Annotated in this window: 59 protein-coding genes and 1 riboswitch (1 of these 60 running past the window's edge); of the genes, 38 read left to right on the forward strand and 21 right to left on the reverse strand. The window is 68.8% G+C overall.

All coding sequences use genetic code 11. From position 1 onward, the window contains the following. Positions 1-378 precede the first annotated feature (378 nt). The 7 genes from ACIHAO_RS38880 (at position 379) to ACIHAO_RS38910 (ending at position 5,207) form a co-directional block, all read left to right on the forward strand. Entirely contained in the window at positions 379-996 is a 618-nt protein-coding gene (locus ACIHAO_RS38880; protein ID WP_396566634.1) for a YceD family protein, read from the forward strand. 72 nt (positions 997-1,068) lie between these two features. Next, complete coding sequence (gene rpmF / locus ACIHAO_RS38885) at positions 1,069-1,251, forward strand: 50S ribosomal protein L32 (protein WP_396566636.1); 183 nt, start codon at positions 1,069-1,071, stop codon at positions 1,249-1,251. Positions 1,252-1,266: 15 nt separating this feature from the next. Continuing rightward, a complete protein-coding gene (gene rnc, locus ACIHAO_RS38890; RefSeq protein ID WP_396566638.1) occupies positions 1,267-2,013 on the forward strand; it encodes a ribonuclease III in 747 nt (248 codons plus the stop codon). Between the two features lie 80 nt (positions 2,014-2,093). Then, positions 2,094-2,954, forward strand: coding sequence for a bifunctional DNA-formamidopyrimidine glycosylase/DNA-(apurinic or apyrimidinic site) lyase (mutM, locus tag ACIHAO_RS38895; protein WP_396566640.1), 861 nt, complete (start codon positions 2,094-2,096; stop codon positions 2,952-2,954). Between the two features lie 67 nt (positions 2,955-3,021). Further along, positions 3,022-3,462 (forward strand): XRE family transcriptional regulator, encoded by a 441-nt coding sequence (locus ACIHAO_RS38900; RefSeq protein ID WP_396566642.1) that lies wholly within the window; start codon positions 3,022-3,024, stop codon positions 3,460-3,462. Continuing rightward, positions 3,463-4,026, forward strand: a complete 564-nt coding sequence (locus tag ACIHAO_RS38905) for a hypothetical protein (protein WP_396566644.1) — start codon at positions 3,463-3,465, stop codon at positions 4,024-4,026. Further along, complete coding sequence (locus ACIHAO_RS38910; protein WP_396566646.1) at positions 4,023-5,207, forward strand: MAB_1171c family putative transporter; 1,185 nt, start codon at positions 4,023-4,025, stop codon at positions 5,205-5,207. The genes ACIHAO_RS38905 and ACIHAO_RS38910 overlap by 4 nt, the downstream gene beginning before the upstream one ends. On the opposite strand, the gene ACIHAO_RS38915 is transcribed toward ACIHAO_RS38910, so the two are convergent. Genes ACIHAO_RS38915 through ACIHAO_RS38930 form a run of 4 tightly spaced genes read right to left on the reverse strand, consistent with a single transcriptional unit; the run spans position 5,204 to position 7,539 of the window. Next, positions 5,204-5,557, reverse strand: a complete 354-nt coding sequence (locus ACIHAO_RS38915; RefSeq protein WP_396566648.1) for a DoxX family protein — start codon at positions 5,555-5,557, stop codon at positions 5,204-5,206. The two genes, ACIHAO_RS38910 and ACIHAO_RS38915, sit on opposite strands and share 4 nt — an antisense overlap. 28 nt (positions 5,558-5,585) lie before the next feature. Continuing rightward, positions 5,586-6,275 (reverse strand): ABC transporter permease, encoded by a 690-nt coding sequence (locus ACIHAO_RS38920; protein ID WP_396566650.1) that lies wholly within the window; start codon positions 6,273-6,275, stop codon positions 5,586-5,588. Then, complete coding sequence (locus tag ACIHAO_RS38925; protein WP_396566652.1) at positions 6,272-7,165, reverse strand: ABC transporter ATP-binding protein; 894 nt, start codon at positions 7,163-7,165, stop codon at positions 6,272-6,274. Before ACIHAO_RS38925 ends, ACIHAO_RS38920 begins: the two co-directional genes overlap by 4 nt. Further along, positions 7,162-7,539, reverse strand: a complete 378-nt coding sequence (locus ACIHAO_RS38930) for a GntR family transcriptional regulator (RefSeq protein ID WP_005160428.1) — start codon at positions 7,537-7,539, stop codon at positions 7,162-7,164. The genes ACIHAO_RS38925 and ACIHAO_RS38930 overlap by 4 nt, the downstream gene beginning before the upstream one ends. Before the next feature lie 163 nt (positions 7,540-7,702). Here ACIHAO_RS38930 and ACIHAO_RS38935 point away from each other — a divergent pair, with 163 nt between their 5' ends. The 3 genes from ACIHAO_RS38935 (at position 7,703) to aspS (ending at position 10,941) form a co-directional block, all read left to right on the forward strand. Next, positions 7,703-8,026, forward strand: a complete 324-nt coding sequence (locus ACIHAO_RS38935) for a PadR family transcriptional regulator (protein ID WP_005160429.1) — start codon at positions 7,703-7,705, stop codon at positions 8,024-8,026. Next, positions 8,023-9,270: a DUF1700 domain-containing protein gene (locus ACIHAO_RS38940; protein ID WP_396566655.1), complete on the forward strand. Its 1,248-nt coding sequence runs from the start codon at positions 8,023-8,025 to the stop codon at positions 9,268-9,270. Before ACIHAO_RS38935 ends, ACIHAO_RS38940 begins: the two co-directional genes overlap by 4 nt. A gap of 417 nt (positions 9,271-9,687) precedes the next feature. After that, entirely contained in the window at positions 9,688-10,941 is a 1,254-nt protein-coding gene (gene aspS / locus ACIHAO_RS38945) for an aspartate--tRNA(Asn) ligase (RefSeq protein ID WP_396566657.1), read from the forward strand. 52 nt (positions 10,942-10,993) lie between these two features. Here aspS and ACIHAO_RS38950 read toward each other — a convergent pair whose 3' ends face one another. Continuing rightward, positions 10,994-11,518, reverse strand: coding sequence for a general stress protein (locus ACIHAO_RS38950; RefSeq protein ID WP_396566659.1), 525 nt, complete (start codon positions 11,516-11,518; stop codon positions 10,994-10,996). Between the two features lie 227 nt (positions 11,519-11,745). Here ACIHAO_RS38950 and ACIHAO_RS38955 point away from each other — a divergent pair, with 227 nt between their 5' ends. The 13 genes from ACIHAO_RS38955 to ACIHAO_RS39015 all read left to right on the forward strand — a co-directional run bounded on the left by ACIHAO_RS38955 (position 11,746) and on the right by ACIHAO_RS39015 (position 28,016). Then, positions 11,746-13,110 carry a glutamine synthetase family protein gene (locus ACIHAO_RS38955; protein WP_396566661.1) on the forward strand — a complete coding sequence of 455 codons (1,365 nt, stop codon included), beginning with the start codon at positions 11,746-11,748 and terminating at the stop codon, positions 13,108-13,110. Beyond that, positions 13,091-13,804, forward strand: coding sequence for a gamma-glutamyl-gamma-aminobutyrate hydrolase family protein (locus ACIHAO_RS38960; RefSeq protein WP_396566663.1), 714 nt, complete (start codon positions 13,091-13,093; stop codon positions 13,802-13,804). Before ACIHAO_RS38955 ends, ACIHAO_RS38960 begins: the two co-directional genes overlap by 20 nt. Further along, entirely contained in the window at positions 13,801-15,165 is a 1,365-nt protein-coding gene (locus ACIHAO_RS38965) for an aldehyde dehydrogenase family protein (protein WP_396566665.1), read from the forward strand. The genes ACIHAO_RS38960 and ACIHAO_RS38965 overlap by 4 nt, the downstream gene beginning before the upstream one ends. Positions 15,166-15,167: 2 nt before the next feature. Continuing rightward, the gene (locus ACIHAO_RS38970; protein ID WP_340683357.1) at positions 15,168-15,935 is read left to right on the forward strand and encodes a 3-oxoacyl-ACP reductase; all 768 of its coding nucleotides are present in this window, start codon (positions 15,168-15,170) and stop codon (positions 15,933-15,935) included. 186 nt (positions 15,936-16,121) lie between these two features. Continuing rightward, positions 16,122-16,496, forward strand: a complete 375-nt coding sequence (locus tag ACIHAO_RS38975) for a hypothetical protein (protein WP_396566668.1) — start codon at positions 16,122-16,124, stop codon at positions 16,494-16,496. Positions 16,497-16,754: 258 nt separating this feature from the next. Continuing rightward, positions 16,755-16,855, forward strand: a riboswitch (glycine riboswitch). Positions 16,856-16,898: 43 nt separating this feature from the next. Continuing rightward, entirely contained in the window at positions 16,899-19,730 is a 2,832-nt protein-coding gene (gene gcvP, locus ACIHAO_RS38980; protein ID WP_396566670.1) for an aminomethyl-transferring glycine dehydrogenase, read from the forward strand. A gap of 8 nt (positions 19,731-19,738) precedes the next feature. Continuing rightward, positions 19,739-20,830, forward strand: a complete 1,092-nt coding sequence (gene gcvT, locus ACIHAO_RS38985; protein ID WP_396566672.1) for a glycine cleavage system aminomethyltransferase GcvT — start codon at positions 19,739-19,741, stop codon at positions 20,828-20,830. Between the two features lie 17 nt (positions 20,831-20,847). Next, positions 20,848-21,225, forward strand: a complete 378-nt coding sequence (gene gcvH, locus ACIHAO_RS38990; RefSeq protein WP_016336369.1) for a glycine cleavage system protein GcvH — start codon at positions 20,848-20,850, stop codon at positions 21,223-21,225. A gap of 1 nt (position 21,226) precedes the next feature. Continuing rightward, entirely contained in the window at positions 21,227-22,495 is a 1,269-nt protein-coding gene (glyA, locus tag ACIHAO_RS38995) for a serine hydroxymethyltransferase (protein WP_396566675.1), read from the forward strand. Continuing rightward, complete coding sequence (lipA, locus tag ACIHAO_RS39000) at positions 22,492-23,493, forward strand: lipoyl synthase (protein WP_396566677.1); 1,002 nt, start codon at positions 22,492-22,494, stop codon at positions 23,491-23,493. The genes glyA and lipA overlap by 4 nt, the downstream gene beginning before the upstream one ends. Before the next feature lie 16 nt (positions 23,494-23,509). Further along, positions 23,510-24,883, forward strand: a complete 1,374-nt coding sequence (locus tag ACIHAO_RS39005) for an L-serine ammonia-lyase (protein ID WP_396566679.1) — start codon at positions 23,510-23,512, stop codon at positions 24,881-24,883. An 89-nt stretch (positions 24,884-24,972) separates the two neighbouring features. Next, positions 24,973-25,695, forward strand: a complete 723-nt coding sequence (locus tag ACIHAO_RS39010) for a FadR/GntR family transcriptional regulator (RefSeq protein ID WP_396566681.1) — start codon at positions 24,973-24,975, stop codon at positions 25,693-25,695. A 386-nt stretch (positions 25,696-26,081) separates the two neighbouring features. Next, positions 26,082-28,016 (forward strand): transglycosylase domain-containing protein, encoded by a 1,935-nt coding sequence (locus ACIHAO_RS39015; RefSeq protein WP_396566683.1) that lies wholly within the window; start codon positions 26,082-26,084, stop codon positions 28,014-28,016. 114 nt (positions 28,017-28,130) lie between these two features. On the opposite strand, the gene ACIHAO_RS39020 is transcribed toward ACIHAO_RS39015, so the two are convergent. Both ACIHAO_RS39020 and ACIHAO_RS39025 read right to left on the reverse strand, forming a co-directional pair. Next, positions 28,131-28,787: an O-methyltransferase gene (locus ACIHAO_RS39020; protein WP_396566685.1), complete on the reverse strand. Its 657-nt coding sequence runs from the start codon at positions 28,785-28,787 to the stop codon at positions 28,131-28,133. A gap of 75 nt (positions 28,788-28,862) precedes the next feature. Next, positions 28,863-29,690 (reverse strand): ABC transporter ATP-binding protein, encoded by an 828-nt coding sequence (locus tag ACIHAO_RS39025; RefSeq protein ID WP_125786622.1) that lies wholly within the window; start codon positions 29,688-29,690, stop codon positions 28,863-28,865. Positions 29,691-29,818: 128 nt separating this feature from the next. On the opposite strand from ACIHAO_RS39025, the gene ACIHAO_RS39030 reads away from it, so the two are divergent. Further along, positions 29,819-31,135 (forward strand): PLP-dependent aminotransferase family protein, encoded by a 1,317-nt coding sequence (locus tag ACIHAO_RS39030; RefSeq protein WP_396566769.1) that lies wholly within the window; start codon positions 29,819-29,821, stop codon positions 31,133-31,135. 70 nt (positions 31,136-31,205) lie between these two features. On the opposite strand, the gene ACIHAO_RS39035 is transcribed toward ACIHAO_RS39030, so the two are convergent. The 3 genes from ACIHAO_RS39035 to ACIHAO_RS39045 all read right to left on the reverse strand — a co-directional run bounded on the left by ACIHAO_RS39035 (position 31,206) and on the right by ACIHAO_RS39045 (position 35,378). Beyond that, positions 31,206-33,014, reverse strand: a complete 1,809-nt coding sequence (locus ACIHAO_RS39035) for a hypothetical protein (RefSeq protein WP_396566687.1) — start codon at positions 33,012-33,014, stop codon at positions 31,206-31,208. Between the two features lie 114 nt (positions 33,015-33,128). After that, positions 33,129-35,102 (reverse strand): SDR family oxidoreductase, encoded by a 1,974-nt coding sequence (locus ACIHAO_RS39040; RefSeq protein WP_396566689.1) that lies wholly within the window; start codon positions 35,100-35,102, stop codon positions 33,129-33,131. Between the two features lie 57 nt (positions 35,103-35,159). Then, positions 35,160-35,378, reverse strand: coding sequence for a hypothetical protein (locus ACIHAO_RS39045; RefSeq protein WP_126733519.1), 219 nt, complete (start codon positions 35,376-35,378; stop codon positions 35,160-35,162). 197 nt (positions 35,379-35,575) lie between these two features. Here ACIHAO_RS39045 and ACIHAO_RS39050 point away from each other — a divergent pair, with 197 nt between their 5' ends. After that, positions 35,576-36,799: an NAD(P)/FAD-dependent oxidoreductase gene (locus ACIHAO_RS39050; RefSeq protein WP_396566691.1), complete on the forward strand. Its 1,224-nt coding sequence runs from the start codon at positions 35,576-35,578 to the stop codon at positions 36,797-36,799. Between the two features lie 71 nt (positions 36,800-36,870). Here the strand turns inward: ACIHAO_RS39050 and ACIHAO_RS39055 are convergent, their stop codons facing one another. Next, positions 36,871-38,133 carry a Bcr/CflA family multidrug efflux MFS transporter gene (locus ACIHAO_RS39055; protein ID WP_396566693.1) on the reverse strand — a complete coding sequence of 421 codons (1,263 nt, stop codon included), beginning with the start codon at positions 38,131-38,133 and terminating at the stop codon, positions 36,871-36,873. Between the two features lie 230 nt (positions 38,134-38,363). On the opposite strand from ACIHAO_RS39055, the gene ACIHAO_RS39060 reads away from it, so the two are divergent. From ACIHAO_RS39060 to ACIHAO_RS39085, 6 genes are read left to right on the forward strand one after another with little or no spacing between them, the layout of a single operon-like run. Then, positions 38,364-39,224 (forward strand): fumarylacetoacetate hydrolase family protein, encoded by an 861-nt coding sequence (locus tag ACIHAO_RS39060; protein ID WP_396566695.1) that lies wholly within the window; start codon positions 38,364-38,366, stop codon positions 39,222-39,224. Then, positions 39,224-40,525 carry an enolase C-terminal domain-like protein gene (locus ACIHAO_RS39065; protein WP_396566697.1) on the forward strand — a complete coding sequence of 434 codons (1,302 nt, stop codon included), beginning with the start codon at positions 39,224-39,226 and terminating at the stop codon, positions 40,523-40,525. The genes ACIHAO_RS39060 and ACIHAO_RS39065 overlap by 1 nt, the downstream gene beginning before the upstream one ends. Further along, entirely contained in the window at positions 40,522-41,280 is a 759-nt protein-coding gene (locus ACIHAO_RS39070) for an SDR family NAD(P)-dependent oxidoreductase (RefSeq protein WP_396566699.1), read from the forward strand. Before ACIHAO_RS39065 ends, ACIHAO_RS39070 begins: the two co-directional genes overlap by 4 nt. A gap of 27 nt (positions 41,281-41,307) precedes the next feature. Beyond that, complete coding sequence (locus ACIHAO_RS39075) at positions 41,308-42,345, forward strand: sugar ABC transporter substrate-binding protein (protein WP_396566701.1); 1,038 nt, start codon at positions 41,308-41,310, stop codon at positions 42,343-42,345. After that, complete coding sequence (locus tag ACIHAO_RS39080) at positions 42,342-43,862, forward strand: sugar ABC transporter ATP-binding protein (protein ID WP_396566703.1); 1,521 nt, start codon at positions 42,342-42,344, stop codon at positions 43,860-43,862. The genes ACIHAO_RS39075 and ACIHAO_RS39080 overlap by 4 nt, the downstream gene beginning before the upstream one ends. Next, positions 43,859-44,872 carry an ABC transporter permease gene (locus tag ACIHAO_RS39085; protein WP_396566705.1) on the forward strand — a complete coding sequence of 338 codons (1,014 nt, stop codon included), beginning with the start codon at positions 43,859-43,861 and terminating at the stop codon, positions 44,870-44,872. The genes ACIHAO_RS39080 and ACIHAO_RS39085 overlap by 4 nt, the downstream gene beginning before the upstream one ends. Before the next feature lie 103 nt (positions 44,873-44,975). Here the strand turns inward: ACIHAO_RS39085 and ACIHAO_RS39090 are convergent, their stop codons facing one another. Continuing rightward, a complete protein-coding gene (locus ACIHAO_RS39090; protein ID WP_396566707.1) occupies positions 44,976-45,686 on the reverse strand; it encodes a FadR/GntR family transcriptional regulator in 711 nt (236 codons plus the stop codon). A 106-nt stretch (positions 45,687-45,792) separates the two neighbouring features. On the opposite strand from ACIHAO_RS39090, the gene ACIHAO_RS39095 reads away from it, so the two are divergent. The 5 genes from ACIHAO_RS39095 to ACIHAO_RS39115 all read left to right on the forward strand — a co-directional run bounded on the left by ACIHAO_RS39095 (position 45,793) and on the right by ACIHAO_RS39115 (position 48,562). Next, positions 45,793-46,095, forward strand: a complete 303-nt coding sequence (locus tag ACIHAO_RS39095; protein ID WP_125786611.1) for an L-rhamnose mutarotase — start codon at positions 45,793-45,795, stop codon at positions 46,093-46,095. Next, positions 46,092-47,063 (forward strand): aldo/keto reductase, encoded by a 972-nt coding sequence (locus ACIHAO_RS39100; RefSeq protein ID WP_396566709.1) that lies wholly within the window; start codon positions 46,092-46,094, stop codon positions 47,061-47,063. Before ACIHAO_RS39095 ends, ACIHAO_RS39100 begins: the two co-directional genes overlap by 4 nt. Further along, entirely contained in the window at positions 47,060-47,890 is an 831-nt protein-coding gene (locus tag ACIHAO_RS39105) for an amidohydrolase family protein (RefSeq protein WP_396566711.1), read from the forward strand. Before ACIHAO_RS39100 ends, ACIHAO_RS39105 begins: the two co-directional genes overlap by 4 nt. 60 nt (positions 47,891-47,950) lie before the next feature. Then, on the forward strand, positions 47,951-48,199 hold the full coding sequence (locus tag ACIHAO_RS39110) for a hypothetical protein (RefSeq protein ID WP_396566713.1): 249 nt from the start codon (positions 47,951-47,953) through the stop codon (positions 48,197-48,199). 123 nt (positions 48,200-48,322) lie between these two features. Then, positions 48,323-48,562 carry a hypothetical protein gene (locus ACIHAO_RS39115; protein ID WP_396566715.1) on the forward strand — a complete coding sequence of 80 codons (240 nt, stop codon included), beginning with the start codon at positions 48,323-48,325 and terminating at the stop codon, positions 48,560-48,562. Positions 48,563-48,660: 98 nt separating this feature from the next. Here the strand turns inward: ACIHAO_RS39115 and shbA are convergent, their stop codons facing one another. The 4 genes from shbA to ACIHAO_RS39135 all read right to left on the reverse strand — a co-directional run bounded on the left by shbA (position 48,661) and on the right by ACIHAO_RS39135 (position 50,683). Next, entirely contained in the window at positions 48,661-49,317 is a 657-nt protein-coding gene (gene shbA / locus ACIHAO_RS39120; protein ID WP_396566717.1) for an RNA polymerase sigma factor ShbA, read from the reverse strand. A 250-nt stretch (positions 49,318-49,567) separates the two neighbouring features. Then, positions 49,568-49,870: a DUF202 domain-containing protein gene (locus ACIHAO_RS39125; protein ID WP_396566719.1), complete on the reverse strand. Its 303-nt coding sequence runs from the start codon at positions 49,868-49,870 to the stop codon at positions 49,568-49,570. Further along, positions 49,867-50,217 (reverse strand): YidH family protein, encoded by a 351-nt coding sequence (locus tag ACIHAO_RS39130; protein WP_125792636.1) that lies wholly within the window; start codon positions 50,215-50,217, stop codon positions 49,867-49,869. Before ACIHAO_RS39130 ends, ACIHAO_RS39125 begins: the two co-directional genes overlap by 4 nt. A gap of 10 nt (positions 50,218-50,227) precedes the next feature. Beyond that, positions 50,228-50,683, reverse strand: coding sequence for a GtrA family protein (locus ACIHAO_RS39135; protein WP_396566721.1), 456 nt, complete (start codon positions 50,681-50,683; stop codon positions 50,228-50,230). Between the two features lie 172 nt (positions 50,684-50,855). Between ACIHAO_RS39135 and ACIHAO_RS39140 the strand changes: the two genes are divergently transcribed. Together ACIHAO_RS39140 and ACIHAO_RS39145 are read left to right on the forward strand one after the other, a co-directional pair. Further along, a complete protein-coding gene (locus tag ACIHAO_RS39140) occupies positions 50,856-51,071 on the forward strand; it encodes a hypothetical protein (protein WP_396566723.1) in 216 nt (71 codons plus the stop codon). An 81-nt stretch (positions 51,072-51,152) separates the two neighbouring features. Beyond that, the gene (locus tag ACIHAO_RS39145; protein ID WP_005153325.1) at positions 51,153-51,464 is read left to right on the forward strand and encodes a hypothetical protein; all 312 of its coding nucleotides are present in this window, start codon (positions 51,153-51,155) and stop codon (positions 51,462-51,464) included. Between the two features lie 118 nt (positions 51,465-51,582). Here the strand turns inward: ACIHAO_RS39145 and ACIHAO_RS39150 are convergent, their stop codons facing one another. The 5 genes from ACIHAO_RS39150 to ACIHAO_RS39170 form a co-directional block, all read right to left on the reverse strand. After that, positions 51,583-52,707, reverse strand: a complete 1,125-nt coding sequence (locus tag ACIHAO_RS39150) for a glycerate kinase (RefSeq protein WP_396566725.1) — start codon at positions 52,705-52,707, stop codon at positions 51,583-51,585. After that, positions 52,704-53,669, reverse strand: a complete 966-nt coding sequence (locus ACIHAO_RS39155; RefSeq protein WP_396566727.1) for a 2-hydroxyacid dehydrogenase — start codon at positions 53,667-53,669, stop codon at positions 52,704-52,706. The genes ACIHAO_RS39150 and ACIHAO_RS39155 overlap by 4 nt, the downstream gene beginning before the upstream one ends. An 82-nt stretch (positions 53,670-53,751) precedes the next feature. After that, positions 53,752-54,435, reverse strand: coding sequence for a type 1 glutamine amidotransferase domain-containing protein (locus tag ACIHAO_RS39160; RefSeq protein ID WP_396566729.1), 684 nt, complete (start codon positions 54,433-54,435; stop codon positions 53,752-53,754). Further along, positions 54,432-55,349, reverse strand: coding sequence for an acetoacetate decarboxylase family protein (locus tag ACIHAO_RS39165; protein WP_396566731.1), 918 nt, complete (start codon positions 55,347-55,349; stop codon positions 54,432-54,434). Before ACIHAO_RS39165 ends, ACIHAO_RS39160 begins: the two co-directional genes overlap by 4 nt. A 70-nt stretch (positions 55,350-55,419) precedes the next feature. Beyond that, positions 55,420-55,583, reverse strand: partial view of a TetR/AcrR family transcriptional regulator gene (locus ACIHAO_RS39170; RefSeq protein ID WP_396566733.1) — the final stretch only. The gene runs 415 nt beyond the window's last position; 164 of the gene's 579 nt are visible here — the last part of the coding sequence; its start codon lies off the right edge, out of view; it ends in the stop codon at positions 55,420-55,422.

Here is a 55,583-nt window from a genome sequence, read left to right on the forward strand (position 1 = left end):
AGCTTCCTCGGGCCCTGAGGCGACCGATCCCCACGAATCTCGAACAACACAACCCCTGAACAAATCAGGTGTTGCAACCACCACTAGAACCCAAGAGGAAGGGGGCCTTCATGTACTTCACGGTTGCGCCCGGGAGCACGGAGAGCAAGGGACCTTTGCTATCACTTCGCAGGTCAGCCCTGATTTCGCAAGCGGCCACGCCCGACCAGGCGCAAGCCAGCTCCGAGTGTTCGGCAACGGAAGTAGTGAGGGCCTCCTTCACTACCCTGAGGGTAGGTAAGGAGGCCCTCACGGACTCTGGGTCCCTCAAGGGGCCTTCACGGCTTTCGCGGGGCGTGCCCGAAAGTCGGTGGCGGAGACTGCGTACCCTGGTCATCGATGTCTGAGAACAAGTCGCCGCAGGCCAGGCCTGCGCAACTGGACGACCGGAACCCGTGGGTGCTCGACACCCGCGAACTCGGCCGTCACGCCGGCCTGAGCAAGGCCGTCCAACGCACCATTCCCGTCGAGACCGCGCTCGGTGTGCCCGACGTCATCACCATCGACGCCGGCTCCGGCCTGGAACTCGACCTGATGCTCGAATCCGTCGTCGAGGGTGTGCTCGTCAGCGGTACGGCGTCCGCCGTCGCGACGGGGCACTGCTCGCGGTGCCTCGATCCGATCACGGAAGACGTCGAGGTCGACCTGACCGAGCTCTTCGCCTACCCCGGCTCCGCGACCGAGGAGACCACCGACGAGGACGAGATCCCTCGCCTGGTGGACGACCGGATCGACCTCGAGCCGACGGTCCGGGACGCGGTGGTGCTGGCGCTGCCGCTGGCCCCGCTGTGCACCGAGGACTGCCGGGGACTGTGCATCGAATGCGGTGTCAAGTGGGCCGATCTCGAGCCCGGGCACGGGCATGAGAAGATAGACCCTCGGTGGGCCACGCTGGTGAGGCGTTTCGGCGACGAAACGGCCGATGACCAGGCTGATGGCCCCGGAAAGCAAGCCTGACGAGCACCAGCTCGTTCCGGAGAAGCAAGTTCGCTCGCGACCGCGGGCAGACCGTCTGAAGGAGATCTACTCGTGGCCGTCCCGAAGCGGAAGATGTCGCGATCCAACACCCGCGCGCGCCGCAGCCAGTGGAAGGCGGCTCCGGTTCAGCTGGTGCCCTGCTCCAACCGCGCCTGCAAGCAGCCGAAGCTCCAGCACATCACGTGCCCGGCCTGCGGCCAGCACAACGGTCGCCAGGTCGTCGAGCCCGCCTGATCGGCAGCTGACGACATGGGGGGCAAGTCGGCCGGGGGACCACCCGCGGACACCGCACCACTGCTCGAAGCACTCGGGATCACGATCGAGCCCGAGCTGCTGACATTGTCGCTGACCCACCGTTCTTATGCCTATGAGAACGGTGGGTTGCCGCCGAACGAGCGCCTGGAGTTCCTCGGGGACGCGGTGCTGGGTCTGGTCGTCACCGACCACCTCTACAACACTCATCCCGACCTGGCCGAAGGTCAGCTCGCGAAGCTCCGTGCCAGCGTGGTCAACATGCACGCGCTGGCCAGGGTCGCGCGCGGCCTCGGCGAAGGTGGGCTCGGCAAGCACCTGTTGCTGGGCAAGGGCGAGGAGCTCACCGGCGGCCGGGACAAGGCGAGCATCCTCGCCGACGGTCTCGAAGCCGTCATCGGCGCCGCGTACCAGCAGCACGGCATCGACATCGCGCGCAAGCTCGTGCATCACCTGTTCGACGGCCTGCTCGCCGAAGCGCCGCTGCGTGGCGCCGGACTGGACTGGAAGACCAGCCTCCAGGAGCTGACCGCGTCGGCCGGGCTCGGCGTGCCCGAGTACAAGGTCGAGGACACCGGTCCCGACCACCGCAAGGAGTTCACCGCGACCGTCCTCGTCGGCGGGCGTGAACTCGGCTACGGCTCGGGAACGACCAAGAAGGAAGCCGAGCAGAAGGCCGCCGAGACGGCCTGGCGACAGCTTTCGGCCGAACTCGACGTCGACCAGCCGCCGAAGACCACCTGAGTCCCGCACTCCCTCGCGAGTGGTGAAGACGGTTCTGACCGTCATCACCACTCACGAGGGCCGGTGGGAGAATCGACGGCATGCCCGAACTCCCCGAGGTCGAGGTGGTCCGCGCCGGGCTCGAGGCGCATGCCTCCGGCCGGACGATCACCGAGGTCGAAGTTCTCCACGCCCGCGCGATCCGTCGTCACGAACTCGGCGCCGAGGATTTCACCGGACGCCTTTCCGGCATCAAGATCACCGCCGCCCGCCGTCGCGGCAAGTACCTGTGGCTGGAGCTTTCCGACGGTCAGGCCATGCTCGCGCACCTCGGCATGAGCGGCCAGATGCTGGTCCAGCCCGAAGAAGCACCTGACGAGAAGCACCTTCGCGTGCGATTCCGTTTCGCTGACAACGGGCCCGAGCTGCGCTTCGTCGACCAGCGGACTTTCGGTGGTCTCGCGCTCGCGGAACTCACCGAGGTCGACGGGACCTCGTTGCCGTCCACCATCGCGCATATCGCCCGCGACCCGATGGACCCGCGCTTCGACCTCGACCAGGCCGTCCGCGCGCTGCGGTCGAGGCGGACGGAGATCAAACGCGCCCTGCTCGACCAGACCCTCGTCTCCGGTATCGGCAACATCTACGCCGACGAAGCGCTCTGGCGGTCCAAGCTCCACTGGGCCCGGCCCACCGAAAAGCTCACCGCGGCACAGGGCCGGACGGTCCTCACCGCCGCGGGCGACGTCATGGACGCCGCGCTCGTCGCGGGCGGGACCTCGTTCGACGCCTTGTACGTCAACATCAACGGCGAATCCGGGTATTTCGACCGGTCGCTCGACGCCTATGGCCAGGAAGGCTTGCCGTGTGGCCGGTGCGGCACCGCGATCCGGCGTGATCCCTTCATGAACCGCTCGTCCTTTTCGTGCCCCCGGTGCCAGCCGCGTCCGCGCTTGAGGTGAAAACTGTCGTGTACGGCGCGGGTGGCGCGTCAACTAGCATGAACGGGCACGACATTGAGGGAGTGGGATGGTGGCCGCGACCGAGCCCGGCAAGACGACGCTCGCCGAGAAGATCGACAAGCTGTTCCAGATCGTGCTCAGACCCGATCGTGAGCCGTACAGTCACGAAGAGGTCGCCAAGGCGTGCCGGGAAGCCACCGGCGAGAGCTTCTCGACGACGTATCTGTGGCAGTTACGCACAGGTCGCCGCGACAATCCCACGAAACGCCACCTCGAGGCGCTCGCCCAGTTCTTCGGTGTCTCGCCGGCGTACTTCTTCGACGACGAGCAGAGCGCCAAGATCGCCGAGGAGCTCGCGCTGCTCGGCGCCCTCCGCGACGCCGGTGTCCGGGATGTCGCGCTGCGGGCCGTAACACTTTCCCCCGATGGACTCGACACCATCAGCGACATGATCGACGCGATCGCCCGCAGGGAATCCGGACGGGGCGGCACGAAGAAGGAGACGTGAGTGGACCGCCGCCGTAAAGAGCTGTGGCGCCGCTGCCGGGGTCTCGCCGACGGCGTCGCTCTTCCCGAACCCTTCGACGCCGAGGCCTTCACCGCCGAATTGGCGGCCGAACGCGGCCGCCCGATCGAGTTGATGCAGGTCAGCGTCCCCTCCAGTGGCCCTTGCGGGCTGTTGATGAGCACCGAGCGCGCGGACTACATCCTCTATCCGACCAACACCACCGCCCTGCACCGGCGGCATATCCTCCTGCACGAGGTCGGCCATTTGTTGTGCGGCCACACCGGTTCGGACGCGGGCGCCGACGGGATCGCGCTCGACGCCGCCGCCAGCAAGACCCTCATGCCGAACCTGTCGCCCGAACTCGTCCGCCGTGTTCTCGGCCGCACGAGTTACAGCGCCGTCGAGGAGCAGGAGGCCGAATTGCTCGCCAGTCTGCTCGCGCAGCGCGTCGCACGGACGACGGTGCGCGGAGCGGCGCGTCTCGACGAGAGCGGGAGCGACCTCGCCGGCGGCATGGCCAGGGTCGACGACCTCTTCGGCAGCCGGAAACGGCGCCGTCCGTGACCGAGACCATCGCGTATTTCTGCTGCGTGGTGGCTTTCGCGGGCTTCGGGTACAAGCTGATCCAGGCCAGGCACACCCAGCCGCTGCGGCGGATGTGGTTCCTCAGCGCGTTCGGGATGTGCATCGCGGGCGGCATCATGCTGCTCACTCCGGCCATGGAAAACGCCGTCGGCGTCGAAGAACCCATCGGCAGCCTTCTGAACCTGGCGGCCGATCTGCTCAAGATCGGCGCGATGGCCTTCGCGGTCGCGTTCGCGCATTCGCTGAAACTGGGGGAGGACAAGCGGATCGGCTGGCACGCGCTGCTGTCCTGGATCGTCGTGGCCGCCGAGATCGTGCTCTTCTTCCTCTCCGACAGTTACCGCGTCGGCGAGCACACCGCCGCCGGGCCGGGCAGGCTCGGCTGGTTCGTCGCGTACAACGTCCTTTTCCTCGTCTACGGTCTGATCAGCCTGCTGGCCTTCTCGATCGTCTTCGCCCGCTTCGCGCGCCATGCCGATCCGGGCCCGCTTCGCACCGGGCTGTGGCTGCTCGTCGGCGGCGGGGTCGCCGCGCTGGGCTGGACCTTCTGGGACGTCGATGACATCTACATCCTCGCCACCACCGGCGAGGTCAACGCCGGTGAGGAAACCGTTTCGTCGATCCTGGCGGCGCTGAGCGTCGGGCTCGCCGGGGCGGGCGCGACGCTCAGCGTGTGGGGGCCCGCGCTGGCCACCCCGTTCCGCCTGATCGGCACGTACCGGACGTATCGCCGGATCGAGCCGTTGTGGACCGCGATGCGCGAAGCCGTCCCGGGGATCGCGCTGGACCCGGGCCCCGGTATGCCGGGCGGCGTCGAGTTCGCCTTGTACCGCAGGGTGATCGAGATCCGGGACGGCCATCTCGCACTGCGTCCCTACTTCGATCCGGACGTGCCGCCGGTCGCGGAAGCCGAAGCACGCAAGGCGAAGATCCCCGAATCCCGGGTCCCCGCGACGATCGAAGCCGCGGCCTTGGCCGCCGCGCTCGTCGCCTCCGAGGCGGGCCGCCGGTACGCCCCCGACGACGTTCCGGCGACCTACCTCGACGAGCCGGACATCGCCACCGAAGCGGCGTGGCTGGTGGAGGTCACGCGCGCCTGGCGACGGTCCACCGTGGTCGGACGCATTCGCGACCGAGCCCGTGAAACGCTTGCTGCTTAAGCCGAAACGATCGCGGTGACGGCGGCCGCCGCCGAGACCAGCGCGAGCCAGACCGGCGGGACGACGTCCTTGATCCCGTCACCCGCCCGCAGATGGGCGACCGCCGCCCCGACCAGCAACGCCGCCAGGCCGATCGCCGCGGCGATCCCGAGCGGCGCCCAGAAGAATCCGGCCACCAGGCCCGCCGCTCCGGCGATCTCGAGGGCGCCGATCCCCTGGATCCCCCGGACCGAGAAGCCGAGCCTCTCGGTCCGGGAGACCAACGACGGCTGACGCAGGACCTTCGCCACCCCCAGTACGGCGAAGATCGCGGCCAGCAGCACCGACAACACCACATGAGTCACGGCCATAACGGAACTCCTTGGCGTGTAAGGGCTTTCAGACGGTGACGCGGCGCATCGTGGCGAATCCGCCGGCGCCGGCGACGCAGACCAGCAGGGCGAGCACCCCGGTCACGCCGCCGACGGTCAGCGTGCTGAAGAACGTGCCGAGTTTCGGCCAGGAATCGGTCCAGCTGAGCAGCAGCACCCCACCCACCAGCACCAGGACCTGCGCGGCAGCGAACAGGACCACACCCAGTACCGCGGCACGCCGGTAGATCAGGCCGTACCACATGCCGTAGACGAACATCAGCGCCAGGAAGACGAACGACGTGAGCAGGGTCAGATACCAGGAGCCGTCGAGCAGCCAGGGCACCCGGAAGTAGTTGAGGCCGAGCCCCCAGCCTCCGGTCGCTTCCTCGATCGCCTGGAACACGACGATCCCCACCGCGTAGAGCGCGGACAGCCCGGCCACCAGCAGGATCGTGCCCAGGTAGTACGACCGCCTCGACACGCCGAGCGCGAGCCCGAACGGCAGCGACTTCGTCATGCTCAAGGCACCGCAGACGAGCATGAACACGTACAGCGTGAACAGGCCGCCGGAGTAGTTCTCCTCGGGCGTCTCGGGAATCACCGCGAAGATGGTGAGATTCACCAGGAACGCGAAGAACGTGACGCCGACCGGGAGGACCAGGAACTGAAGCCGGTCCACCAGGTGGTAGCGCGCGACTTTGACCAGGGTGTTCATGCGGACGCCTCCTCCGCTGTCGTCTGTCCGGTGTTGGAGGTGTGCACCATCAGCTGCTGCAGGGAAAGCGGTTCGAGCTTCAGGTGCAGGGCCTGTGCCCGCGCCTTCGCGGCGGCGTCGAGCGCGTCGGCGACGGTGATCGAAGCCCGTGAACCGATCTTGCGGCGGTGCAGCACGCGGCGGCCGGCGACGAAGGATTCCACCGCCGTGGCGGGCCCGCTGACCGTGGCGGCCGAGCCGCGCAGTTCGTCGGCGGGCGCGTCGAGGACGACGCGGCCCTTGTCGATCATCACCACGTGCTCCAGCAGATCCGCCACCTCGTCGATCAGGTGCGTGGAGAGCAGGACCGTTCGCGGATGGGCCGAATAGTCGTCGAGCAACCGGTCGTAGAACAGTTGCCGCGCGACGGCGTCGAGGCCCGCGTACGGCTCGTCGAGCAGCGTGAGTTCCGCCCGTGCCGCCAGCCCGATCGTGATCGACAGCGCCGAGCGCATCCCTCGCGAGAGCTTCTTGATCGGGCGCTTCGTCGGCAGGTCGAAGTCGCGGAGCAGCGTGTCGGCCAGCTCCGCGTCCCAGTTCGGGTAGAACCACGACGCCGCCGAAAGGGCGTGCCGGACCTTGAAGTCCGGGAACTGCTGGTCCTCACGGACGAGCACCAGGCGCTGGAGCACGCGTTCGTTCTCCACCGGGTTCTCGCCGAACACACGGACCGAGCCCGTGCTGGCGAACTCCTGCGCGGTGACGATGCGCAGGAAGGTGCTCTTGCCCGCGCCGTTGCGGCCGAGCAGGCCGGTGATCTTGCCTTCTTCGATGTCGACCGAGACATCGCCGAGCGCGAGGTGGTCGCCGTAGCGCCGGGTCAGGCCGGTGGTCGAAATGGTCGGCGTCATGCGGCGGGTCCTCCGTTCCGGTGTCCGTTCCCGCGGATGAGCGAGATCAGGGTTTCGTCGTCGATGCCGAGGCGTCGCGCTTCGATGAGCATCGGGTCGAGGTACTGCTCGGCGAACCGTTGCCGCCGGTCGGTGAGCAGCTTCTGCCGCGCCCCGCCGGCGACGAACATGCCGATACCGCGCCGCTTTTCGAGCAGTCCGTCGTCGGCGAGCACGTTGATCCCCTTGGCCGCCGTCGCCGGATTGATCCGGTAGAAGGCGGCGAGTTCGTTGGTTGACGGCACGCGTTCCCCCTCGGCCAGGCTTCCCTCGGCGATGTCGTCGGCGATCTGTTCGGCGATCTGCACGAACAGGGGTGTTCCTTCGTCGAGCACGACACCTCCGTTCCCAGTCTTCGTGCACCCGTGCCGGGTGCGGTGGTTCATTACTGGAGTAAGTAACCCATGAACCCCCGTTCGACGCAAGTGGGTTCCGCCGTGCACACTACTGCGCAATGCGTGGTACCTTCTGTTGCGTAAGACTGGGAGGGACGCGACTGTGGAGATCAGTCAGCTACTCAAAGGCGTGCTGGACCTCGCCGTTCTCGCGGTACTTCGCGGAGAGGACGGCTACGGCTACGACGTGCTCCGAAGACTTCGCGTCGCGGGGTTGCAAGAAGTGGGCGACGCTTCGGTGTACGGAACGCTTCGGCGGCTGTACAAGGCAGGCCTGCTGACGTCGTACGTGGTGCCGAGTGAAGAAGGCCCGCACCGCAAGTACTACAGCCTCAACGAACCGGGTCGCCAGCGCCTCGAGGAGTCGGGGCAGACCTGGCGGACTTTCGCCACGACGATGAACAGCCTGTTGGGAGAGGCAGCATGAGCACGCAGAATCCGACCGCCGTGCGGGTGTATCTGGCGAGGGTCAGGAGCGCGCTCGCCGACCTTCCCGAGAGCGAAGTCGAGGAGATCCTCGAAGACGTCCGGCCCCATCTCGCCGAGATGGAGGCGGAACTGGGCGAGAACCCCAAGGTCGACGCCCTGATCGAGCGGCTGGGCAGCCCCGAGAGTTACGCCGCCGAACTGCGGGCGTCGGGTGGCTATCCGCCGCGTCCGGCCGACGCGGGCGACAAGACCACCGTGCTGAAGGTGAAGACCGGAATCGGCGGAGCGCGGTTCGCGTTCTGGGGCCTGGTGTTCTCCGTCGGCGGCTTCGCACTGTTCGGCTTCGCCGCCGCGGTGTTGGTCCGGGTGGAACCGTTGCTGGGCCTGCTTTTCGTCGCCCCCGTGCTCGCGATCAGCGTCGCCTACGTGGTCCGCAAGGGCGTCGCCCCGATCGCGGAACTGCCCGAGGTGGTCAAACTCCGCGAGACCGCGGCCTCGTTCCAGAAAGACCGGAACGGCAAGGGGCTGAACTACTTCCGCACGCTCAAGCCGGCGTGGTGGGTGCTGTGCGCGGCGGTGCTGGTCGTGTTCGGCCTGCTGCTCGTGGTCCGCGACACCGAGGCCATTTTGCTGCTGCCGCTGATGCTGCTGGCGGCCGTCGCCGTGGTGTGGGCGGGGCCGAAGCTGAAGGCCGACCGGCGGCTGCTGTGGCTGGCCGTGCCGATCTCGGCGTTCGTCGTCGGCAGCATGCTCGGCGGCGCGGGCGCGGCGGTCGACCTGGTCGCGAAACGGTCCTACAGCAACGGTTCCTACAACAGCCCCTACGGGCCGAGCTACAACGACAACTACGGCAACCCGCAGTTGATGTACGGCAGCCAGGACGTGGAGAACATCTACGCCTTCGACGCCGAAGGCAAGCCGCTGGCCGAGATCTACCTCTACGACGAGAACGGCCGTCCGCTCAGCACCACGCGGTACGCCTGCGAGAGGAGTACGGGCGAGAAGCGGAAGGTCGGTGACGACAACCGCTACCCGCGGCCGCGGCTCGAACGAGGCGTCCAGGACAACGACGGAAACCTGAACGGCTACAACGGTTCCCGCGGTTACTGCCAGGAACGGACCGACGTCCCGTTCAGCGCGGCGATCCCGAAGGGCGCACCGGTGCCGCCGACTTCTCAGGCCGCCCCGCCGTCGTCCACCTCGGTGGCGCCGCCGTCGAACTCCACCCAGCCGACGCGCTAGGTGGCCCGGGTGGAGGCGGCTGTCGGGGGCGCCTCCACCCCTTTACGCATTTCGTCCTCTGGATGCGGTAGTTCGCGTTCTCGACTACCGCATCCAGAGGACGAAATGCGGATGCGAGGATCGCCTCGCGAGACGTAATCTCGGGGGCAACGCGTTGACGGAGACGAGTAGCCGAAGGACCACGCGAGTCCCAGAGAGCCGCCGGTAGCTGAGAAGGCGGTCTCGCGGCCTGCGGTGAAGACCCTCCCGAGTGCGGGGAGGAACGGCGTCCGCGCCCCATGCCCCGCCGTCCGGCCCTCGTCATCGGGCCTTCGAGGCCGCCGCTCGTCCAGGGCGGCGGCGAAAGTGCGGTGGTACCGCGAGTTCCCTTCTCGCCCGCACTCCCAAGGGGTCGCGCATATCCGTACAGGAGTTGTGATGATCTCGCGTGTCCTCGTCGCCGACCTGCCCCGGCACGTCGGCGGCCGTGTCCGCGTCGCCGGCTGGGTGCACCGCCGGCGCCGCTTGAAATCCGTCACCTTCCTGGTGATCCGGGACCGCTCCGGACTCGGCCAGGTCGTGCTCGCCGAACCCGGTGGCCCGCCGGAGGAGACCGTGGTCGAGGTCGAAGGCCTTGTCACGGCGAACCCTCAAGCACCCGACGGCGTGGAACTGACCGAGCCGTCGGTCAAGCCGCTTTCCGAACCCGCCGAACCACCGCCGTTCGACCTCTATCGGCCGTCGCTTCCGGCCGCGTTGCCCACGGTGCTGGACAACGCCGCCGTCGCGCTGCGGCATCCGCGGCTGAAGAAGGTGTTCACGGTCGCGGCGGCGAGCGTCGCCGGGTTCCGGTCGGCACTGGACGGACTCGGGTTCACCGAAACCCAGACGCCCAAGATCGTCTCGTCGGCCACGGAATCCGGCGCGAACGTCTTCGGCATCGACTACTTCGGCGAGCGGGCCTTCTTGGCGCAGTCGCCGCAGTTCTACAAGCAGGCGCTGGTCGGGGTCTTCGAGCGGGTGTACGAGGTCGGCCCGGTCTTCCGCGCCGAACCGCACGACACGGCGCGGCATCTCGCGCAGTACACCAGCCTCGACGCCGAACTCGGCTTCATCGACGGCCACCACGACGTGATGGCGGTGCTGCGGGAGGTCGTCGCCGGGATGGCCGCGGCGGTTCCGGAGGCGGAAGTCGTGGTGCCCGAGGAGATTCCGGAGATCCACTTCGCGGAGGCGCAAGACCTGATCGCGCGGCTGTCCGGCGAAGACCCGCGTGGCGAACCGGACCTCGCACCCGCGCACGAGCGGCTGCTTTCGGACTGGGCGCTGCGCGAACACGGATCGGAATTCCTGTTCGTCACCGGCTACCCGATGGTGAAGCGGCCGTTCTACACGCATCCGGACCCGGAGCGACCCGGGTATTCCAACAGTTTCGACCTGCTTTTCCGCGGGCTGGAACTCGTGACCGGCGGCCAGCGGCTGCATCGGCACGCCGACTACGTCGCCGCGCTGGCGGCGCGCGGTGAGTCCACCGAGCCGTACCGGGACTATCTGTCCGTCTTCGCGCACGGGATGCCGCCGCACGGCGGGTTCGCGCTGGGTCTCGAACGCTGGACGGCCCGGTTGCTCGGGCTGCCCAACGTCCGCCAGGCGACGCTGTTCCCGCGTGACCTGCACCGCCTGACCCCGTAAAGCCGCGAGCCGGCACCTCGTACTGAGGTGCCGGCTCGCGTGGGGGTGAGGCTCAGTGGAGGAACGCGCTCCTGGCTGCCAGGTCGGCCAGCAGGGCGCGGCCCTTCTCGGCGTTGCGCGGCTGGGCCAGGACGTCGTAACGCCGGGCGACCAGCTGGCTCTGCGAGATGAACCCGCGCTTGTTCTTCGAAGCCGCGTACCCCAGCGCGCCGAACAGCAGGTTGAACGCGATACCGCCGACGAGGCCGACGAGGATCGGCACCAGTCCGGCGCCCGGGTTGAGCAGGCTCAGCACGAGGCCGAGGAACATACCGAACATCGCGCCCGACAGTGCCGAACTGGTCAGCACCTTGCTCCAGCCCATCCGCCCGGCGATCCGCTCGACCAGGATCGGCTCGACACCGACGATGGTGACGTCCGTGATCGGGAAGTCCGTTCCCGCGAGGTGGTCGACGGCACGCTGCGCTTCGGAGTACGACTCGTAGGAGCCGATCGGCCACCCGCTGGGCAGCGTCGGGAGCTGAGCCCGCCCCTGGGGCTCGGTGAACGTGGTCTGCTGCGTGAATGCCTGTGTCATTCCTTCTCACCTCTCTTGATCCGTACAACGTTCCGGGTGTGCGGATCTCCTCCCGTCCGGCGGGATTCACAGCATCTTCTCAGCCGGGCATCGCAGACAATCCGCCCAGGGATCAACTACCGTCCGCAATGGGTAACGAGGTAGACCATTGGTCGAGTTGACCAGGTCCGGCTCACCCGGTAGGAAGAAGCCGCAAAGGTACCGCTTCGAACCTTTAGGTGAGGCTGATGGCGAACAGGCGCGGCATGCTCACGCTGGATCGGCTCCGGGAACTGGTCGAGGACGGCACGGTCGACACGGTGCTGGTGGCGATCGCCGACATGCAGGGCAGGTTGCAGGGCAAACGCTGCGCCGCCGAGTACTTCCTCAACGAGGTCGTCGAGCACGCCACCGAAGCGTGCAATTACCTGCTCGCCGTCGACGTCGACATGAACACTGTCGACGGTTACGCGATGTCGTCGTGGGAGACCGGCTACGGCGACTTCGTCATGCGCCCGGACTTCGGCACGCTTCGCCTGCTTCCGTGGCAGGAGGGCACCGCGCTCGTCCTCGCCGACCTCGAACGGGTGCAGGGCGGCGCCGTGGCCCCTTCGCCGCGCCAGATCCTGCGCGGTCAGCTCGACCGGCTCGCCGCGCGTGGTCTCGCCGCGTACGTCGGGACCGAACTGGAGTTCATCGTCTTCGACGACACCTTCGAGTCGGCATGGGACAAGCGGTATCAGGACCTTCGCCCGGCCAACCAGTACAACGTCGACTACTCGATGCTCGGCACCTCGCGGATCGAGCCGCTGCTGCGCCGCATCCGGAACGACATGGGCGGGGCGGGACTGTACGTCGAGTCGGCCAAGGGCGAGTGCAACCCCGGTCAGCACGAGATCGCGTTCCGCTACGCCGACGCGCTGACCACCTGCGACAACCACAGCGTCTACAAGACCGGGTCCAAGGAGATCGCCGCGCAGGAGGGCAAGAGCCTCACGTTCATGGCGAAGTACAACGAACGCGAGGGCAACTCCTGCCACATCCACATCAGCCTGCGCTCGGCCGAGGGCGAGCCCGTCCTGGCAGGTGACGGCCCCGGCGGGTTCTCGCCGCTGATGGAGCACTTCCTCGCCGGTCAGCTCGCCGGACTGCGTGAGCTGACCTACTTCCTCGCGCCGAACATCAACTCCTACAAGCGTTTCGTCCCCGGCAGCTTCGCGCCGACAGCCGTCGCTTGGGGCACCGACAACCGCACGTGCGCGCTCCGCGTCGTCGGGCACGGAGACTCGCTGCGCACCGAGAACCGGGTCCCCGGCGGCGACGTGAACCCGTACCTCGCGGTGGCCGCGCTCATCGCGGCCGGTTTGCACGGCATCGAGAACGAACTTGAGCTGGAGCCGGAGTTCCACGGCAACGCCTACGGTTCCGACAAGCCGACCGTGCCGACGACCCTGCGTGAAGCCGCGGCGCTGCTGGACGAGAGCGAACTCGCCAGGACCGCGTTCGGGGACGAGGTCGTCGACCACTACCTGAACGCGGCGAAGGTCGAACTCACCGCGTACGACGCCGCCGTCACCGACTGGGAGAGGATCCGTGGCTTCGAACGGCTCTGACCCCATCATCGGTCTCACCTCCTATCTGGAACCCGCGAAGTTCCTCGTCTGGGAGACCGAAGTCGCGCTGCTGCACCGGGTCTACGTCGACGGTATCGTCGCGGCCGGCGGGATCCCGGTCCTGCTGCCGCCGGTGAGCGGGGCACACGATCGGCTGATGTCCGCCGTGGACGGACTCGTGCTGGTCGGCGGCGCCGACGTCGACCCGGCGCGCTACGGCCAGGAGCCGCACGCGACGACGTACACGAGGCCGAACCGGGACGCGTTCGAGTTCGGCCTGCTGCGGTCCGCTTTGGACAGTGGAAAACCGGTGCTGGGCGTGTGCCGCGGGCTGCAGGTGCTCAGTGTCGCGCTGGGCGGCACGCTCGCGCAGCATCTGCCGGACACTTTGGACAGTGGGGATCACCAGCCCGCGCCGGGGATCTTCGGCACCACTACGGTGACGCTTGCCGAGGGGAGCCGGGTCGCGGCGATCTTCGGCGCCGAGACCAAGGTGCCGTGTTACCACCATCAGGCGATCGACAGGCTCGGTGACGGGCTGGTCCCGGTCGGCTGGGCCGCCGACGGGACCATCGAGGCGGCCGAACTGCCCGGCGACGGGTTCGTCCTCGGCGTCCAATGGCATCCCGAACAGAATCCCGACGACATCAGGCTTTTCGAGGCACTCGTAGAAGCAGCTAAGGAGCGCGCATGACCACGTTCGAGGTGATCAACCCCGCCACCGAAGAGGTGGTGCGGTCGGTCGAGCTGACCTCGGCCGAGGAGACCGACGCGGCGATCGCCCGCGCGCACGCGGCGTTCCCCGCCTGGCGCGCGGTGGCCCCCGGCGACCGGGCGCGGCTGCTGCGCCGGTTCGCCGACGCCGTCGACGCCGACATCGAGAACCTCGCCGCGCTGGAGGTCGCCAACGCGGGCCACACGATCGGCAACGCGCGCTGGGAAGCGGGCAACGTCCGCGACGTGCTGACGTACTACTCGGCTTCGCCCGAACGGTTGAGCGGCAAGCAGATCCCGGTACCCGGCGGGGTGAACATGACGTTCCACGAGCCGCTCGGCGTGGTCGGGGTGATCGTGCCGTGGAACTTCCCGATGCCCATCGCGGGCTGGGGGTTCGCGCCCGCGCTCGCCGCCGGGAACACCGTCGTGCTCAAACCCGCCGAGCTCACTCCGCTGACCGCGATCCGCCTCGGCGAACTCGCCCGCGAGGCGGGGATCCCCGAAGACGTCTTCCAGGTGCTCCCCGGCAAGGGATCCGTGGTGGGGCAGCGGTTCGTGGACCACCCCGCGGTGCGGAAGGTGGTGTTCACCGGCTCGACCGAGGTCGGCAAGCAGATCATGGCGGGCTGCGCCGCGCAGGTGAAGCGGGTGACGCTGGAACTCGGCGGCAAGAACGCGAACATCGTCTTCGCCGACGCCGACCTGGAGAAGGCCGCGGCCACCGCTCCGTACGGCGTCTTCGACAACGCCGGGCAGGACTGCTGCGCGCGGTCGCTGATCCTGGTGCAGTCGAGCGTGTACGAGAAGTTCATGGAACTGCTGGAACCCGCGGTGAACGGTGTGGTCGTCGGGGATCCGCGGCTGGAAGTGACCGAGATGGGGCCGCTGATCTCGGCGGGGCATCACGCGAAGGTGTCGTCCTATGTGGACGACGCGGCGCCGGTCGCCTTCCGGGGCAACGCGCCCGTCGGCCCCGGGTACTGGTTCGCGCCGACCGTCGTCACCCCGCCGGACCTGCGGCATCCGCTGGCCTCGGAGGAGATCTTCGGCCCGGTCGTCGCCGTGGTCCCGTTCGACGGCGAGGCGGACGCGGTGACCATGGCCAACGACACCGAGTACGGCCTTTCCGGCTCGATCTGGACGCGCGACGTCGGCCGCGCCTTCCGCGTCGCCCGCGGTGTCGAGGCCGGGAACCTTTCGGTGAACTCGCATTCGTCCGTCCGGTACTGGACGCCGTTCGGCGGGTTCAAGCAGTCCGGGCTGGGCCGGGAACTCGGTCCGGACGCCGTCGACGCCTTCACCGAGACCAAGAACGTCTTTATCAGCACGGAGGAATAGGAATGGTTCAGCGTTTCGAGGGCCGCGTCGCGGTCATCACCGGTGGCAGCAGCGGCATCGGCCTCGCCACCGCGCGGCGGCTGGCGAGCGAGGGCGCGAAGGTCGTCATCGGCGACATCTCCGCCGAGGCGGGCAAGGCCGCGGCCGACGAGGTCGGCGGCCTGTTCGTGCAGGCCGACGTCACCGACGCCGAGCAGGTCGAGGCCCTGTTCCAGACCACTGTGGACACCTTCGGCTCGGTCGACGTCGCGTTCAACAACGCCGGCATCTCCCCGCCCGAAGACGACTCGATCCTGACCACGGGCATCGACGCGTGGGAGAAGGTGCAGAAGGTCAACCTGACCTCGGTGTACCTGTGCTGCAAGGCGGTGCTGCCGCATATGCGGCGGCAGGGCAAGGGCTCGATCGTCAACACGGCGTCGTTCGTCGCGGTGATGGGCGCGGCGACGTCGCAGATCTCCTACACCGCGTCGAAGGGCGGGGTGCTGGCGATGAGCCGGGAGCTGGGCGTGCAGTTCGCGCGGGAGAACATCCGGGTCAACGCGCTGTGCCCGGGTCCGGTGAACACCCCGCTGCTGAAGGAACTGTTCGCGAAGGACCCCGAGCGGGCGGCGCGGCGGTTGGTGCACGTGCCGGTCGGGCGGTTCGCCGAGCCGGAGGAGATCGCGGCCGCGGTCGCCTTCCTGGCGAGCGACGACGCTTCGTTCATCACCGCTTCGCAGTTCCTGGTGGACGGCGGCATCTCGGGCGCCTACGTGACCCCTCTCTGACCCCACGCAATTCGTCACCTACTTGCGACACGCCTCGGCGCGATTCGTCACCTAATTGCGTCGCTCTGGCCCGCCACCCCGTCACTCGTCCCGGTGGCTGGGATGGCGGGCCGCTGACCTGCGCTGTAGTCCTGAGACACGGAGCCGCACGGTTCCGCGATCCGAACAGCGCGGGAGGCCCGAAGAATGACCCGGCAGATGAGCACCGCCATGCGTGACTGCATCGACCTGTGCAACGAGTGCCACGTCCGGTGCGAAGAGATGCTGACGCGCTGCATGGAGGTGGGCGGCGCGAAACTCGGGATGATGATGGTGACCTGCGCGGACATGTCCCGCATGTGCGCGGACATGATGATGCGCTGCTCCGCCATGGTCGCCGACCTCGAGATGATGCGCATGTGCGCGAAGATGTGCGGCCTCGCCTCCCAGATGATGCGCATGTGCGCCCAGGAGTGCGCCAGGACCGGTGACGCCGAACTCGCCGACGCGGCCGACATGATGACGCGGTGCGCCGAACTCTGCGGCACGATCACCGCCGAGATGATGATGGAGAACGCGTAACTCGCGTGCTTGGAGCCATAACTCGCGTGATCAGAGCCGTAACTCACCAGTTACGGCTCCAAGCACGTGAGTTACGGCTCCAGACACGCAAGTGACGTCGTCGGGTGGAAGTAGACGCGCGTCGAACACGCCAGGTACGGTGTGCGCACAACTACAGACAAGGGCCGTTGAGCTGGAGCGGGAGAGCCCTCACGAACGTGGTGGGGCACCGAAGGAGCAAACTCCCCGGAATCTCTCAGGTACTCACTACCGCTTCCGCGAGGCCACTCTGGAAAGAAGGCGCGCAAGTGCGCCTCACCCAAGGTGAAAGCCGCATCACATGCGGTGAAACTCTCAGGTGCCATGACAGAGGGGGAGTTCCCAGCGCACCGGTCTATCCGGCGCCTGACCCAAGGAGCTCCCTTGACCAGTACGTCCTTCGACGACCGGCACATCGGCCCCTCGGAGTCCGAGCAGGCCAAGATGCTCGCCGAGGTCGGCTACGGCAGCCTCGACGCCCTGGTGCAGGCCGCGGTGCCGTCCGCGATCCGGGTCACGCGTGACCTCGAACTTCCCCCCGCCGCGTCCGAAGAGGACGCCATCGCCGAGCTTCGCGCGCTCGCCGCGCTCAACAAGCCGATGACGCAGATGATCGGCCTCGGCTTCCACGACACGGTCACCCCGGCGGTCATCCGCCGCAACGTGCTGGAGAACCCGGCCTGGTACACGGCGTACACGCCGTATCAGCCGGAGATCTCGCAGGGCCGTCTCGAAGCCCTCCTCAACTTCCAGACCATGGTCTCCGAGCTGGCCGGTCTCGCCACCGCGAACGCCTCCCTGCTCGACGAGTCCACCGCGGTCGCCGAGGCCGTCATGCTGATGCGCCGCGCGTCGAAGGCGAAGTCGAACAAGGTCGTCCTCGACGCCGAGTGTCTGCCGCAGACCATCGCCGTCGTCCGCACCCGCGCCGAGGCCATGGGCGTCGAGGTCGAGGTCCGCGACCTGCTCACCGGTCTGCCGGACGAGTTCTTCGGCGTCGTCGTCCAGTACCCGGGTGCTTCCGGCGTGCTGCGCGGCGCGGGCTTCTACTCCGCCATCTCCGAGACCGCGAAGGCCGCCGGCGCGCTGTACACCGTCGCCGCCGACCTGCTCGCCCTCACGCTGATCACCGCGCCGGGTGAGTTCGGCGCCGACATCGCCGCCGGTTCGACCCAGCGCTTCGGCGTCCCGCTCGGTTACGGCGGGCCGCACGCCGGATACATGGCCGTCCGCGCCGGGCTCGAGCGTTCGCTGCCGGGCCGCCTGGTCGGGGTCTCGGTCGACGCCGACGGCAACCCCGCGTACCGCCTCGCCCTGCAGACCCGCGAGCAGCACATCCGCCGCGAGAAGGCGACGTCCAACATCTGCACCGCGCAGGTGCTGCCCGCTGTGCTCGCCGCGATGTACGCGGTCTACCACGGCCCCGATGGCCTCAAGCGCATCGCGACCCGCGTCCACGAGCTCGCCTCGGGCCTGGCGGACGCCCTCCGCGCGGCAGGTGTCGAGGTCGTCCACGAGGGGTTCTTCGACACCGTCCTCGCCCGCATGCCCGGACAGGCCGAAGCGGTCGTCGCGGTCGCGCGCGAGCACGGGATCAACCTCGGCCCGGTCGACGCCGACCACGTCCGCGTCGCCGTCGACGAGGTCACCACGCCCGCGATCATCGCCAAGGTGCTCAACGCGTTCGGTGTCGAGAACGAGGCCGAAAGCGCCCAGGCGCTGCCCGCCGGTTTGCACCGTGAGAGCGAGTACCTCACGCACGAGGTCTTCCACTCGCACCGCTCCGAGACCGCGATGCTGCGGTACCTGCGCAGCCTGTCCGACCTCGACTACGCGCTGGACCGCGGCATGATCCCGCTCGGCTCCTGCACGATGAAGCTGAACGCCACCACCGAGATGGAGCCGATCAGCTGGCGCGAGTTCGCGGGGATCCACCCGTTCGCCCCGGCCGAGGACGCCGAGGGCTACCACGTCCTCGTCGAGCAGCTGGCCGGCTGGCTGGCCGAGGTCACCGGCTACGACAAGGTGTCGCTGCAGCCGAACGCGGGCAGCCAGGGTGAGCTCGCCGGTCTGCTCGCGATCCGCGCGTACCACCACGCCAACGGTCAGACCGAACGCGAGGTCTGCCTGATCCCGTCGTCCGCGCACGGCACGAACGCCGCCTCCGCGGTCATGGCGGGCATGCGCGTCGTCGTGGTCAAGTGCACCGACGAGGGCAACGTCGACCTCGAAGACCTGCGGGCCAAGGTCGAGGCCAACCGCGAGACGCTGTCCGCGATCATGGTCACGTACCCGTCCACGCACGGCGTGTACGAGCACGGCATCGACGAGCTGGCCAAGATCGTCCACGACGCGGGCGGCCAGGTCTACGTCGACGGCGCGAACCTCAACGCCCTGCTCGGTCTCGCCAAGCCGGGCGAGTTCGGCGGCGACGTCTCGCACCTGAACCTGCACAAGACCTTCTGCATCCCGCACGGTGGTGGCGGCCCCGGCGTCGGCCCGGTCGCGGTCCGCGCGCACCTCGCGCCGTACCTGCCGAACCACCCGATGCTGGCGAAGGCGGGCCCCGAGACCGGTGTCGGCCCGATCAGCGCGGCTCCCTTCGGTTCCGCGTCGATCCTGCCGATCTCGTGGGCGTACGTCCGCATGATGGGAGCGGGCGGGCTCACCGCCGCGACGCAGGTCGCGGTCCTCGCCGCGAACTACGTGGCCAAACGCCTCAACCAGCACTACCCGGTGCTGTACACCGGCCAGGACGGCCTGGTCGCGCACGAGTGCATCCTCGACCTGCGCGGGCTCACCAAGGAGACCGGCGTCAGCGTCGACGACGTCGCGAAGCGCCTGATCGACTACGGCTTCCACGCGCCGACCATGTCGTTCCCGGTCGCGGGCACGCTGATGGTCGAGCCGACCGAATCCGAGGACCTCGGCGAGATCGACCGCTTCTGCGACGCGATGATCGCCATCCGCGCGGAGATCGACGCCGTCGCGCAGGGCCGTTGGGCCGCGGACAACAGCCCGCTGCGCAACGCTCCCCACACCGCCGAAACCCTGGTCGGCGACTGGGACCTGCCGTATGACCGCGAACTGGCGGTGTACCCCGCCGGAGTTAATCGCAAGGCCAAGTACTGGCCTCCGGTGCGCCGCATCGACGGTGCGCGCGGGGACCGTAACCTCGTCTGCTCCTGCCCGCCGCTCAACGCCTACGAGAACTGAGGCACTTGATGTCGAAAGAGACGTCCCTGCACGGAGTCCACAAAGGACTGGGTGCGTTGTTCACCGACTTCGCGGGCTGGTCGATGCCGATCCGCTACAGCAGCGAACTGGCGGAGCACAAGGCGGTCCGCGAGACCGCGGGCCTGTTCGACCTCTCCCACATGGCCGAGATCGAGGTGACCGGTCCGCAGGCGGCCGACACCCTCGACTTCGCGCTGGTCGGCAACCTGTCCGGCGTCAAGCCGGGCCGGGCGCGCTACACGATGATCTGCGACGAGAACGGCGGCGTGCTGGACGATCTGGTCGTCTACCGCCTCGAGGACGAGAAGTTCCTGGTCGTGGCCAACGCGGGCAACGCCTCCGTGGTCGCGGAGGCACTGGCCGAGCGGGTCTCCGGCTTCGACGCCGTCGTCGAGAACAAGTCCGAGGACGTCGCGCTGATCGCCGTCCAGGGCCCGAAGGCCGTCGAGATCCTCGGCGCCGTCACCGACGCCGACCTCGGCGCGCTCAAGTACTACGCGAGCGTCCCGGCCGTCGTGAAGGGTCACGACGTCCTGCTCGCCCGCACCGGCTACACCGGCGAGGACGGCTTCGAGCTGTACGTCCCGGCCGGTGAGGCCCCCGCCGTCTGGCGCATCCTGACCGACGCGGGCGAGCCGCACGGCCTGCTCCCGGCCGGCCTCGCCTGCCGCGACACCCTGCGCCTCGAAGCCGGGATGCCGTTGTACGGCAACGAACTCAGCCTCCAGCTGAGCCCGTTCGAAGCCGGTCTCGGCCGCGTCGTCAAGTTCGAGAAGCCCGGCGACTTCGTCGGCAAGGCCGCGCTCGAGGAGCTGTCCAAGAAGGACGTTCCCCGGGTGCGCGTGGGGCTCAAGGGCTCCGGCCGCCGCGCCCCGCGCCACGGCTACACCGTCCTGGCGGGCGAGACCGAGATCGGCGAGGTCACCAGCGGTGCCCTGTCGCCGACCCTGGGTTACCCGATCGCCATGGCCTACGTGGACCGGGAGCACTCCGAGCCCGGCACCGAGCTTTCCGTCGACATCCGGGGCCGCATCGAGCCCGTCGAGGTCGTCGCCCTGCCCTTCTACTCCCGCGCCTGAAAGGCCCTTTCGCAACCATGAGCATCCCCCAGGACCTGAAGTACACGAAGGAACACGAGTGGCTGAACGTCGCCGACGGCGTCGCCACCGTGGGCATCACCGCCTTCGCCGCCGAGTCGCTCGGTGACATCGTGTTCGTCCAGCTTCCCTCGGTCGGCGACACCGTCACCGCGGGCGAGGTGTTCGGCGAGGTCGAGTCGACCAAGTCGGTCAGCGAGCTGTACGCGCCCGTGGACGGCGAGGTCGTCGAGGTGAACGAGGCCACAACGGACACCCCCGAGCTCATCAACTCGGACCCGTACGCCGAAGGATGGCTCCTGAAGGTGCGTCTGTCCGGCGACGTGCCCGCCCTGCTCGACGCCCAGGCGTACGCCGTCCTGACCCAGGAGAACTGAGATGTTCAACGCTGCCCTGTCCGAAGTGGACCCCGAGGTCGCCACGGCCGTCGCCGCCGAACTCGACCGGCAGCAGTCGACCCTGGAGATGATCGCCTCGGAGAACTTCGCCCCGGTGGGCGTGCTCGAGGCACAGGGTTCGGTGCTGACCAACAAGTACGCCGAGGGGTACCCCGGCCGCCGCTACTACGGCGGTTGCGAGCACGTCGACGTCATCGAACAGCTGGCGATCGACCGTGCGAAGGCCCTGTTCGGCGCCGAGCACGCCAACGTCCAGCCGCATTCGGGCGCGCAGGCCAACGCCGCCGCCATGGTCGCGGTGCTCAACCCCGGCGACACCATCCTCGGTCTCGACCTCGCCCACGGCGGGCACCTGACGCACGGGATGAAGATCAACTTTTCCGGCAAGCTCTACAACGTCGTCGCCTACCACGTCGACAAGGAGACCGGGATCGTCGACGTCGAGGAGATCGAGCGCCTCGCCAAGGAGCACAAGCCGAAGCTGATCATCGCCGGCTGGTCGGCGTACCCGCGTCAGCTCGACTTCGCCGAGTTCCGCCGCATCGCCGACGAGGTCGGCGCGAAGGTCATGGTCGACATGGCGCACTTCGCCGGTCTCGTCGCCGCGGGCCTGCACCCGAGCCCGGTGCCCTACGCGGACATCGTCACCACGACCACGCACAAGACCCTCGGCGGTCCGCGCGGCGGCATCATCCTGTGCCGCCAGGAACTCGCCAAGAAGATCAACTCGGCGGTGTTCCCCGGTCAGCAGGGCGGTCCGCTGGAGCACGTCATCGCCGCCAAGGCCGTCGCGCTCAAGATCGCCGCGAGCGAGGAGTTCCGCGAGCGTCAGCAGCGTGTGCTCGAAGGCGCGAAGATCCTGGCCGACCGCCTCTCGCGCACGGACTGCGCCGAAGCGGGCGTCCGCGTGCTGACCGGCGGCACCGACGTGCACCTGGTGCTCGTCGATCTGGTCAACTCCACTTTGGACGGTCAGCAGGCCGAGGACCGGCTGCACTCGGTCGGCATCACGGTCAACCGCAACGCCGTCCCGTTCGACCCGCGCCCGCCGATGATCACCTCGGGCCTGCGCATCGGCACCCCGGCGCTGGCGACCCGCGGCTTCGGCGCCGAGGACTTCGCCGAGGTCGGCGACATCATCGCCGAGGCGCTGCGCCCCGACTTCGACGAGGACCTGCGCCGGTCGCTGTCCGCCAGGGTGGAACTGCTGGCCAAGAAGCACCCGCTGTACGCGGACCTCAACCGATGAGCGCGGTCCCCGAGGGGCGCAAACTTCTCCGGCTCGAAGTCCGCAACGCGCAGACCCCGATCGAGAAGAAGCCGCCGTGGATCAAGACGCGCGCGCGGATGGGCCCCGAGTTCACCGAGCTCAAGGGCCTGGTCAAGCGTGAAGGCCTCCACACCGTGTGTGAGGAGGCCGGTTGTCCCAACATCTACGAATGCTGGGAAGACCGTGAGGCCACGTTCCTGATCGGTGGGGACCAGTGCACGCGCCGGTGTGACTTCTGCCAGATCGACACCGGCAAGCCGGCGGCGCTGGACACGACCGAGCCGCGCAAGGTGGCGGAGTCGGTGCAGGCCATGGGGTTGCGCTACTCGACGGTGACCGGTGTGGCGCGTGACGACCTCGAAGACGGCGGCGCGTGGCTGTACGCTGAAACCGTCCGGCAGATTCACGCGTTGAACCCGGGTACCGGTGTGGAGCTGTTGATCCCGGACTTCAACGCGGATCCGGATCAGCTGGCCGAGGTGTTCGGTTCGCGGCCCGAGGTGCTCGCGCACAACGTGGAGACGGTCCCGCGGATCTTCAAGCGGATCCGGCCGGGTTTCCGGTACGCGCGGTCGCTCGAAGTGATCACTCGGGCCCGTGAGGCCGGTCTGGTGACGAAGTCGAATTTGATCTTGGGCATGGGAGAGACTCCGGAGGAGGTGGCTCCGGCGATGAAGGACCTGGTCGACGCGGGCTGCGAGATCTTGACGATCACCCAGTACCTGCGGCCTTCGCCTCGGCATCATCCGGTGGACCGGTGGGTGAAGCCGGAGGAGTTCGTCGAGCACTCGAACGCCGCCGAGGCGATGGGCTTCGCCGGCGTGATGGCCGGGCCGCTCGTACGCTCGTCGTATCGGGCCGGTCGCCTTTTCGCCCAGACGAAGGCCCACCGCGGCGAAGAGCTGTCGGAGAACTTGGCCCATCTCGCCGCCGAAGGGCCCGCGGCCCAAGAAGCCAGCTCACTGCTGGCCAGATAGGAAGGAGGGCAGATCAATGGCGATCAGCGTCTTCGACCTGTTTTCGATCGGCATCGGCCCCTCCAGCTCCCATACGGTGGGCCCGATGCGGGCGGCACTGACCTTTGTGGACGGTCTGGCCGCGGACGGTGACCTGACGGCCACGACGCGTGTCCAGAGCGAGCTTTTCGGCTCGCTCGGCGCGACCGGGTTCGGGCACGGCAGCGACAAGGCCGTGCTGCTCGGGCTGTCCGGGGAGCGTCCGGAGGAGATCGACACCGACACGGTGGCAGGCAAGATCGCGGAGATCCGCGAATCCTGTCTGCTGAAGCTGCGCGGTGACCACGAGGTCGTGTTCACCGAGGACACCGACCTGACCATGCACCGGCGGAAGTCGTTGCCGGCGCATCCGAACGGGATGATCTTCCGCGCGTTCGACGCCGACGGGAAGGTGCTGCGCGAGCGGACCTACTACTCGGTCGGCGGCGGGTTCGTGCGCGATGAGTCCTACGAGACCGACACCGTCGTCGTCGAGGACTCGACGCGGCTGGAATTCCCGTTCCGCACCGGCGCGGATCTGCTGAAGCACTGCGAGGACACCGGGCTGCCGATCAGCGAGATCATGCTGCGCAACGAACTCTCCTGGCGCACGCGCGAGGAGATCCGCGAAGGTCTGCTGGAGATCTGGCAGGTCATGGCGGAATGCGTGCGCAACGGCTGCGAGCACGAGGGCGTCCTGCCCGGCGGGCTGAAGGTGCCGCGCCGCGCGAGGGCGTTGCACGAGAAGCTGCTCGCCGAGGACGGCGTCGGCGACCCGCTGTACGCGATGGACTGGGTGAGCCTGTACGCGCTCGCGGTCAACGAGGAGAACGCCGCGGGCGGCCGCGTCGTCACCGCGCCGACCAACGGCGCGGCGGGGATCATCCCGGCCGTTCTGCACTACTACCAGCGGTTCATCCGAGGCTCGTCGGACGACGGCATCGTGACGTTCATGCTCACTGCGGGCGCGATCGGCTCGATCCTCAAGCAGACGGGCTCGATCTCGGGCGCCGAGGTCGGCTGCCAGGGCGAGGTCGGTTCGGCCAGCGCGATGGCCGCCGCCGGGCTCACGGAGGTCCTCGGCGGCTCGCCCGCGCAGGTGGAGAACGCCGCCGAGATCGGCGTCGAACACCACCTGGGGCTGACCTGCGACCCGGTCGGCGGGCTGGTGCAGATCCCGTGCATCGAGCGCAACGCCGTCGGCGCTTCCAAGGCGATCCACGCCGCGCGGATGGCGATGCGCGGCGACGGTTCGCACATCGTGACGCTGGACAAGGCGATCAAGACGATGCGTGAGACCGGCGCCGACATGAGCGTGAAGTACAAGGAGACCTCGCGGGGCGGCCTCGCCGTGAACGTCATCGAATGCTGACGGCTCCGCAATTCGGCACCTGCTTGCGATGTATGCGTGCGCAAGTACCGCAACCAGGTGCCGAATTGCGGGCCGCCTAAACTCGAAGGGTGGAGTCGAGCACGGTCGCGAACGCGGGTGACGCGCTGTTCCGCCCGGTGCGCGCGGGCAACGCCTTCGAGGAGACCGTCGAACGGCTGCTCCAGGCGATCCGGCTCGGCGTGGTGGGCGCGGGGGAGCGGCTGCCGTCGGAGCGTGAGCTCGCCGAGCGGCTCGGGGTCAGCCGGGTGACGCTGCGCGAGGCCATCCGCGCGCTGTCCGACGCGGGCTACGTCGAGTCGCGGCGCGGCCGTTACGGCGGCACCTTCGTCAACGACGTCCTGCCCGACCCGCCCGCCGCCGACGGGCGGAAGGTCGACAACGCCACCTTGGAAGACGCCCTGGGCCTGCGGCACGTCCTGGAAACCGGCGCCGCCGAGATGGCGGCTTCGCGGTCCCTCAGCCCGGCCGACCGGCAGCATCTGACCAGCACACTCGCCGAGGCGGCGGCGGCCGACGTCGGCGATTACCGGCGCAAGGATTCGCGGCTGCACCTGGCGATCGCCGAGGTCACCGCGTCCGGCTCGCTGACCACGGCGATGGCAGGCGCGCGGATGCGGGTCAACCAGCTGCTCGACATGATCCCGCTGCTCGAACCGAATCTGGAGCACTCCAACGCCCAGCACGAGGCCATCGTCGACGCGATCCTCGCCGGTGATCCGGAGGGGGCCCGCCGCGCGATGACGGAGCACGTCGAAGGGACGGCTTCACTGCTTCGCGCGTTCCTCGCCTGATCCCGTCCACCCTCCGCAATTCGTCACCTACTTGCGGTGGTTCGCGATGCCAACTACCGCAAGTAGGTGACGAAATGCGGAGGCCCGGACGGTCGGGCGGCTGGCCGGGCATGCCCCCAATGTGGCATTGGAGACGCTCAGCGCCCCCAATGCCGCATTGGGGGCACAGCGCGAGCGGCGAACGGCACCTTCGCGATTCCCGCAGGTAGGTCTTGAGCGGCGATTCGGGTTTGACCCGATTCCACCCACGCCTCCCCGCAATTCGGCACCTACTTGCGGTGGTTCGCGATGCCAACTACCGCAAGTAGGTGACGAAATGCGGAGGCCCGGACACGGTCCGGTGATTTTCCCACAACCTTTTCACTCGTTCGGGCGTCTTAGCTGGCGTGGAGAACCCGGATGAGTCAGTCGCACCCGAGTCGGAGACCACGGCCACCCCCGAGCCGAAAGGGAAGAAGCGCAGGTGGCGCCGGATCGCCGCCTGGACGCTCGGCCTGCTCGTCGGCATCCCGGTGGTCACGTTCGGGATCGCGTACGTCCTGCTCGACGTCCGCAGCCCGGAGGAGGTGCTCGCCGGGCTTGACAAGACCGTCGTCCTGCAGAACGCGGACGGTTCCGAACTGCTCAAGGTGATCCCGCCCGGCGGCGACCGGCTGTTCGTGCCCTACGACGCCATCCCCGCGAAGCTGCGCGACGCGATCGTCGCGACCGAGGACCCGACCTTCTGGGACAACGAGGGCTTCGATCTCACCGGACTCGGCCGCGCGCTGGTGACCGGTGTCGGCGGCGGCTCGGGGATCACGCAGCAGTACATCAAGAAATCCACCGGCAACGAGGACGCCACCCTCACCCGCAAGTTCTCCGAACTGGTGCTCGCCACGAAGATCACCCAGCAGCAGACCAAGAAAGAGATCTTCGAGAGCTACATCAACATCATCTCGTTCGGCCGCGGCACCTACGGCCCGGCGTCGGCGATGAACGCCTACTTCGGCCGCAAACTCGACGACTCGATGACCTGGAGCGAGGCGGCCTTCCTCGCCGGCATGATCCAGTCGCCGTCGGTGCACGACCCGTACGCCTCCACCCACGAGCACGCCATGAAGCGCTGGACCTACGTGGTGAACAAGCTCGTCGCGCGGGGTTACGTCAGTCAGGCCGAAGCGGTCGGCATGACCTATCCGGAGGACGCGATCCAGGCGCCGTCGGAGACCCGCGCCGGTCGCGTCACCTACGAGAAGTACCACGTCAAGCAGCAGGTCCTGGCCGAGCTGGAGCAGGTCGGCTACCCGCTGGACCGGCTTCGTGGCGGCGCGATGAGGGTCGAGACGACCATCGATCCGCGTGCCCAGGCAGAAGCCGAGAAAGCGGTCAAGGAGCGGTTGCAGGGGCAGCCGGAGCACTTCCGCGCGTCGCTCGTCGCCGTCGAACCGGGGACCGGCGCCATCCGCGCCTACAACGGCGGCGGCTGGAGCGTGCACGACTACGCCGGCACCCCGTACGGCACGGGCGCGGCCTTCCAGCCGTTCACCCTCGCCGCCGGACTCGAACAAGGCGTCGACGTGGACGAACCGCTGAAGGCGCCCGCGCAGGTCGACTTCCTCGGCGAGACCTTCAAGTTCCAGGACCAGTGCGGCGAGACCGGCAAATGCACGCTTCGTGAGGCGATGGGCCGCGACGCGCAGGGCCCCTTCGTCGACCTGGCGAAGAAACTCGGCGCGGAAACGGTCCGGAACGGCGCCCGCGCGGCCGGGATTCCCGAGGCCATCGACGGCGCCGTCACCCTGCGCGAAAAGGACGGGTTCCTGATCGGCCCCGGGATCGCGGTCGGCCGGTATCCCTTGCGGCCCAGCGACATGGCCGGTGCCTACGCGACGTTCGCCGCGGACGGCATGCGCGCCACCCCGCATCTGGTGTCGAAGATCCGGGACGAGAAGGGTGAGATCGTCTGGGAACGGCCCTCGGACAGGACCCCCGCGTTCAAGGGCGACGAGGCGCTGAGCCGCCGGGTCGCGGGCACGATCAGCCAGGTGCTGACCACCGGGCTGAAAGACCGTCCGGCGGCGCTGAAGACCGGCGACTTCCGGTACAACGAGACGGACGACAACGCGGGCGGCTGGGCGGTCGGGTACACGCCCCAGCTCGCGACCGCGGTCTGGGTCGGCTCCGACGAGCCACGCCGGATGCGGGACGCCGCCGGGGAGAAGCTGACCGGCAGGACGATCCCGGCCGAGATGTGGCAGCGCTTCATGACCGGCTTCCACCAGGGACTGCCGGTGCGATGGCCGGTCCCCGCGACCACGGCGGCACCCCGCCCGCGCTGACGCCAGGGCGGTCTCGCGTGACTGAACGGACGACACGTGTGACTGGACGGACGACACACGTGATCAGGCGGACGGCACCGTGTCGTCCGCCTGATCACGCGTGACGGCCGCCCGCTAGGACGTCACCAGGACGATCGTCAGGCCGTCGTACCCCTTCTTGCCGACGGTCTGCAACGCGGTCGCGTCGACCCGCGGTTCGGCGGCGATCAGTTCGTGCATCCGCCGGAGTCCTTCGATCTCGTCGGAGGTGTTCGCCGGGTCGGCCACCGCCCCGGCGCGGACGACGTTGTCGATCACGATCACGCCGCCCGGCCTGGTCAGCTTCAGTGCCGCCTCGAAGTAGGCCGGATTGTTGACCCGGTCCGCGTCGATGAACGTCAGGTCGAGCGGTCCCTCGACTCCGGGCAACAGGTCCAGCGCTTCCCCGATCCGGATGTCCACGCGCTCGCCGACACCGGCGGCGTCGATGCTCTTCCGCGCGACCTCGGCGAATTTCGGGTAGTACTCGAGCGTCACGAGACGCCCTTCCGGTGGCAGGGCGCGGGCGAGCCAGATGGTGCTGTAGCCGCCGAGCGTGCCGATCTCCAGTATCGAGCGGGCGCCGATCATCTTCGCCAGCAGATGGAGCAGTTTGCCCTGGTTGGGGGCGACGGCGATGGGCGGCATCCCGGCCTCGTCCGAGGCGAGAAGAGCCTCGTCGAGGGTGCGGTCGGCCGGAATGAGCGCGTCGAAGATGTATTCGTCGACCTTGGACCAGATTTCCTGAGTCATGGAACCTCCCCGGGCAAACCTAATGCCGTCCGCCGATCACGAAAGCGTCCATCGGGGCGGCCGTCCGGACGAATCTCAGGCGGCGCGGCGCCCGGCTTTCGGGATCACCAGCGGAGTCCCGGTCTCGGGGCACGGCATGACGCGGCAGGGCAGCTCGAAGATCTTTTCGACGTTGGCGGCGGTGACGACCTCCTCGGGCGCGCCCGTCGCCAGTACCTCTCCGTCCCGCATCGCGATCATGTGCGTCGCGTACCGGGCGGCGTGGTTGAGGTCGTGCAGCACCGCGACCAGCGTCCGGCCCTGCTCCTGGTGCAGTTGCGCGCACAGGTCGAGGATGTCCATCTGGTGTGCGATGTCCAGATAGGTCGTCGGCTCGTCGAGCAGGAGGAGATCGGTCTCCTGGGCGAGCGCCATCGCCATCCACACACGCTGCCGCTGGCCGCCCGACAGTTCGTCGACCAGCCGCTCGGCGAGGTCGTCGACCCCGGTGGCGCGCATGGATTCCGCGACCACGGTGGCGTCCTCGCGGGACCACTGGCGCAGCAGCCGCTGATGCGGGTACCGGCCGCGCGCGACGAGGTCCGCGACGGTGATGCCGTCGGGCGCGATCGAGCTCTGCGGCAGCAGGCCGAGCCGCCGGGCGACCTCCTTGGCCGGGAACGAGCTGATCACCTGGCCGTCGAGGAACACCGAACCCTGGCGGGGTTTGAGCATCCGCGCGAGCGCGCGCAGCAGGGTCGTCTTGCCGCAGGCGTTCGGGCCGACGATGACGGTGAACGACCGGTCGGGGATGACCACCCCGAGGTCCTGGGCCACGGTCCGGCCGTCGTAGGCGAGCGTCAGCGCGTCCGCGTGCAGGCGGGACGTCGTGCTCTGCTCGGTGAGGGTTTCCACGGTCTCCACGCAGGTTAGGCTAACCTAGGACTCCGCCGTTGTGGTGTTCCGTAGGTCGCAGTCGGCTCACAACGGTCTTCGATGGCATCATCCCCAGTGCAATCCCCTGAATGCACTCGGTGCGATCGAAGGACGGCATGGAGGACTACCGGATAGTCGCGGACGAGATCTCCGCCGACGTCGAGGCGGGCAGGCTCCGCCCGGGTGACCGGCTGCCCCCGCAGCGGCGGTTCGCCCGCGAACGCGGGATCGCCAACTCGACCGCCGCCAGGGTCTACGGCGAACTCGTCCGGAGAGGTGTCGTGGTCGGCGAGGTCGGCCGCGGGACGTTCGTCCGCGCAGGGAGGCCGCCGCTGGAGACCGCGCTCGCCGAACCGGGTGGCGCGACCGTCGACCTCGAACTCAACTTCGCCGTCCTGCCCGAGCAAACGGCGCTGGTCGGGAAGGCGCTGGAGTCGTTGCTGCGGGAAGACGTCCTGACCGCGGCGCTGCGGCCGGGGAGCGTGTTCGGCTCGAAGCAGGCGCGGGATGCCGCCGCCGGCCTGTTCGCGAAGGACGGCTGGGCTCCGGAGATCCTCTTCGCCGGCAGCGGGCGTCAGGCCATCGCGGCCGCCATCGCCGCCTTCGTGCCGATGGGGGAACGGCTCGCCGTCGAAGCCATCACGTACCCGGTGGTCAAGGCGCTCGCCGGACGGCTCGGCGTCCAGTTGGTGCCCATCGAGACCGACGACATGGGGCTCATTCCCGAGGCGCTCGAAGCCGCGTCCGTCCGCGCGCTGTACGTCCAGCCGACACTGCACAATCCGCTGGGGTCCACAATGGACGAAGCGCGGCGGGTCGAGCTGGCGGAAACCGTGCGGCGGATGGACATCCCGGTGATCGAGGACGGGATCTACACCTTCCTCCGGCCCGAGATCCGCCCCTTCGCGGCGTACGCGCCGGAACGCACCGTGTTCACCGACAGCATGTCGAAACGGCTCGCCCCGGGGCTGACCACCGGATTCCTCGCCGTCCCGGCGGAATGGACGGAACGGCTGGCCGCGGCCGTGCGCTCGGGCGGCTGGGTCGCGCCGACGCTCGCCGTCGAAGCCGCCACCCGGTGGATCACCGGCGGCACCCTGGAGACCGTCGAACGGGCGAAACGGCTCGACGCCGCCGAACGTCAGCGGGTGACGGCGGCGCGGCTGGCCGGCTTCACGGTGCGCGCCGATCCCCAGGCGTACCACTGCTGGTGGGAACTACCCGAACACTGGCGCGCCGAGACCTTCGTCGCCGCGGCCGCGCGGCGCGGGATCGCGGTCACCCCGGCGGCCGCGTTCGCCGTCGTCCCCGGCCACGCCCCGAACGCGGTGCGCCTCGCCGTCTCGTCGCCACCCCTCGAAACTCTCGCGGCCGCGTTGGACGTCCTCGCCGGTCTCGCTTCCGGCCGCCCTGAGGACGCCGGCGTCGAGTAACCCACCGCAATTCGTCACCTACTCGCGCTACGTGGCGCGTGCGACCATCGCAAGTAGGTGACGAATTGCGTCAGGGGCGGGGTGCCCACTTGCCGACGAAGCTGCCGCACGTGACGGTCTGGCCGGTGAGCCGCGACCGCAGCGCGTTCTCCAGCCCGAGGTAGTCGAAGATCGGCGCGTCGCCCGTGACCTCGGCGGGCACCGGGCCGCCCTTGGCCAGGACCGGCATGCTCACGGTCTGGAACAGCACCAGGTAGTCGCCTTCGCGGTTGAGTTCGTCGGCCCTCGCGAGCATGCGTTGCGGTGCGTCGGCGACGATCTCCAGCGGCAGCGGCCATTCCAGCGGGAACGGGTTGCGCAGGCCGAAGGCGGGATAGACGAACGGGTTGTCGGGCAGGACCGCCGTGCGCCCCGCGGGATGGCGCGTGACGCAGTCCTGGATCTGGGCGATGTAGGTGAAAGTGCCAGGGTTCGTCCGGATGCCGCGCATCGACGGCGTCACCGTGCCGAGGTCACCGGTCAGTTTCTCGCGCGCCATGTCGAGATACGCGGCTTCGTCGTGGTGCACGACCACGGCCCAGCCCGACGCCAGCACCGCGACCAGGCCCATCGCGGTGGCGCCTGCCAAGGCGATCCGGCGAGGCGGATCCGGCAGCGGGGGCAGCGCGTCCGACAGTTCCAGGATCGCCGTCAGCGCCAGCGTTCCGGTGAACAACGTCGGGGTGTCGTTCCCCCAGGACAGGCTGGTCATGAAGCCGGTCGCGAAGACGAGCGCGCCCATTCGCGGGAACCGCCGTTTCGCCGCCCAGTTCACCAGCAGCGCGACACCGAGGATCCACCAGAGGACGTCCGCCCAGCGCGACGCACCGGTGAAGTGTCCATCCACGACGGTGCCGACCACCACCGCCACCCCCGCCAGGAGCAGTAGCCGCGCGAGGATCGCCCCGGCGAATCCGGCGCGTTCGCGGAAGACCGCGAGCAGGGCCAGAAGCACCCCGGCGATCGCGAAGAAGGTCAGGCCCCGCACCGGCGGCAGCAGCAGGGTCTCGGGATTTTCCAGCCACAGACCGAGAAGTCGCTCGCCGTACGCGGGAAGGCCGCCGGTGAGCTGCTCGGCCATCGCGCCGAGCCCGCCGTCGACCGTGACGATTCCGAGGTAGAACACCAGGAAAGCACCCAGCGCCAGCAGATCCCAGGCCAGGCGCCCCCACCAGCGGCCGGTGCGGAACGCGCCTTCCCGCAGCGACGGGTGCAGCAGCAACCAGCACAACGCGATCAGCGGCACCGGCGCGAAACTCTGTTTGACGAACACCGCGGTGCCCAGCAGCACCAGGCCGAGCCGCCGTGGCCACGCCTTCCCGTTGCGCAGCCCCGAATCCAGCGCCCAGGCACCGCAGGCGGTGAGGAAGATCCCGTCGATCGTGTGCCAGGCCATCAGCGGGAAGGCGTTGAGGTTCAGCAGCGACGCGGCCGCCGTCAGCCCGGTGAGCCCCGGCCCCCAGTCGCGGACGCGGCGGCGGGTGACCAGTACGGCGAACGCGATGGTCGCCAGGATGATCTCCAGCATGCTGAGCACGCTGGAGACGAAGAACAGCGGCCCGGGCAGCACGAAGTCGACGATGTGCAGGTACGCCGAACCCAGTGGCCGTGCGGAGATGATGTCGGAGTGCGGGACCTCTCCGTGCCGCACGCGCCAGGCCTGGGCGAGGATGAAACCCTGGTCCGACGGGTGGAAACCGAAGCGCCCCACCCGGAGTTCGGTGGCGACGGCGAGCGCGAGCACCCACGCCGCGTGCAGGGAAAGCCGCAGCACTGTCCTGGACGGACGTACCACCCCGGTGTCCGGTCCGGTCGTCAGCGGGGGACTGGCGACGTCCACACTGCCCCTTCCCTCCTCGTCCTGCCTCGGCCCGAGTCCGCCGACCCCCCGGCGTATCGGAAACCGATGGTAGCGGCCGGGGGCGTCCCCCGATCGAGCCCGGCGGCGAGGACGTCAGGGACGGCGGCGCCAGACCAGCCTGGTGACCGCGCCCGCCACCGAGGCGAGCGGAGCCTTCCGGGGCAGGCCACGGGATTCCGGCGCGGATTCGGGCATCGCGCGGTAGACGAGATGTGCGAAGAAACGCGCCGTCCTGGGTGCGACGAGCGTCACCAGTTCGGCGGCCGTGCCCTCGGGCAGGTTCAGGATCTCGGGCCGTTTCTCCAGTGCCTTCACCACGAGCGCGGCGGCGCGTTCGGGAGAGCTCGACGGCATACCGCGATAGGACCCGGTCGGCGCGATCATGTCGGTGCGCACCAGCGGCATCCGGACGGAGGTGAAGGTGACGCCGTCGGAAAGCGTTTCCCGCCCGGCGGTCAGCCCGAACTCCTCCAGCGCGGCCTTCGAGGCCAGGTAAGCGGAAAACCGCGGGGTGTCGGTCTGGAGTCCTTGGGTGGTCACGTTGACGACGTGGCCGAACCCGCGCGCGGTCATCGACGGCAGCAGGCCGAGCGTCAGCCGCACGGGGCCGAAGTAGTTGATCGCCATGGTGCGTTCGAAGTCGTGGAACCGTTCGGTGGACAGCGAAAGCGAGCGCCGGATCGAGCGGCCCGCGTTGTTGACCAGCATGTCGACGGCGCCGTGCGCGGCGAGCACGTCCTTGACCAGTGCGTCGACCGCGCCGCCGTCGGTGAGGTCGCACGGATACGCCGACGCCTTCCCGCCCGCCGCGACGATCTGCTCGCGGACCTCTTCGAGTTCGTCGGCGCGCCTGGCCACGAGGATCACTTCGCCGCCCTTCGCGGCGACGGCCAGCGCGGACGCGCGCCCGATGCCCGACGAGGCACCGGTGATCAGCACCTTGCGGCCGTCGAGCGGTTCCGGGCCCGGACGGCGGCGGCCGCGATCGGGGTCCAGATGCTCGAGCCAGTATCGATAGAGCGGCCCGGCGTACTCCTTCAACGGGGGCAAGGTGATCCCGCTGCCTTCGAGCGCGGCCGTGGTCGCGGTCGTGTCGAAGTCGACCTCCATGCTCAGATGGGGCAGGACTTCGAGCGGGATGCCGAGTTCGGTCAGTACGGCCGCGCGGGCCGACCGGCCGCCGGGAACGCGGTCGAAACCGGCCGCCGCGGATTTCGCCAGCCGGCTTCCCGCGCGCTTCAACGCTCCGGACGGACGAGGGGGAAGGACGGCGGAGATCTTCGGCGCGCCCGCGGCCCGCGCGAAGGCGTTGTAGACCTCGTGCAGTGGTTGTGGCCGAGGCGACGCGAGGTGGTACGTGCTGCCACCGGGGGCGTCGACGTGCATGAGGTGTTCCATCGCTTCGACGACGTAGTCGACCGGCACGATGTTCGTGGCACCGAGATCCGGGGCGGCCAGCGGGAGACGGCGGGGCAGCGTGGCGAGCCGCGAGATCGCGGGGAGGAAGTAGTACGGGCCGTCGATCTTGTCCATCTCGCCGGTGCGCGAATCACCGGCCACGGCGGACGGCCGGTACACGCGGAACGGCGTTTTCCCGTGCCGTCGCACGAGTTTCTCGGCCTCGAACTTCGTCGCGTGGTACGGCGACGCGAAGCTCTGGCCGAGGTCGAAGTCGGCCTCGGTGAAACGCCCGGCGTATTTTCCGGCGACCGCGATCGACGAGACGTGGTGGAAGAGCCCGGCCTTCGCGGCGGCGGCGAACTCCAGGACGTTGCGGGTGCCGTCGACGTTGGCCGCGCGGTTCGCCGCTTCGCCCGCGGTGAGGTCGTAGATCGCGCCGAGGTGCACGACGTGGTCGAGTGGCCCCACGCGGGCGGGATCGATGCCCAGCGAGGGTTCGGTCAGATCGCCGGTGACGGGAACGAGCTTCTCGTGGCTCGGGAGCTTCCCGCGTGAGGTCTCCCTCACGAGAACATGGACGGCTACGGTCTCAGGTCGCCGTAGTAGGCGCGCGACCAGGCGTTTGCCCAGGAAACCCGTCGCGCCCGTCACGAAGTAGGTGGTCATGGCCGGCTCCTTCCGAAGGGGCCGACTCTACCTACTCAGAAGTAGGAACGGTAGTTGTCATTCATGGTGATCCGGATGTTCGGCCACCGCGACCACGGCGTCGCGGAGCGCGGCGCGCAGGCGCCCCACGTCCAGCGGCCCGAGCACGGCGGCCTCGCCGGGCGGCGCCACGAGCACGATCTTGTCGCTGCTCACGAACACCGTCACGTCCCTGCGCCTGCCCGCGAGATCCCGGCAGCCGACCGACCATTCGTCCCGCGGTGCCAACGTCCTCATCCTCCCGTATCCCATGGTCTCCCTTTCTCGTCCGAGGCTGGGACGGGGCGGTTTCGGGGCCGTGACGCGGATTACCCGACATTCCTACTGATGGGTTAACCGATCCTGCGGATCGTGATCGACTTCCGGTTTCGCTAGACCGGACGAGGACGAACGGGAGTAGCGTCCTCGGGAAGGGACTGCTTGGGAGGTCATGGATGTCCGAACCCAGGAAAATCGTCATCGTCGGGGCCGGTCTCGCGGGCGCGACGGCCGCCGGGACACTGCGAGAACGCGGCTACCCGGGCGAGATCCTGCTGCTCGGTACCGACACGCATCGCCCGTACGAACTGCCGCCCTTGTCCAAAGGGCTCCTGATGGGCAACACCGACGAACCCGACTGGGTGCACGACGCGGGTTTCTACGAAGAGAAGGACATCGCGTTCAAGAGCGGCGCGACCGCGACCAAGATCGAACTCGGCGCGCGGCATGTGCTCGACGACGCGGGCGGCGAACACCGCTTCGACCGCCTCGTGCTCGCGACCGGTTCCCGGCCGCGATCGCTGCCGGTGCCCGGCGGGGACCTGCCGGGACTGCGGACCCTGCGCACCCTCGACGACGCGCTGGCGCTGCGTTCGGCGTTCAAGGACGCCGGACGGGTGGTGATCGTCGGCGCGGGCTGGATCGGGACCGAGGCCGCGGCGGCCGCCAGGGAACACGGCGCCGAGGTGACCGTGGTCGACCAGGTCGGCTCACCGCTGCTCGCGGTGCTGGGCGACCAGGTGTCCGGGGTCTTCAAGGAGCTGCACACGGAGCACGGCGTGAACTGGCGGCTGGGTGAAGGTGTCGCCGGGTTCACCGGCGGCCCGGACGGGGTGACCGGCGTACGTTTGCGGAGCGGTGACGAGCTTCCCGCGGACGTCGTGCTGGTGGCCGTCGGCGCCGCGCCGCGGGTCGACCTCGCGCACGCCGCCGGGCTGGAACTGTCCGACGACGGCGGTGTCTGCGCCGACGCCGGCCTCCGGACGGCGGCGCCCGACGTCTACGCGATCGGCGACATCGCCGCGCATTTCCACCCGCGCTACGGAAAACGCGTCCGCGTCGAACACTGGTCGAACGCGAAATGGCAGGGCGAGCACGTCGCCGGGAACCTGCTGGGAGAGAACGAGCCGTACCTGCGGAGTCCCTATTTCTTTTCGGATCAGTACGACCTTGGCTGCGAATACCGGGGCCTCGCCGACCCCGAAAGTGACGAACTCGTGGTGCGGGGCGACCTCGCGGGGCGGGACTTCACGGCGTTCTGGCTGCGGGACGGGCAGGTGACCGCCGCGATGAACGTCAACCAATGGGACGACGGGGACGCGTTGAAGGCTCTCGTGGAGGGACGCGCGGCGGTGACGGCGGAACAGTTGAGGACGGCTGACCTCAAGTCGCTGGTTTGACCTGTGCAATGAAGGGGCCTTTCATTGCAAATTTTGCTATGAAAGGCCCCTTCATTGCGCTCTGCGGGAGCTTAGGCCTCCTGGGCGGCGACAGCGACCAAGGCCCGCGAAGCACGCGAAGGCCGCGTCATGGTCCCGAAGGCCAGCAGCGCGAGAACGCCGAAGGCCGCCATCGTGATCCCCATCGGTACGGCGGTGCCCGCGCCGCCCAGCCCGACCAGCGGTGTCGCCAGTCCGCCGACGACGAACTGCAGCACGCCCAGCAGCGCCGACGCCGAACCGGCGGACCGCGCCTGCTCGGCCAGCGCGAGCGAGCTCGCGTTCGGCGCCACCATGCCGATGCTCGACACCAGGATGAACAGCGGGATCAGCAGCCCGATCAGGCCGAGGTCCAGCATCGCCGCGGCCAGTACACCGAAGCCGGCGACCGCCGCGATGACGAGGCCGACGGTCAGCAGGGTCCGTTCCGGGAAGCGGCCGACGATACGCCCGTTCAGCTGGCCGACGGCCACGATGCCGATGCCGTTGAGCCCGAACACCAGGCTGTACGCCTGCGGGCTCAGGCCGTAGACGCCTTGCAGGGCGAAGGACGAACCGGAGATGTAGGCGAACAGGCTGCCGAACATCAAGCCGGAGGCCAGCGCGTAACCGAGGAAGCTACGGTCGCGGAGCAGGCTCGCGTACTTCCGCATCACCGAGCCGAATCGCGCGGGCGTGCGGCGTTCCTCCGGCAGGGGTTCCGGCAGCAGGAAGAAGACGACGGCGAGCAGGATCGCGCCGAACACGGTCAGGCAGACGAACACGCCGCGCCACGAGGTCCAGTTCAAAATCTGGCCGCCGATGATCGGCGCCAGGATCGGGGCGAGCCCGTTGACCAGCATGAGCAGCGAGAAGAACTTCGTCATCGCGGTGCCGGAGTAGAGGTCGCGTACGGTCGCCCTGGCGATCACGATGCCCGCGGCCGCGCCGAAGGCCTGGACACCGCGGGCGGCGATGAGCAGTTCGGCGGTCGGGGCGACGGCGCACAGGATCGAGCCGACCAGGTAGAGGGCGAGCCCGGCCACGAGCGGTTTGCGGCGGCCGATGGCGTCGGACAGCGGTCCGAGGACCAGCTGGCCGAGGGCGAGCCCGATGATGAACGCGCTCAGTGTCAGCTGGACGGTCGCGTCCGCCGCGCGCAGTTCCCCCGCCATCTGCGGCAGCGCGGGCAGGTACATGTCGATGGACAGGGGCCCGAAGGCGGACAGGCCGCCGAGGATCAGGACGAACCGGGCGCGGCCGGTCATGTTCGGTCGCACGACGGACTCTTCCACTCGCTCGGGCGCGATGGTCATGCTCTTCCTCTCCCCAGGGATGGTTCCGCGGACAACAACTTGCTTAGAGTAGGTAACTATTCCCGGTGTGAGTCTTGCCACTCGGACTTCGCAAGACTGATCCGATCAATTTTCGAGGAAAATCGAGGCGACCTCTAGATCTGGTCGAAGGTAGTCGGGTATACATCGGATGTCTGTTCGTTGCTGTTGGAGCCGTTGATTGTTGGCGGTTCGGCCGGAAGGGAAAATCCGTGCAGCTGTTGCGTCTCGGGGAGCCGGGAAGTGAGCGTCCGTTCGTACGTGCTGGAGACGGCACGCTGCGCGACCTCTCGGCGCTGACCGCCGACATCGATGGCGGCTTCTTCGCGAGTGACGGTGTCGCCAGGGTCGCGGCCGCGCTGGCCGCCGGTGAGCTGCCCGAAGCCGGTCCCGAAGCCGCGCGGGCCAGGGTGGGCGCGCCGATCGCGCGGCCGGGCAAGGTCGTCTGCATCGGCCTCAACTACCGGCAGCACGCCGAGGAGTCCGGCGCCGCCGTACCGGCCGAACCGGTCGTCTTCATGAAGGCTTCCGACGTCGTCGTCGGCCCGGAGGACGACGTGCTCGTGCCGCGCGGTTCGACCAAGACCGACTGGGAGGTCGAGCTCGGCGTCGTCATCGGCAAGACCGCGCGCTACCTCGAAAGCGTCGAAGAAGCCCTTGAGTACGTCGCCGGCTACACCGTCTCGAACGACGTTTCCGAGCGCGAGTTCCAGCTCGAACGCGGCGGCCAGTGGGACAAGGGCAAGTCGTGCGAGAACTTCAACCCGCTCGGCCCGTGGCTGGTCACCGCCGACGAGGTGGCCGACCCGCAGGTCCTCGGCCTCCGGTTGTGGGTCAACGGCGAGAAGAAGCAGGACTCGTCGACGAAGGACATGATCTTCGCGGTCGCCGAGATCGTGCACTACCTGAGCCAGTTCATGGTGCTGCGCCCCGGCGACCTCATCAACACCGGCACTCCCCAGGGCGTCGCCCTCGGCCAGCCGGACCCCAAGCCGTATCTGCGCGAAGGGGACGTCATCGAGCTCGAGATCGACGGCCTCGGCCGCCAGCGCCAGACCGTCAGGCAGGCGTGATGGCGAAGATCGTGGGCATGGAGGTGCTCGACGTCCGCTTCCCGACCTCCCGGGAGCTGGACGGTTCGGACGCCATGAACCCGGACCCGGACTACTCGGCCGCGTACGTCGTGCTGCACACCGACGGCGGCCCGGACGGCTACGGGCTCGCCTTCACCATCGGCCGCGGCAACGACGTCCAGGCCGCGGCGATCCGCGCGCTGGAACCGCACGTCGTCGGCAGGGACGTGCCCACCGGTGCCGCCGCGCTCGGTGACCTGTCGAGGGCACTGGTCGGCGACTCGCAACTGCGGTGGCTCGGCCCGGAAAAGGGTGTCGCGCACATGGCGATCGGCGCGGTGGTCAACGCCGCCTGGGACCTCGCCGCGCGCATCGCCGGACTCCCGGTCTGGCGGTTCGCCGCCGAGATGTCGCCGGAGGAACTCGTCTCCCTCGTCGACTTCCGCTACCTGTCCGACGCGCTGACCGAGCAGGAAGCACTCGACATCCTTCGCGCCGCCGAACCCGGCCGTGCGGAGCGGATCGCCCGGATCGAGCGTGCCGGGTACCGCGCGTACAGCACTTCCCCCGGCTGGCTCGGCTACTCGGACGCGAAACTCGTCCGGCTCGCCGAACAGGCGGTCGCGGACGGCTTCGAGATGATCAAACTGAAGGTCGGCGGCAATCTCGAGGACGACGTCCGCCGGCTGAAACTCGCCCGCGAGACCGTCGGCCCGGATATCCGGGTCGCCGTCGACGCGAACCAGCGCTGGGACGTTTCGACCGCGATCACCTGGATGACCGCGCTGGCGCCGTACGACCCGTACTGGATCGAGGAGCCCACTTCGCCGGACGACGTGCTCGGGCACGCCGCGATCGCCAAGGCGCTCGCCCCGATCCGGGTGGCCACCGGTGAGCACGTCCAGAACCGCGTGATGTTCAAGCAGCTGCTGCAGGCGGGCGCGATCTCGGTGCTGCAGCTGGACGCCGCCAGGGTCGGCGGGTTCACCGAGAACCTGGCGATCCTGTTGCTGGCGGCCAAATTCGGGGTTCCGGTGTGCCCGCACGCCGGCGGCGTCGGGCTGTGTGAACTCGTCCGGCACCTGTCGATGTTCGACTACGTCGCCGTGTCCGCTTCCGACGTGGACCGGTCCATCGAATGGGTCGACCACCTCCACGAGCATTTCACCGATCCGGCCGCCGTGATCGACGGCCGTTACGTCGCACCGTCCGCACCGGGCTTCTCGGCACGGATGCACGACGCGACGCTGCGCCGGTTCACCTTCCCCGACGGTCCTGAATGGACGGAGACAAGCAAGTGAGTGAGTTCGAAGGCCTCGTCGCGGCCGTCACCGGAGGCGCGTCGGGAATCGGCAGGGCCACCGCGGATCTGCTCGCCTCACGCGGGGCGAAGGTCGCGGTGCTCGACCTGAATCCCGGCGACCTTCCCGAAGGCCTGACCGGATTCCGCTGCGACGTCGGTTCCGGCGACGAGGTCCGGTCCGCGATCGACGCGGTCGCGGAGCGTTTCGGCAGGCTCGACGTCCTGGTCAACAACGCGGGGATCGGCGCCCAAGGTGACGTCACCGCCAACAGCGACGACGAATGGCACCGCGTGCTCGACATCAACGTCGTCGGCATGGTGCGGCTGGCGCGGGCGGCGTTGCCGCATCTGAAGAACTCGCCGTCGGCCGCGATCGTCAACACCTGTTCGATCGCCGCGTGGGCGGGCCTGCCGAACCGTGCGCTGTACTCGGCCAGCAAGGGCGCGGTGCTCTCGCTGACCCTGGCGATGGCGACCGACCACCTCGCCGACCGGATCCGGGTCAACTGCGTCTGCCCCGGCACCGCCGACACCCCGTGGGTCGGCAGGCTGCTCGACGCCGCGGGCGACCCGGAGGCCGAACGGGCCGCGCTGGCCGCCCGCCAGCCGATGGGCAGGCTGGTGACCGCGGACGAGGTCGCGAACGCCGTCGTGTACCTCGCCAGTCCGCTGTCGGCTTCGACCACCGGCACGGCGCTCGCCGTCGACGGAGGGATGTACGGGCTGCGTCCGCGCGGTCCGGTCCAGCAGTAGGTTTTCGCTGCCATCAAGGAGGATGCGGTGCGTACGAGGGTGATCAAGGTGGCCGCCGCGGCCACGGCGCTCGGGCTGACCCTGACGGCCTGTGGGTCCACGAAGGACAACGCACCCCAACCGGGTGCGGGCGGGGGCGGCAAGGTCGGCGCGACGATCCCGTTGCTGACCTCGCCGTTCTGGCAGGCCTACAACAACTACGTACCGCAGAAGGCCAAGGAGCAGGGCGTCGACGCGCTGCCGACGGTCAACGCGGACAGCGATCCGGCGAAGCAGATCACCGACATCAACACCCTGCTCAACCAGGGCATCAAGGGTCTGGTCGTGACGCCGCTCGACTCCGCCGCCGTCGTCGCGGGGCTCAAGGCGGCGGAGAACAAGGGGGTTCCGGTGGTGGCGGTCGACGTCGCGCCGGAGAGCGGCAAGATCGCGATGGTGGTGCGCGCGGACAACAAGGCGTACGGCACCAAGGCCTGCGAGGCGATCGGCGCGAAGATCACGTCGGGCAAGGTCGTGCAGGTCATGGGCGACCTGGCCTCGGTCAACGGCCGCGACCGCTCCGAGGCGTTCCGGCAGTGCGTGAAGACCAAGTACCCACAGGTCCAGGTGCTGGAGGTCGCCGCGGAGTGGAAGGCGGACAAGGCTTCGTCCGGTTTGGACAGTCTGCTGACCGCGAACCCGGACATCAAGGCCGTGTACATGCAGGCGGGCGGCGTCTACCTGGCGCCGACGCAGCAAGCGCTCAAGCGCAAGAACCTCTACTTCCCGGTCGGCGACCCGAAGCATGTCGTGCTGGTCAGCAACGACGGCATCCCGCAGGAGCTCGCCGCGATCCGCGCCGGCGAACTCGACGCGACCGTCTCCCAGCCCGCCGACGACTACGCCAAGTACGGCATGTACTGGATCAAGAAGGCGATGGCGGGGGAGACCTTCAAGGCCGGGCCGACCGATCACGGCAGCACCGTCGTCGAGGTCCGGCCGGGAATACTGGAAGACCAGCTCCCCGCGCCCGTCGTCACCAAGGACAACGTGGACGACAAGGCCCTCTGGGGGAACAACCTGTGAGCGCGCTGCCCGCCGGATCCGCCGCCGTGCCGGTGGTCAGCGCACAGGGCGTCGGCAAACGCTACGGCCCGACCGTGGCGCTGTCCGACGTCAGCCTCACCGTGTATCCCGGCGAGTCGCACGCGCTCGTCGGCCGCAACGGTGCGGGGAAGTCGACGCTCGTCTCCATCCTCACCGGACTGTCCAAAACGGACACCGGGCACGTCGAGTTCGGTGGCGTTCCCGCACCGCCGTTGTCCAAACAGGACGACTGGAAACGCGCGGTCGCCTGTGTCTACCAGCACGCGATGGTCGTCCCGCAGCTGACCGTGGCGGAGAACCTGTTCCTCAACCGCCAGTCCGGAAAGGGTTTCGCGATCGGCTGGCAGCGTCTGCGCCGCCAAGCCAGGGAACTGCTCGACTCGTGGGACGTCCACGTCGACGTCGACACCCCGGCGGGCGAGCTTTCGGTCGAGGACCGGCAGTTCGTCGAGATCGCGCGGGCGTTGTCCTACGGTGCCCGGTTCATCGTGCTCGACGAGCCGACGGCGCAGCTGGACAGCCAGGCGATCGAACGGCTCTTCGCGCGGATGCGCCAGATGCAGGACATCGGGGTGACGTTCCTGTTCATCTCGCACCACCTCCACGAGGTGTACGAGGTGTGCCAGGCGGTCACCGTGCTGCGCGACGCGAAACACATCCTGACCGCGCCGGTTTCGGAGGTCGGCCGTGCCGAGCTGATCGACGCGATGACCGGCGAGCAGGGCGGGCTTTCCGTCCGCGACGCCTCGACGCGCGAGGCGCTGGCGCCGGACGCCGACGAGGTGCTGACCGTCGACGGGCTTTCCGGTGACGGGTTCGCCGACGTGACCTTCCGGATCCACCGCGGTGAGGTGATCGGCCTCGCGGGCAGCAATGCCAGCGGGAAGCACCAGGTCGCCGAAACCGTGTACGGACTGCGTTCCCCGGCCTCCGGCACGATCAGGGTGGACGGGAAACCGTTGAAGCCGGGCGACATCCCGGCCGCGATCCGCGCCGGGATCGGCTGTGTGCCGAGGGACCGGCACCACGAAGGACTGGTGCTCGAACACTCGATCATGGACAACGCCACACTGTCCATTTTGGATCGTCTCGGCAAGGGTGGCCTCGCGTCACCGGGCGTCCGGTACACGAAGGCTTCGAAAGCGCTGACGGACTACGACATCGTCGCGGCCGATGCCGACCAGCCGGTGTCGGATCTTTCCGGCGGCAACCAGCAGAAAGTCGTCCTCGCCCGCGCGCTGGCCGGTGATCCGCGCCTCGTCGTGTTGATCAACCCGACCGCGGGCGTGGACGTGAAGTCGAAGGAAGCGCTGCTCGCGGTCGTCGATCGGGTGCGGGCGGAGGGCAAGGCGGTGTTGATCGTCAGCGACGAGCTGGACGATCTCCGCCTGAGCGACCGGGTGCTGGTGCTGCGCGCCGGTGCGGTGGTAGCCGAACACCGGGCGGGCTGGTCGGACGGCGACCTGGTGGCCGACATCGAAGGAGTCGAACGGTGACCGAGTTGATGACCGATCCGAAGACTTCGACACTCGCGGCGCCGAAGCGCCGGAAGTTCCGCTGGCTGCGCGAACTCGCCCTGGTGCCGGCGCTGATCGTGGTGCTGATCATCGGAGGACTGATCAGTGACACGTTCCTGACCTTCGGCAGCATCGTCGGGATCCTGTCCGCCTCCGCGGCGCTGTCGATGGTGGTGCTGGGCGAATCGCTCGTGCTGCTGACCGGGAAGTTCGACCTGTCGCTGGAATCCACCATGGGCATGGCGCCCGCGCTGGGCGCGATGCTGGTCATCCCCGTGACGTCTTCCGGCTTCGGCACGGAGATCCCCGGCTTCGCGGGCATCCTCGCCGTGCTGGTGGCCGGTGCCGCGGTCGGCTTCGTGAACGGGTTCCTGATCGTCAAGCTGAAGCTGAACGCCTTCATCGTCACGCTGGCGATGCTGACGGTGCTGCGCGGTACGCAGATCGGCTCCACACAGGGAAAGACACTGTTCGACCAGCTGGACGTGTTCACCGCGCTGGCCACGACGACGTTCATCGGGCTGCCGATGTCGGTGTGGCTGGCCGCGGCGCTGTTCGCCGTGTTCGGGCTGGGGCTGCGGTATCACCGGATCGGCCGCTCGCTGTACGCCATCGGCGGCAACCGTGAAGCCGCGCGGGCCGCCGGTATCCGCGTCGACCGGATCTCGTGGGGTGTCTTCGTCGTGGCCGGGGTGCTGGCCGCGCTCGGCGGGCTCGCGTACACCGGCTACGTCGGCGCGCTCGGCGCCGATCAGGGCGACGGATTGATCCTTCAGGTGTTCGCCGCTGCGGTGATCGGCGGTGTCTCACTCGACGGTGGGAAGGGCACTCTGGTCGGGGCGCTCACCGGCGTGCTGCTCCTGCAGACGGTCACCAACCTGCTGCAGGTCGCGCAGGTGCCGCCGGAATGGCTGAAGGCGATCTACGGCGTGATCATCCTGGTCGCGCTGATCATCTCCCGCTATGCCGGCGGGAAGGCGCAGACCTAGCACACCGATGCAATGAAGGGGCCTTTCATTGCGAATTTTGCGATGAAAGGCCCCTTCATTGCACGCCGCAAGAGCCATCGAAAGCCTCGGGAGGGCGCAAGTGTCAGGAAGCTTCGGCGGTCGTGGTGGGGTCGTCGGCGGTGCCGAGCGCGTTGCGGAGCCACTGCTCCACCCCCGCCACGTGCACGGTCGCCCACGAACGCGCGAGTTCGGGTTCGCGGGCGGCGATGGCCTCGTAGATCGCCGTGTGCTGCTCGCGGGTCTTCGCGACCGCGCCCTCCTGCGTGAGGCCGCGCCAGATGCGGGCGCGCGCGGTGGGGCCGGACAGGCTGTCCAGCAGCGAGCACAGCACCGGATTACCGGAGCCGTCGGCGATCTTGCGGTGGAACTGCAGGTCGTTCGCGACCAGCGCCTCCACTGTCGGCGAGTCGGCCAGTTCGCCGAGCAGGCGGCCTAGTTCCGCGATGTCCTCGTCGTTCATGTGCATCGCGGCCATCGCCGTCGCCGCCGGTTCGAGGATCCGGCGGACGGCGAGGAAGTCCAGCACGGTGTCGTCCCGGTGGAAGTCCACCACGAACGTCATCGCGTCGAGGAGGAGATTCGGTTCGAGGCTGGTGACGTACGTTCCGTCGCCCTGGCGGACGTCGAGCACGCGGATCAGGCACAACGCCTTCACCGCTTCGCGCAGCGAGCTGCGGGACAGGCCGAGCCGCTGGGCCAGTTCGGCCTCCTTCGGCAGCCTGTCGCCCGGAGCAAGCTCACCGGAGATGATCATGTCCTTGATCTTGTCGATCGCGACATCGGTGACCGGCATGTTCCACCGCCCTCCCCGAAGACCTCGGATGTTTGAGTGTCAGTTGACAGAGTGCCATGTTTCGAACTGAGGAGGCGCGGTGACCCACGGTGTCGCACTACAAAGAGTGGCACTCCACACCCGGCTGAAGCCGGGCAAGGAGGCCGAATACGAGTCGGTCCACGCCGTCATCCCGCCTGAACTGGACGAAGCCCTGCGCGGTGCGGGCGTGCGTTCGTGGCGGATCTGGCGGGACGGTCTCGACCTTTTCCACGTCGTGGAGGTCGAGGACTACGCGAAGATGCGCGCGGTCCTGCGCGATCATCCGGCCAACATCCCGTGGCAGGCGCGGATGGCGGAGCTGCTCGACGTCGAGGACGACTACTCGGGCAACGATTCGGGCCTCGGCCTGGTGTGGGAGCTTCCGTGAAGATCCCACTGTCCCCGCTGGGGCTCGGCTGCGCGCAGCTGGGCAACCTGTACCACGCCATCGCCGACGAGACGGCCGAAGCGACCGTCCGGCAGGCGTGGGACGAAGGCATCCGGTACTTCGACACCGCCCCGCACTACGGTCTCGGGCTGTCGGAACGGCGGCTGGGCGCGGCGCTTTCGGCGTATCCCCGCGCGGATTTCGTGGTGTCGACCAAGGTCGGCCGCGTACTGGAACCCGATCCCGCCGGTGCTTCGCGCACCGACTCGCAGGGTTTCGTCGTTCCCGCCGCGTACAAACGCCGCTGGGACTTCAGCCGCGACGGGATCCTCCGGTCGCTTGAGGACAGTCTGGAGCGGCTCGGGCTCGACCGCGTGGACGTCGTCTACGTGCACGACCCGGACGAGCATTTCGAGGACACCGTCAACGGCGCGTTCCCCGCGCTGCTCGAACTGCGGGAGCAAGGGGTCATCGACGCCATCGGGGCCGGGATGAACCAGGCGCCGATGCTCACGGAGTTCGTCCGCCGGTTCGATCTCGACGTGATCCTGCTGGCCGGCCGGTACACCCTGCTCAGCCAGCCCGCTCTCGACGATCTCCTGCCGCTGTGTACCGAACGCGGAGTGGACGTGGTGGCGGGCGGCGCGTTCAACGCCGGGATCCTCGCGACCGCGTCACCGGGCACGATGTACGACTACGCCGAGGCCCCGGCCGAACTCGTCGAGCGCGCCCAGCGGATCGCCGAGGTGTGCGCACGGCACGGTGTCGAACTTCCGCAGGCCGCTTTGGCGCTGCCCGCCGCGCATCCGTCGGTGGTGTCCGTCGTCGTCGGCGCGCACGATCCCGGCCAGGTCCGGCTCAACGCGGAACGGTTCCGGCGCCCGGTGCCGCGCGAGTTGTGGACGGACCTGATCCGTGCGGGACTGTTGCGTGAGGACACCGTGCTGCGACCGGAAGGACAGTCGTGATCGACGCGCACCACCATCTTTGGGATCCTTCGCGGCGTGACTACCCGTGGATGACCGGTTCGGCACTGGATCCGATCCGCCGTCCGTACACAGTGGACGATCTCCGCACGGTGACGAAGGCGGCGGGGGTGAAGGGGACCGTGCTGGTGCAGACGGTCTCGTCGGAGGAGGAGACGCGCGAATTCCTTTCCCTGGCTCAGGCCGGGCCGCTCATCGCGGGCGTCGTCGGCTGGACCGACCTGACCGCCCCCGACGTCGCCGAGCGCGTGGCCTCGTTTTCCGGGCCGCTGGTGGGGATCCGGCATCAAGTGGAGGACGAGCCGGATCCGTCGTGGCTGACGCGGCCCGAGGTCCTGCGTGGACTCGCGGCTCTGGGAGAGGCCGGGCTCGCGTACGACCTGTTGGTGAAGCCACCGCAGCTTCCCGCTGCCCTCGCCGCCGCGAAAGCGTTGCCTGATCAGGCTTTCGTGCTCGACCACGCCGCGAAGCCGCCGATCGGCTCGGGCGAATGGCAGCCGTGGGCGGACGGCGTCGCGGCGCTGGGGGAGCTGGACAACGTGTACTGCAAGCTTTCCGGGCTCGTGACCGAGGCGGATTGGGCGCGGTGGAAGGTCGGAGAGCTGGCGCGCTGGACCGAGCACGTGCTGGAGTCCTTCGGGGCTTCGCGGCTGATGTTCGGCTCCGACTGGCCGGTCTGCGAACTCGCGGCCGCGTACGAGGTCGTCGTGGACACGGCGGTCTCGCTGACGGGCTCGCTGAGTGACGCCGAGCGGCTCGATTTCTTCGATGGCACCGCGAAGCGCGCTTACCGGCTTCCCGCCGCGTGAACGGGCCTGAGCCGGGTATCCGGCTCGTATGGCTACAGCACCGAGGAAAGGGGAATCGCGATGAGGGTGACCAGTGCGGATCTCCGTCGTTTGCTCGATTCCGACCTGCCGGAACCGGCACTGATCCTCGTCGGCGGTGAACTCCGGGTGGTGGCCGCCGGCGGCGAGGACCATCCTGACGGCGCGATGGTGGTGACGACCGCGGCCGAACTCCGGGCCAAGGTCGCCGGAAAACCCGAACCGGACGAGGACGAACTCCGGCTGGCGGCGTCCGTGCTCGACACCATGGTCGTGCAGCGGGGAGCTTGAGCCCGCCGGGTGTGCCGAGCACCACGTGCCCTCCCGGTTTGGCCGGTGCGGGGACGGGTATCGGATGCTCGTGACTTCCTCGTTGGAGAAAGAGCCCGGCTCCGTCGGCCAAGGCGAGGCCGGATGATCATCGCGGCATTGGTGCTCGCTTCGGTCGCGCTCGTGGTCGCCGCGGTGGCGGTGCGCGTCGCCTTCGTCGCGAACCGCAGGGCGGTGGAGTCGCGCGCCCAGGCGAGGCAGGCCAGGGCCCACGCGGACGCGGTCGGCGATCGGCTGCGTGACGAGATACACCGGCCGGAGCCGGATCCGTCGGTGGTCGCGAAAGTGCTCGGCGCGGTCGGCCTTATCGAGTCGCGGCGGTGAACGGCCGGGCGGCTCGGAGAAAGAAAGAAAAGGGGGAGGCGCGGGGTCCTGGCGCCTGATAGCCGCCGGTCAACGACCTTCGGCAGGGGGAGAAAAGCTCAGAATTCGTCCTGCTTGACCATCGTCCGCAGGCGGGCGAGTGCGCGGTGCTGCGTCACGCGCACGTTGCCGGCGGAGATTCCGAGTGCCTCGGCGGTTTCGGCGGCGGAGAGGCCGACGGCGATGCGGAGGGCGAGGATCTCCTGCTGCACCCGCGGCAGGGTGGAGAGCAAGCGGCTGAGCCGGGCACCGAGGTCAAGGTGCAGGGCGTGCGTCTCGGGTTCGTTGTCGCCGATGGGGCGTTCCGGCAGTTCGGGTACCGGCTCCGACCGGTCGCGGGAGACCGCGCGGTAGGCGTCGGCGACCTTGTTGGCCGCGATGGCGTGCACGAGGTAGAGGAACGAACCTCCGCGATCCTGGTAGCCGGGCAGCGCCTTCAGCACGGCCATGCACACTTCCTGCGCGACGTCGTCCGCCGACAGGTAGGACAGGTCGCGCCCACCCATTCTGGCGCGGCAGTACCGGACCACGACCGGCCCGATCATCCGCAGCAGTGACTGGATCGCGGCGGGATTCCCGTCGCCCGCGTCCTTGACGAGAGGATCGAGATCCTCCTTCGTCAGCCGTCCGCCCGGTCGAGGCAGGTTCTCCGGAGTCGTGTATCCGGGGACCGCATCGGGGGTGACGGTTCTGGACGCGCTGGAGATTGCTTGCATGGTCGTCCTCCCCGGCCGACCCTGCGACCGTCGCAGTCGAGGGGTCAACACTCCGTAACGATTGAGGGCGGCAGATGCTCCGTAAGATCAGATCCATCTGCCGCCGTTGCGACGCAGCGTAATCGTAGGCGCCGATCGGACGGCAGTAAAGATTTCAACTAGAGATAGCCCATTCGCCGGAGTCGGCTTAATACAACCGAGACTCTGCGTCGCGGAAAAGGCTCCGGGGATCGCAGGACGTGCGTGCCGGTTAGCGCACCGCGATCAGCGCGACCGCTGTCGCTACGACGAGTGCCGACGTTGTGACAGCAAGGGTTGGGTTAAGAGATTTCGGGGTCCCCGGACGGCGCAGTGCTCGTTCACGGAACGCTCCCGCGGCGAGGAAGGTGATCACCATGGCACCCGCGAACGCGACCGGGACGACCGTCGTTCCCCAGCCTCGCCGGGCCGCGCTGTGCAAGAGCAGGAGTGTGCAGGCAGTAGCCGCGAGCGCGGTCCGGCGCCAGGCCAGCCCGGTCCGTTCCGCTTGCGCTCCGTGATCGCCGGCGTTCACGAGAAGACCACCAGTGCCGCGGCCGTCAGTGTGATCGCGAGGATTCCGGCGCTCAGCAGGATCAGCATCCCGCTCTTCGGCAGGGGCCGCCCCGCGCGCATCGCGGCCTGCACCTGCCGCCAGCGCGGATACGCGCTCGCCGCGAGCACGGCGGCCAGTACGACGCACATTCCCGCGAGGACGGTGCTCAGCGTGCTCGGGTCGGGAACCAGCTGATGGACGGCGACGCCGCCCGCGAGCAGGCCCAGCGCCGTCCGGAGCCAGGCGAGGAACGTCCGTTCGTTGGCGAGCGTGAATCGGTAGTCGGGTTCCGAACCGCCGTCGTGCGGTCCGTTGATCTCTGCCACGCGGCGAAGCCTAGGCGCTCCGGCGCGCGAAGACCCACCAGCGAAGGACCGCGAAGCGCGCGATGCCGCCCACGACGCTGGCCGCGAGCAGGGCGCCTGTCTGCTCGAGCGCGGTCGGCTCGGTGATCACCGCGTCGAGGGACGCGAGCACGATCGAGCCGTACACGGCGTAGAACGCGAAGGTCACCAGGTCCTGGAAGTGCCGCTTGCCCGCATTGCTCTTGCGGCCGGCGAAGGTGACCCGGCGATGGAACTCGGTGTTTCCCACGGTGGTGACCGCGAGCGCGACCAGATTGGCCACCTGGGCACCGAGGATCGACTGGAGGAAAAGGAACAGCACGGCTTGCAGGCCGGTGGCGGCCACTCCGGCGACGACGTACCAAGCGGCGTGGTTGCCGAGTTCGTGGTGTCGTTCCGGCGCGCGCCGGATGATCCGGTGCCCTGGCGCCCACCTGGTGGTGGTCATACCGACGACGCTACTCCTTGCTTCACAAACTTGTGAAGCTAATGAACTACCTGAGAAACTGTGATCCCCGCGACAGCGTCGCTGTTTGGCCTGCGAATACGCCGGGTAAGCCACAGGAGCCGGGTCGAGTACAGCACGCCCCGGCCGACGTCCGACCAGGAGGGAGCGGCCGATGAACGACCGTGAGAGCGCGGAGCCGGAAACGCTGGATCCCACCGAGGCGCTCGACGAGGACGAACTCCGCGTCGATCCGCTCGAAGAAGGTGTAGAGCCGCCCGAGCACTGGAGTGGGGCCGACCGGTTCGGGACCACCCCCGCGGAAATCCGCGAAGGGGAGTCGCACGCCATGCGGCTGGCCGAGGAGGTGCCCGACGTCGGCGAAAAATGATCTTCACTCAGACGGCAGGCCGTGCCGGAACCCCCTAGCGTGGTCCGTCAAGTGCAAGACCGCGACGAAGGAAGGGCAGAGATGCTGACAGTCACCGAAGCCGCCGCCGAGGCGATCACGGCACTGACCGGGCAGGAGAACGGCCAAGACGGAGGCGGGCTGCGGTTCGCGATGCACTCCCAGCAGGGGGACAGCCCCCAGCTCGCGGTTTCCGTCGCCCCCGAACCCGAAAGCGGCGACAAGGTGCTCGGCGCCGACGGCGGCCCGAAGGTGTTCCTGGAGCCGGAAGCGGCCGCGTTGCTCGACGACAAGGTGCTCGACGTCCAGCAGGACGAAACCGGCGAAGTCGCCTTCGCCGTACTTCCGCAGGCTCAGCCTCAGCCTGGCAGCTGAGCCCGGCGGATTCACGGTTTGCCGAGCAGGCTCGCCCTCCGACGATGATGTCGCGAAAGCCACTTTCGGGACGTCCGACGTCGCGAAAGTGGCTTTCGCGACGCCTGAACAGCTGCCGCTAGCCGCGGGCCCAGGCGCGGACCAGTTCACCGGCGCGCTCGCGCAGCAGTTCCGCCGCGTGCGCACGCGCGTGGTCGAGCGAGGGCGCGTGATCGATCAGGGCGGCGCTGCCCACCACCCCGAGGCCGGCGAGCTGGCTCTGGTCCAGCTGGATCCGTCCGGCCAGCACCATCAGCGGCACCGCGTGTTCCTGTGCGCGGGCCGCGATGCCCGCCGGGGCCTTGCCGTCGAGACTTTGTTCGTCCAGCGATCCCTCGCCGGTGATGACCAGGTCGGCGCGTTCGATGGCGTCGGCGACGCCGGTGAGCCCGGCGATGAGCTGGAAACCGGATTCGACGCTCGCGCCGAGTCCCGCGATCGCGCCCGCGGCGACTCCGCCGCCCGCCCCCGCGCCGGCAAGGTCCGAGACGTCCTGGGCCCCGGCGTTCCGCAGCGCCTGTGCCCAGCGGGACAGGGCCTCGTCCAGCTGCTCGACCTCGCGCGGGCCCGCGCCCTTCTGCGGGCCGAAGACCGCGGCCGCGCCACGGGGGCCGAGCAACGGGTTCGTCACGTCGGTGGCGACGGCGACCTCGACGGAGCCGAGCCTGTCCCGCACCGGGCCGAGTTCGGCGAGCGCGACGCGGGCCAGCGTGCCGCCGCCGAGCCCGACCGGCGCGCCGAACGCGTCGAAGACCCCGGCGCCCAACGCCGCCAGCATCCCGGCGCCGCCGTCGGTGCTCGCCGTCCCGCCGACGGTCAGCACCAGTCGCCGCGCGCCGTTGTCGAGCGCGTGCGCGAGAAGTTCGCCGACACCCCAGGTGTGCGCGGTGAGCGCCACCTCCGGGCTCGGCTCGACGAACTCGATCCCGCACGCGCGGGCCGATTCGATGTAGGCCGTTCCGCCGAGGGTCACGTAGCGCGCGTCGACGGTTTCGTCGAGCGGCCCGCGGACCGGGAGTTCCACCAGCCGGCCGCCCGCCGCGACGAGGACGTCGAGCGTTCCTTCGCCGCCGTCGGCGACCGGGCAGGAGGAGACCTCGGCCTCGGGCAGCGCGTCGCGGACGCCGTGGGCGATCGCCTCCGCGGCCTCGACCGCGGTCAAGCTTCCCTTGAACTTGTCGGGCGCGATGACCACACGAGTCATGGAAGAACCTCCGTCAGCGGGTTCCCGCCGGCGAGCACCGACGCGACGTTTTCGGCCGCGAGCACGGCCATGGCAGTTCGGGTTTCGACCGTCGCCGATCCGAGGTGAGGCGTCAAGACGACGTTTTCGCGGTCCAGCAGGCGCGGCTCGACCTCGGGTTCGGCTTCGAACACGTCGAGTGCCGCTCCGGCGATCTCCCCGGCTTCGAGCGCGTCCGCCAGCGCGGCTTCGTGCACGACGGGACCGCGCGTGGTGTTGATCAGGTACGCGCCCGGTTTCATCGACCTCAGCGCGGCAGCGTCGATGAGGTGCCGGGTTTCGGGCGTCAGGGGGCAGTGCAGCGAAACGACGTCGGAGCTTTCCAGCAGTTCGCCGAAGGGGACGTACTTCGCGCCCAAGGTCTTCTCGACGTCCTCGGCGGCCCGCGACCGTCCTGAGTAGACGATCCGCATACCGAAACCGAGCGCCCGCCGCGCGACCGCCTGCCCGATCTGGCCCAGCCCGACGATCCCGAGCGTCTTGTCCTGCAGGGAGGAGCCGAGCAGGAAACCCAGATGGAACGACCACGGGGTGCGCGAGCGGATCAGCCGTTCGCCCTCGCCGAGCCGCCGCGTGACCGCGAGGATCAGCCCGAACGCCAGATCCGCGGTGGCGTCGGTGAGCACGCCGGGGGTGTTGGTGACGGTGATCCCGCGTCCGGCCAGCGCCGGCACGTCGATGTTGTCGTAGCCGACGGCCACGTTCGCCACGACCCGCAGCTCGGGGCCCGCCGCGTCGGCGACCTCGCCGTCGATCCGGTCGTGCAGCATCCCGACGATCGCGGACGCGCCCCGCACGAACTCGCGCAGTTCGTCCGGCGTCAGCGGCCGGTCGGCGCGTGACAGTTTCACTTCCCCGGCTTCGGCGAGCACTTTCAGCGCTTCGTCGGGGATCCACCGGGTCACCGCGATCGTCGAGGTCACATGCTCAGCCTAGTGGGCTGCGGTTGGTATCCCAAACGTGAGAATCCCCGGAGTGAGGGAGGCGCTTCCCCTACGCGGGTGATCAGAGTAGCTCGGCGACCTTCTTCGCCGTCTCCTTCGCGGATCCCGGATTCTGGCCGGTGACGAGATTGCCGTCGACCACCGCGTAGGAGACGAAGGGCAGCTTCGCCTTCTCATAGAGCGCGCCGCGCTTCTTCATCTCTTCTTCGGCGTTGTACGGCACGAGCTTGTCCACCTTCGCGAGGACTTCCTCGCGCCAGGCGAAGCCGGTGACCTTGCGTCCCGCCACGAGGTGGGAGCCGTCGGACAAGGTGGTGTTCAGCAGCCCGCAGTAGCCGTGGCAGACGGAGGCGACGATGCCGCCGCGTTCGAAGATCTCCCGGGTGATCCGCTGCAGGCCTTCGCTGTCGGGAAAGTCGTACATCACCGCGTGGCCGCCGGTGAAGTAGATCGCGTCGAAGTCCGCCGGGTCGATGTCCCCGGGGGCGGCGGTGTTCTCCAGGAGCGCCATCCGTTCGGGGTCGGCGTGCCAGGCCTTGGCGGTCTTGTCGAAGTTGGGGAACTTCAGTGACCGGGGTTCGAGCGGGGATCGTCCGCCCTGAGGGCTGACGATCGTCTGCTCGAAGCCTCGATCGGCGAAGACGTGGTAGGCGTGGGTGAGCTCGGAAAGCCACAGGCCGGTGGGATGGGACGGATCGTCGTAGTGACCGACGTTGGTGACGACGTTCAGCACGCGCTTGGTCATTTGCGGACCTCCAGGTTCCGGACGGAGGTGGGGACCGGCAGATGGAGGGCGAGCTGGCCCTCGGTCATCACTTCGAAACGGATCGGCTTGTGCGGGTCGAGCGAGCGGACGTCGTCGGAGAGACGGCCCTCGCCGAGCCGGAGATCGACGCCGCGCGGGAACGACGCGCTTCCGGCGGAGAGGACGTTCGTCTGGCTCAGCGTCGCATGCCACGCGTCCCCGATGGTGGTGTACGAGGTGAGGCTCGAGACCTGCTCGCCGGATTCGTGTGCCGTCTGGCGGGGTGTGGCAGCGGAAAGGGTGAGGTCGGTCTCGCCGTGGTCGTTCGCCACGCGCGCTTCGACGCGTTCGGTGTCGATATCGACGTCGAGGCTCGTCACCCACTTCGGGAAGCCGTAGCCGTTGTGACCGCGGACCTGGGCGATCTCGCTGCTGACCGGCAGGGACAGCACGTAAGAGTGAAGATGCTCGTTTTTGAGGCCGGTCACGAGGTCGAAGAACCCGAGCCGTCCGTGCCGGGCGGGCCGGACCGCGATTCCCACGGCGGCCTCGGTGTAGAAGTCGATGTCGCAGACGTCGTACCGGAACAGCATCACCGACACCAGCCCGAGGCCGGGCGCGACCTCGAGCGGCGACAGCTCCTCGGGGAGGCGGCGCCGGATCGCCCGGGAGGGCGCCGTCATCGTCAGCCGGGCCGTCGCGATCCGGTAGTAGAAGTTGGGGGTCAGCGTCGGGCCGATCGGTGAATCGACTCGCGTCTTGGGAAGCCGCCGGAAGAAGCCGACGCCGCTCACGCGCGGGTCGGCGGCGACGATGTCGAGGTCGGAATCCATGCGATAGCGGTCGTACAGGCCGCCTTTCGGGACGTCGACCGAGCGTCCGCCCAGGTCGACGGTGACCGTTTCCCGCGCCATCGGACCTCCTGATGTTTACAATGCTTACATTCCAGAGCCTAGGGCTCGATGTAAGCACTGTCAACACTGGTTAGCGCGGATGTGCCGCCAGGATCGCGGCGAAGGCGGCGCGGACGCGGTCGGCGACGTCGTCGTCCGAGTCCGCCGGGAGCTTGCCGTCCAGGAACAGGTACGCCAGCCCGTGGGCCAGCGCCCAGCCCGCCGAGGCGAGCGCTTCCGAGGCGGGCTCCGAGA

This window comes from Amycolatopsis sp. NPDC052450, from assembly GCF_044547565.1.
Classification (GTDB): Bacteria; Actinomycetota; Actinomycetes; order Mycobacteriales; family Pseudonocardiaceae; genus Amycolatopsis.

Bases quoted from the DNA above. Each gene is read 5' to 3' on its own strand.
- ACIHAO_RS38880 (WP_396566634.1), top strand. From the start codon at position 379: ATGTCTGAGAACAAGTCGCCGCAGGCCAGGCCTGCGCAACTGGACGAC.
- rnc (WP_396566638.1), top strand. From the start codon at position 1,267: ATGGGGGGCAAGTCGGCCGGGGGACCACCCGCGGACACCGCACCACTG.
- mutM (WP_396566640.1), top strand. From the start codon at position 2,094: ATGCCCGAACTCCCCGAGGTCGAGGTGGTCCGCGCCGGGCTCGAGGCG.
- ACIHAO_RS38900 (WP_396566642.1), top strand. From the start codon at position 3,022: ATGGTGGCCGCGACCGAGCCCGGCAAGACGACGCTCGCCGAGAAGATC.
- ACIHAO_RS38915 (WP_396566648.1), bottom strand. From the start codon at position 5,557: ATGGCCGTGACTCATGTGGTGTTGTCGGTGCTGCTGGCCGCGATCTTC.
- ACIHAO_RS38920 (WP_396566650.1), bottom strand. From the start codon at position 6,275: ATGAACACCCTGGTCAAAGTCGCGCGCTACCACCTGGTGGACCGGCTT.
- ACIHAO_RS38925 (WP_396566652.1), bottom strand. From the start codon at position 7,165: ATGACGCCGACCATTTCGACCACCGGCCTGACCCGGCGCTACGGCGAC.
- ACIHAO_RS38940 (WP_396566655.1), top strand. From the start codon at position 8,023: ATGAGCACGCAGAATCCGACCGCCGTGCGGGTGTATCTGGCGAGGGTC.
- aspS (WP_396566657.1), top strand. From the start codon at position 9,688: ATGATCTCGCGTGTCCTCGTCGCCGACCTGCCCCGGCACGTCGGCGGC.
- ACIHAO_RS38950 (WP_396566659.1), bottom strand. From the start codon at position 11,518: ATGACACAGGCATTCACGCAGCAGACCACGTTCACCGAGCCCCAGGGG.
- ACIHAO_RS38955 (WP_396566661.1), top strand. From the start codon at position 11,746: ATGGCGAACAGGCGCGGCATGCTCACGCTGGATCGGCTCCGGGAACTG.
- ACIHAO_RS38965 (WP_396566665.1), top strand. From the start codon at position 13,801: ATGACCACGTTCGAGGTGATCAACCCCGCCACCGAAGAGGTGGTGCGG.
- ACIHAO_RS38970 (WP_340683357.1), top strand. From the start codon at position 15,168: ATGGTTCAGCGTTTCGAGGGCCGCGTCGCGGTCATCACCGGTGGCAGC.
- ACIHAO_RS38975 (WP_396566668.1), top strand. From the start codon at position 16,122: ATGACCCGGCAGATGAGCACCGCCATGCGTGACTGCATCGACCTGTGC.
- gcvT (WP_396566672.1), top strand. From the start codon at position 19,739: ATGTCGAAAGAGACGTCCCTGCACGGAGTCCACAAAGGACTGGGTGCG.
- gcvH (WP_016336369.1), top strand. From the start codon at position 20,848: ATGAGCATCCCCCAGGACCTGAAGTACACGAAGGAACACGAGTGGCTG.
- glyA (WP_396566675.1), top strand. From the start codon at position 21,227: ATGTTCAACGCTGCCCTGTCCGAAGTGGACCCCGAGGTCGCCACGGCC.
- lipA (WP_396566677.1), top strand. From the start codon at position 22,492: ATGAGCGCGGTCCCCGAGGGGCGCAAACTTCTCCGGCTCGAAGTCCGC.
- ACIHAO_RS39005 (WP_396566679.1), top strand. From the start codon at position 23,510: ATGGCGATCAGCGTCTTCGACCTGTTTTCGATCGGCATCGGCCCCTCC.
- ACIHAO_RS39020 (WP_396566685.1), bottom strand. From the start codon at position 28,787: ATGACTCAGGAAATCTGGTCCAAGGTCGACGAATACATCTTCGACGCG.
- ACIHAO_RS39030 (WP_396566769.1), top strand. From the start codon at position 29,819: ATGGAGGACTACCGGATAGTCGCGGACGAGATCTCCGCCGACGTCGAG.
- ACIHAO_RS39040 (WP_396566689.1), bottom strand. From the start codon at position 35,102: ATGACCACCTACTTCGTGACGGGCGCGACGGGTTTCCTGGGCAAACGC.
- ACIHAO_RS39045 (WP_126733519.1), bottom strand. From the start codon at position 35,378: ATGAGGACGTTGGCACCGCGGGACGAATGGTCGGTCGGCTGCCGGGAT.
- ACIHAO_RS39050 (WP_396566691.1), top strand. From the start codon at position 35,576: ATGTCCGAACCCAGGAAAATCGTCATCGTCGGGGCCGGTCTCGCGGGC.
- ACIHAO_RS39055 (WP_396566693.1), bottom strand. From the start codon at position 38,133: ATGACCATCGCGCCCGAGCGAGTGGAAGAGTCCGTCGTGCGACCGAAC.
- ACIHAO_RS39065 (WP_396566697.1), top strand. From the start codon at position 39,224: ATGGCGAAGATCGTGGGCATGGAGGTGCTCGACGTCCGCTTCCCGACC.
- ACIHAO_RS39090 (WP_396566707.1), bottom strand. From the start codon at position 45,686: ATGCCGGTCACCGATGTCGCGATCGACAAGATCAAGGACATGATCATC.
- ACIHAO_RS39110 (WP_396566713.1), top strand. From the start codon at position 47,951: ATGAGGGTGACCAGTGCGGATCTCCGTCGTTTGCTCGATTCCGACCTG.
- ACIHAO_RS39115 (WP_396566715.1), top strand. From the start codon at position 48,323: ATGATCATCGCGGCATTGGTGCTCGCTTCGGTCGCGCTCGTGGTCGCC.
- shbA (WP_396566717.1), bottom strand. From the start codon at position 49,317: ATGCAAGCAATCTCCAGCGCGTCCAGAACCGTCACCCCCGATGCGGTC.
- ACIHAO_RS39135 (WP_396566721.1), bottom strand. From the start codon at position 50,683: ATGACCACCACCAGGTGGGCGCCAGGGCACCGGATCATCCGGCGCGCG.
- ACIHAO_RS39140 (WP_396566723.1), top strand. From the start codon at position 50,856: ATGAACGACCGTGAGAGCGCGGAGCCGGAAACGCTGGATCCCACCGAG.
- ACIHAO_RS39145 (WP_005153325.1), top strand. From the start codon at position 51,153: ATGCTGACAGTCACCGAAGCCGCCGCCGAGGCGATCACGGCACTGACC.
- ACIHAO_RS39150 (WP_396566725.1), bottom strand. From the start codon at position 52,707: ATGACTCGTGTGGTCATCGCGCCCGACAAGTTCAAGGGAAGCTTGACC.
- ACIHAO_RS39160 (WP_396566729.1), bottom strand. From the start codon at position 54,435: ATGACCAAGCGCGTGCTGAACGTCGTCACCAACGTCGGTCACTACGAC.
- ACIHAO_RS39165 (WP_396566731.1), bottom strand. From the start codon at position 55,349: ATGGCGCGGGAAACGGTCACCGTCGACCTGGGCGGACGCTCGGTCGAC.